This window comes from Cohnella pontilimi, assembly GCF_005049045.1.
Taxonomy (GTDB): Bacteria; Bacillota; Bacilli; order Paenibacillales; family Paenibacillaceae; genus Cohnella; species Cohnella pontilimi.
In genome coordinates, this window is record NZ_SUPK01000012.1 from 1 (window position 1) to 55,005 (window position 55,005).

At 55.0% G+C, this 55,005-nt stretch carries 71 protein-coding genes, 1 rRNA gene and 1 other annotated feature (1 of these 73 only partly in view); of the genes, 3 read left to right on the plus strand and 69 right to left on the minus strand.

Annotated features, from left to right (window positions below; translation table 11 throughout):
• From E5161_RS19395 to E5161_RS19405, 3 genes are all read right to left on the minus strand, one after another.
• A 16S ribosomal RNA gene (locus tag E5161_RS19395) occupies positions 1–353 on the minus strand; the annotation flags it as partial.
• Positions 354–731: 378 nt separating this feature from the next.
• Positions 732–953, minus strand: coding sequence for a hypothetical protein (locus tag E5161_RS19400; RefSeq protein ID WP_136779544.1), 222 nt, complete (start codon positions 951–953; stop codon positions 732–734).
• A gap of 127 nt (positions 954–1,080) precedes the next feature.
• Positions 1,081–1,686: a stage II sporulation protein M gene (locus E5161_RS19405; RefSeq protein ID WP_136779545.1), complete on the minus strand. Its 606-nt coding sequence runs from the start codon at positions 1,684–1,686 to the stop codon at positions 1,081–1,083.
• A gap of 205 nt (positions 1,687–1,891) precedes the next feature.
• Here E5161_RS19405 and pdaB point away from each other — a divergent pair, with 205 nt between their 5' ends.
• Positions 1,892–2,677: a polysaccharide deacetylase family sporulation protein PdaB gene (gene pdaB, locus E5161_RS19410; RefSeq protein ID WP_136779546.1), complete on the plus strand. Its 786-nt coding sequence runs from the start codon at positions 1,892–1,894 to the stop codon at positions 2,675–2,677.
• Positions 2,678–2,686: 9 nt separating this feature from the next.
• Here the strand turns inward: pdaB and E5161_RS19415 are convergent, their stop codons facing one another.
• Entirely contained in the window at positions 2,687–3,280 is a 594-nt protein-coding gene (locus E5161_RS19415) for a KinB-signaling pathway activation protein (protein WP_136779547.1), read from the minus strand.
• A 179-nt stretch (positions 3,281–3,459) separates the two neighbouring features.
• Between E5161_RS19415 and gerD the strand changes: the two genes are divergently transcribed.
• On the plus strand, positions 3,460–4,185 hold the full coding sequence (gene gerD / locus E5161_RS19420) for a spore germination lipoprotein GerD (protein WP_169306772.1): 726 nt from the start codon (positions 3,460–3,462) through the stop codon (positions 4,183–4,185).
• 60 nt (positions 4,186–4,245) lie between these two features.
• On the opposite strand, the gene E5161_RS19430 is transcribed toward gerD, so the two are convergent.
• From E5161_RS19430 to E5161_RS19740, 63 genes are all read right to left on the minus strand, one after another.
• On the minus strand, positions 4,246–5,376 hold the full coding sequence (locus E5161_RS19430) for an Mrp/NBP35 family ATP-binding protein (RefSeq protein WP_136779548.1): 1,131 nt from the start codon (positions 5,374–5,376) through the stop codon (positions 4,246–4,248).
• A gap of 44 nt (positions 5,377–5,420) precedes the next feature.
• On the minus strand, positions 5,421–6,206 hold the full coding sequence (cwlD, locus tag E5161_RS19435) for an N-acetylmuramoyl-L-alanine amidase CwlD (RefSeq protein WP_246042454.1): 786 nt from the start codon (positions 6,204–6,206) through the stop codon (positions 5,421–5,423).
• Positions 6,207–6,277: 71 nt separating this feature from the next.
• A complete protein-coding gene (sat, locus tag E5161_RS19440; protein WP_136779549.1) occupies positions 6,278–7,456 on the minus strand; it encodes a sulfate adenylyltransferase in 1,179 nt (392 codons plus the stop codon).
• A 31-nt stretch (positions 7,457–7,487) separates the two neighbouring features.
• Positions 7,488–8,180, minus strand: a complete 693-nt coding sequence (locus tag E5161_RS19445) for a phosphoadenylyl-sulfate reductase (protein WP_136779550.1) — start codon at positions 8,178–8,180, stop codon at positions 7,488–7,490.
• 204 nt (positions 8,181–8,384) lie between these two features.
• A complete protein-coding gene (gene rpsI / locus E5161_RS19450) occupies positions 8,385–8,777 on the minus strand; it encodes a 30S ribosomal protein S9 (protein WP_136779551.1) in 393 nt (130 codons plus the stop codon).
• A gap of 15 nt (positions 8,778–8,792) precedes the next feature.
• Positions 8,793–9,230 carry a 50S ribosomal protein L13 gene (gene rplM / locus E5161_RS19455; RefSeq protein ID WP_136779552.1) on the minus strand — a complete coding sequence of 146 codons (438 nt, stop codon included), beginning with the start codon at positions 9,228–9,230 and terminating at the stop codon, positions 8,793–8,795.
• 206 nt (positions 9,231–9,436) lie between these two features.
• On the minus strand, positions 9,437–10,270 hold the full coding sequence (truA, locus tag E5161_RS19460) for a tRNA pseudouridine(38-40) synthase TruA (protein WP_136779553.1): 834 nt from the start codon (positions 10,268–10,270) through the stop codon (positions 9,437–9,439).
• Positions 10,271–10,362: 92 nt separating this feature from the next.
• On the minus strand, positions 10,363–10,728 hold the full coding sequence (gene rplQ / locus E5161_RS19465) for a 50S ribosomal protein L17 (RefSeq protein ID WP_090117889.1): 366 nt from the start codon (positions 10,726–10,728) through the stop codon (positions 10,363–10,365).
• A 74-nt stretch (positions 10,729–10,802) separates the two neighbouring features.
• The gene (locus E5161_RS19470) at positions 10,803–11,747 is read right to left on the minus strand and encodes a DNA-directed RNA polymerase subunit alpha (RefSeq protein ID WP_136779554.1); all 945 of its coding nucleotides are present in this window, start codon (positions 11,745–11,747) and stop codon (positions 10,803–10,805) included.
• 206 nt (positions 11,748–11,953) lie between these two features.
• Positions 11,954–12,355, minus strand: a complete 402-nt coding sequence (rpsK, locus tag E5161_RS19475) for a 30S ribosomal protein S11 (protein ID WP_136779555.1) — start codon at positions 12,353–12,355, stop codon at positions 11,954–11,956.
• Positions 12,356–12,373: 18 nt separating this feature from the next.
• Entirely contained in the window at positions 12,374–12,742 is a 369-nt protein-coding gene (gene rpsM / locus E5161_RS19480) for a 30S ribosomal protein S13 (RefSeq protein WP_136779556.1), read from the minus strand.
• Positions 12,743–12,761: 19 nt separating this feature from the next.
• Positions 12,762–12,875: a 50S ribosomal protein L36 gene (rpmJ, locus tag E5161_RS19485; protein ID WP_003333770.1), complete on the minus strand. Its 114-nt coding sequence runs from the start codon at positions 12,873–12,875 to the stop codon at positions 12,762–12,764.
• Positions 12,876–12,899: 24 nt separating this feature from the next.
• Positions 12,900–13,115 (minus strand): translation initiation factor IF-1, encoded by a 216-nt coding sequence (infA, locus tag E5161_RS19490; protein ID WP_035121186.1) that lies wholly within the window; start codon positions 13,113–13,115, stop codon positions 12,900–12,902.
• Between the two features lie 2 nt (positions 13,116–13,117).
• Entirely contained in the window at positions 13,118–13,414 is a 297-nt protein-coding gene (locus E5161_RS19495; RefSeq protein ID WP_136779557.1) for a KOW domain-containing RNA-binding protein, read from the minus strand.
• An 18-nt stretch (positions 13,415–13,432) separates the two neighbouring features.
• Positions 13,433–14,179: a type I methionyl aminopeptidase gene (gene map / locus E5161_RS19500; RefSeq protein WP_136779558.1), complete on the minus strand. Its 747-nt coding sequence runs from the start codon at positions 14,177–14,179 to the stop codon at positions 13,433–13,435.
• A gap of 5 nt (positions 14,180–14,184) precedes the next feature.
• The gene (locus E5161_RS19505) at positions 14,185–14,829 is read right to left on the minus strand and encodes an adenylate kinase (protein WP_136779559.1); all 645 of its coding nucleotides are present in this window, start codon (positions 14,827–14,829) and stop codon (positions 14,185–14,187) included.
• Between the two features lie 24 nt (positions 14,830–14,853).
• Positions 14,854–16,152: a preprotein translocase subunit SecY gene (secY, locus tag E5161_RS19510; RefSeq protein ID WP_136779560.1), complete on the minus strand. Its 1,299-nt coding sequence runs from the start codon at positions 16,150–16,152 to the stop codon at positions 14,854–14,856.
• On the minus strand, positions 16,153–16,596 hold the full coding sequence (rplO, locus tag E5161_RS19515) for a 50S ribosomal protein L15 (protein ID WP_136779561.1): 444 nt from the start codon (positions 16,594–16,596) through the stop codon (positions 16,153–16,155). It abuts the gene before it with no gap.
• 56 nt (positions 16,597–16,652) lie between these two features.
• Positions 16,653–16,832 carry a 50S ribosomal protein L30 gene (gene rpmD / locus E5161_RS19520; RefSeq protein ID WP_136779562.1) on the minus strand — a complete coding sequence of 60 codons (180 nt, stop codon included), beginning with the start codon at positions 16,830–16,832 and terminating at the stop codon, positions 16,653–16,655.
• 13 nt (positions 16,833–16,845) lie between these two features.
• Entirely contained in the window at positions 16,846–17,343 is a 498-nt protein-coding gene (rpsE, locus tag E5161_RS19525) for a 30S ribosomal protein S5 (RefSeq protein WP_136779563.1), read from the minus strand.
• A 30-nt stretch (positions 17,344–17,373) separates the two neighbouring features.
• Positions 17,374–17,742 carry a 50S ribosomal protein L18 gene (rplR, locus tag E5161_RS19530; protein ID WP_136779564.1) on the minus strand — a complete coding sequence of 123 codons (369 nt, stop codon included), beginning with the start codon at positions 17,740–17,742 and terminating at the stop codon, positions 17,374–17,376.
• A gap of 65 nt (positions 17,743–17,807) precedes the next feature.
• Positions 17,808–18,350 carry a 50S ribosomal protein L6 gene (gene rplF / locus E5161_RS19535; RefSeq protein WP_136779565.1) on the minus strand — a complete coding sequence of 181 codons (543 nt, stop codon included), beginning with the start codon at positions 18,348–18,350 and terminating at the stop codon, positions 17,808–17,810.
• A 30-nt stretch (positions 18,351–18,380) separates the two neighbouring features.
• On the minus strand, positions 18,381–18,779 hold the full coding sequence (gene rpsH / locus E5161_RS19540) for a 30S ribosomal protein S8 (protein WP_136779566.1): 399 nt from the start codon (positions 18,777–18,779) through the stop codon (positions 18,381–18,383).
• 30 nt (positions 18,780–18,809) lie between these two features.
• A complete protein-coding gene (locus E5161_RS19545) occupies positions 18,810–18,995 on the minus strand; it encodes a type Z 30S ribosomal protein S14 (protein ID WP_136779567.1) in 186 nt (61 codons plus the stop codon).
• A gap of 40 nt (positions 18,996–19,035) precedes the next feature.
• Positions 19,036–19,578: a 50S ribosomal protein L5 gene (gene rplE, locus E5161_RS19550; RefSeq protein WP_136779568.1), complete on the minus strand. Its 543-nt coding sequence runs from the start codon at positions 19,576–19,578 to the stop codon at positions 19,036–19,038.
• 36 nt (positions 19,579–19,614) lie between these two features.
• Positions 19,615–19,968 carry a 50S ribosomal protein L24 gene (gene rplX, locus E5161_RS19555; protein ID WP_211246766.1) on the minus strand — a complete coding sequence of 118 codons (354 nt, stop codon included), beginning with the start codon at positions 19,966–19,968 and terminating at the stop codon, positions 19,615–19,617.
• A 44-nt stretch (positions 19,969–20,012) separates the two neighbouring features.
• The gene (gene rplN, locus E5161_RS19560; RefSeq protein ID WP_136779569.1) at positions 20,013–20,381 is read right to left on the minus strand and encodes a 50S ribosomal protein L14; all 369 of its coding nucleotides are present in this window, start codon (positions 20,379–20,381) and stop codon (positions 20,013–20,015) included.
• A 35-nt stretch (positions 20,382–20,416) separates the two neighbouring features.
• The gene (rpsQ, locus tag E5161_RS19565) at positions 20,417–20,683 is read right to left on the minus strand and encodes a 30S ribosomal protein S17 (protein WP_136779570.1); all 267 of its coding nucleotides are present in this window, start codon (positions 20,681–20,683) and stop codon (positions 20,417–20,419) included.
• 46 nt (positions 20,684–20,729) lie between these two features.
• On the minus strand, positions 20,730–20,927 hold the full coding sequence (gene rpmC, locus E5161_RS19570) for a 50S ribosomal protein L29 (protein WP_123042123.1): 198 nt from the start codon (positions 20,925–20,927) through the stop codon (positions 20,730–20,732).
• Positions 20,914–21,351 carry a 50S ribosomal protein L16 gene (rplP, locus tag E5161_RS19575; RefSeq protein WP_123042124.1) on the minus strand — a complete coding sequence of 146 codons (438 nt, stop codon included), beginning with the start codon at positions 21,349–21,351 and terminating at the stop codon, positions 20,914–20,916. The genes rpmC and rplP overlap by 14 nt, the downstream gene beginning before the upstream one ends.
• 2 nt (positions 21,352–21,353) lie before the next feature.
• Positions 21,354–22,016: a 30S ribosomal protein S3 gene (gene rpsC / locus E5161_RS19580; RefSeq protein ID WP_136779571.1), complete on the minus strand. Its 663-nt coding sequence runs from the start codon at positions 22,014–22,016 to the stop codon at positions 21,354–21,356.
• 13 nt (positions 22,017–22,029) lie between these two features.
• The gene (gene rplV, locus E5161_RS19585) at positions 22,030–22,368 is read right to left on the minus strand and encodes a 50S ribosomal protein L22 (RefSeq protein ID WP_136779572.1); all 339 of its coding nucleotides are present in this window, start codon (positions 22,366–22,368) and stop codon (positions 22,030–22,032) included.
• A gap of 87 nt (positions 22,369–22,455) precedes the next feature.
• Positions 22,456–22,737 carry a 30S ribosomal protein S19 gene (gene rpsS, locus E5161_RS19590; RefSeq protein WP_136779573.1) on the minus strand — a complete coding sequence of 94 codons (282 nt, stop codon included), beginning with the start codon at positions 22,735–22,737 and terminating at the stop codon, positions 22,456–22,458.
• A gap of 51 nt (positions 22,738–22,788) precedes the next feature.
• Positions 22,789–23,619, minus strand: coding sequence for a 50S ribosomal protein L2 (gene rplB, locus E5161_RS19595; RefSeq protein ID WP_136779574.1), 831 nt, complete (start codon positions 23,617–23,619; stop codon positions 22,789–22,791).
• 32 nt (positions 23,620–23,651) lie between these two features.
• Positions 23,652–23,945, minus strand: coding sequence for a 50S ribosomal protein L23 (gene rplW / locus E5161_RS19600; protein WP_136779575.1), 294 nt, complete (start codon positions 23,943–23,945; stop codon positions 23,652–23,654).
• Positions 23,945–24,568: a 50S ribosomal protein L4 gene (gene rplD, locus E5161_RS19605; protein WP_136779576.1), complete on the minus strand. Its 624-nt coding sequence runs from the start codon at positions 24,566–24,568 to the stop codon at positions 23,945–23,947. Before rplD ends, rplW begins: the two co-directional genes overlap by 1 nt.
• A gap of 30 nt (positions 24,569–24,598) precedes the next feature.
• Positions 24,599–25,225, minus strand: coding sequence for a 50S ribosomal protein L3 (gene rplC / locus E5161_RS19610; protein ID WP_136779577.1), 627 nt, complete (start codon positions 25,223–25,225; stop codon positions 24,599–24,601).
• Positions 25,226–25,275: 50 nt separating this feature from the next.
• Positions 25,276–25,584: a 30S ribosomal protein S10 gene (rpsJ, locus tag E5161_RS19615; RefSeq protein ID WP_116065558.1), complete on the minus strand. Its 309-nt coding sequence runs from the start codon at positions 25,582–25,584 to the stop codon at positions 25,276–25,278.
• 847 nt (positions 25,585–26,431) lie between these two features.
• Entirely contained in the window at positions 26,432–27,622 is a 1,191-nt protein-coding gene (tuf, locus tag E5161_RS19620) for an elongation factor Tu (RefSeq protein ID WP_136779578.1), read from the minus strand.
• Between the two features lie 100 nt (positions 27,623–27,722).
• A complete protein-coding gene (gene fusA, locus E5161_RS19625) occupies positions 27,723–29,798 on the minus strand; it encodes an elongation factor G (RefSeq protein WP_136779579.1) in 2,076 nt (691 codons plus the stop codon).
• 17 nt (positions 29,799–29,815) lie between these two features.
• Positions 29,816–30,286 (minus strand): 30S ribosomal protein S7, encoded by a 471-nt coding sequence (gene rpsG, locus E5161_RS19630; protein WP_136779580.1) that lies wholly within the window; start codon positions 30,284–30,286, stop codon positions 29,816–29,818.
• Between the two features lie 66 nt (positions 30,287–30,352).
• A complete protein-coding gene (gene rpsL / locus E5161_RS19635; protein ID WP_136779581.1) occupies positions 30,353–30,775 on the minus strand; it encodes a 30S ribosomal protein S12 in 423 nt (140 codons plus the stop codon).
• A 157-nt stretch (positions 30,776–30,932) separates the two neighbouring features.
• Complete coding sequence (locus E5161_RS21200; protein WP_281279895.1) at positions 30,933–31,187, minus strand: ribosomal L7Ae/L30e/S12e/Gadd45 family protein; 255 nt, start codon at positions 31,185–31,187, stop codon at positions 30,933–30,935.
• A 262-nt stretch (positions 31,188–31,449) separates the two neighbouring features.
• Positions 31,450–35,073, minus strand: a complete 3,624-nt coding sequence (gene rpoC / locus E5161_RS19645; protein WP_136779583.1) for a DNA-directed RNA polymerase subunit beta' — start codon at positions 35,071–35,073, stop codon at positions 31,450–31,452.
• Between the two features lie 79 nt (positions 35,074–35,152).
• A complete protein-coding gene (gene rpoB, locus E5161_RS19650) occupies positions 35,153–38,698 on the minus strand; it encodes a DNA-directed RNA polymerase subunit beta (RefSeq protein ID WP_136779584.1) in 3,546 nt (1,181 codons plus the stop codon).
• A 238-nt stretch (positions 38,699–38,936) separates the two neighbouring features.
• Positions 38,937–39,542: a class I SAM-dependent methyltransferase gene (locus tag E5161_RS19655; RefSeq protein WP_136779613.1), complete on the minus strand. Its 606-nt coding sequence runs from the start codon at positions 39,540–39,542 to the stop codon at positions 38,937–38,939.
• A 242-nt stretch (positions 39,543–39,784) separates the two neighbouring features.
• Entirely contained in the window at positions 39,785–40,150 is a 366-nt protein-coding gene (gene rplL / locus E5161_RS19660; protein WP_136779585.1) for a 50S ribosomal protein L7/L12, read from the minus strand.
• A 62-nt stretch (positions 40,151–40,212) separates the two neighbouring features.
• Positions 40,213–40,713, minus strand: a complete 501-nt coding sequence (gene rplJ, locus E5161_RS19665) for a 50S ribosomal protein L10 (RefSeq protein ID WP_136779586.1) — start codon at positions 40,711–40,713, stop codon at positions 40,213–40,215.
• 60 nt (positions 40,714–40,773) lie between these two features.
• Positions 40,774–40,947: a sequence feature (ribosomal protein L10 leader region), on the minus strand.
• Positions 40,948–40,996: 49 nt separating this feature from the next.
• A complete protein-coding gene (gene rplA / locus E5161_RS19670; RefSeq protein WP_136779587.1) occupies positions 40,997–41,689 on the minus strand; it encodes a 50S ribosomal protein L1 in 693 nt (230 codons plus the stop codon).
• A 95-nt stretch (positions 41,690–41,784) separates the two neighbouring features.
• Complete coding sequence (gene rplK / locus E5161_RS19675; protein WP_136779588.1) at positions 41,785–42,210, minus strand: 50S ribosomal protein L11; 426 nt, start codon at positions 42,208–42,210, stop codon at positions 41,785–41,787.
• Between the two features lie 159 nt (positions 42,211–42,369).
• Positions 42,370–42,903 (minus strand): transcription termination/antitermination protein NusG, encoded by a 534-nt coding sequence (gene nusG / locus E5161_RS19680; protein WP_136779589.1) that lies wholly within the window; start codon positions 42,901–42,903, stop codon positions 42,370–42,372.
• 26 nt (positions 42,904–42,929) lie between these two features.
• Positions 42,930–43,139, minus strand: coding sequence for a preprotein translocase subunit SecE (secE, locus tag E5161_RS19685; protein WP_136779590.1), 210 nt, complete (start codon positions 43,137–43,139; stop codon positions 42,930–42,932).
• A 55-nt stretch (positions 43,140–43,194) separates the two neighbouring features.
• On the minus strand, positions 43,195–43,344 hold the full coding sequence (rpmG, locus tag E5161_RS19690) for a 50S ribosomal protein L33 (RefSeq protein WP_136779591.1): 150 nt from the start codon (positions 43,342–43,344) through the stop codon (positions 43,195–43,197).
• 371 nt (positions 43,345–43,715) lie between these two features.
• A complete protein-coding gene (gene sigH, locus E5161_RS19695) occupies positions 43,716–44,366 on the minus strand; it encodes an RNA polymerase sporulation sigma factor SigH (RefSeq protein ID WP_136779592.1) in 651 nt (216 codons plus the stop codon).
• 138 nt (positions 44,367–44,504) lie between these two features.
• Entirely contained in the window at positions 44,505–45,053 is a 549-nt protein-coding gene (locus E5161_RS19700; RefSeq protein ID WP_136779593.1) for an NYN domain-containing protein, read from the minus strand.
• Complete coding sequence (rlmB, locus tag E5161_RS19705) at positions 45,040–45,951, minus strand: 23S rRNA (guanosine(2251)-2'-O)-methyltransferase RlmB (protein WP_136779594.1); 912 nt, start codon at positions 45,949–45,951, stop codon at positions 45,040–45,042. The genes E5161_RS19700 and rlmB overlap by 14 nt, the downstream gene beginning before the upstream one ends.
• A gap of 16 nt (positions 45,952–45,967) precedes the next feature.
• Complete coding sequence (locus E5161_RS19710) at positions 45,968–46,372, minus strand: Mini-ribonuclease 3 (RefSeq protein WP_169306774.1); 405 nt, start codon at positions 46,370–46,372, stop codon at positions 45,968–45,970.
• 59 nt (positions 46,373–46,431) lie between these two features.
• Positions 46,432–47,850 (minus strand): cysteine--tRNA ligase, encoded by a 1,419-nt coding sequence (cysS, locus tag E5161_RS19715; RefSeq protein ID WP_136779596.1) that lies wholly within the window; start codon positions 47,848–47,850, stop codon positions 46,432–46,434.
• A 15-nt stretch (positions 47,851–47,865) separates the two neighbouring features.
• Positions 47,866–48,570: a serine O-acetyltransferase gene (gene cysE / locus E5161_RS19720; RefSeq protein WP_136779597.1), complete on the minus strand. Its 705-nt coding sequence runs from the start codon at positions 48,568–48,570 to the stop codon at positions 47,866–47,868.
• A 422-nt stretch (positions 48,571–48,992) separates the two neighbouring features.
• Positions 48,993–50,465: a glutamate--tRNA ligase gene (gltX, locus tag E5161_RS19725; RefSeq protein ID WP_136779598.1), complete on the minus strand. Its 1,473-nt coding sequence runs from the start codon at positions 50,463–50,465 to the stop codon at positions 48,993–48,995.
• 71 nt (positions 50,466–50,536) lie between these two features.
• Positions 50,537–51,016 (minus strand): 2-C-methyl-D-erythritol 2,4-cyclodiphosphate synthase, encoded by a 480-nt coding sequence (ispF, locus tag E5161_RS19730; RefSeq protein WP_136779599.1) that lies wholly within the window; start codon positions 51,014–51,016, stop codon positions 50,537–50,539.
• Positions 51,013–51,711, minus strand: a complete 699-nt coding sequence (gene ispD, locus E5161_RS19735; protein ID WP_136779600.1) for a 2-C-methyl-D-erythritol 4-phosphate cytidylyltransferase — start codon at positions 51,709–51,711, stop codon at positions 51,013–51,015. The genes ispF and ispD overlap by 4 nt, the downstream gene beginning before the upstream one ends.
• Before the next feature lie 84 nt (positions 51,712–51,795).
• A complete protein-coding gene (locus tag E5161_RS19740; protein ID WP_425456547.1) occupies positions 51,796–52,893 on the minus strand; it encodes a PIN/TRAM domain-containing protein in 1,098 nt (365 codons plus the stop codon).
• A 194-nt stretch (positions 52,894–53,087) separates the two neighbouring features.
• On the opposite strand from E5161_RS19740, the gene E5161_RS19745 reads away from it, so the two are divergent.
• Entirely contained in the window at positions 53,088–53,483 is a 396-nt protein-coding gene (locus tag E5161_RS19745; RefSeq protein ID WP_136779601.1) for a nucleoside triphosphate pyrophosphohydrolase family protein, read from the plus strand.
• A gap of 88 nt (positions 53,484–53,571) precedes the next feature.
• On the opposite strand, the gene pssA is transcribed toward E5161_RS19745, so the two are convergent.
• Together pssA and disA are read right to left on the minus strand one after the other, a co-directional pair.
• Positions 53,572–54,306 carry a CDP-diacylglycerol--serine O-phosphatidyltransferase gene (gene pssA, locus E5161_RS19750; RefSeq protein ID WP_136779602.1) on the minus strand — a complete coding sequence of 245 codons (735 nt, stop codon included), beginning with the start codon at positions 54,304–54,306 and terminating at the stop codon, positions 53,572–53,574.
• 142 nt (positions 54,307–54,448) lie between these two features.
• Positions 54,449–55,005, minus strand: partial view of a DNA integrity scanning diadenylate cyclase DisA gene (gene disA, locus E5161_RS19755; protein WP_136779603.1) — the 3' end only. The gene runs 580 nt beyond the window's last position; only the last 557 of its 1,137 coding nucleotides appear in the window; its start codon lies off the right edge, out of view; it ends in the stop codon at positions 54,449–54,451.

The following is a 55,005-nucleotide window of genomic DNA, read 5'->3' on the forward strand; positions in this document are numbered from 1 at the left end:
AGGAGTCTGGGCCGTGTCTCAGTCCCAGTGTGGCCGTTCACCCTCTCAGGTCGGCTACGCATCGTCGCCTTGGTGAGCCGTTACCTCACCAACTAGCTAATGCGCCGCAGGCCCATCTGCAAGCGACAGTTTGCTCCGTCTTTCCCAATCTCCCCATGCGGGGAAACTGCGTATCCGGTCTTAGCATCCGTTTCCGAATGTTATCCCGGTCTTGCAGGCAGGTTGCCTACGTGTTACTCACCCGTCCGCCGCTAATCTCATCAGGAGCAAGCTCCTTCAGAGATCCGCTCGACTTGCATGTATTAGGCACGCCGCCAGCGTTCGTCCTGAGCCAGGATCAAACTCTCCATAAAGGTAAAACTTTATTAGAGAGCCATGATGGCTCAATTTTAAATCGTTGTCCATCGTCTCAAATGAAACGACAGGGTCCGTATTACGCTCGATGTTCAGTTTTCAAGGAGCAACACTGCAACCCGCTACCCAGCGGCGTTAGCCGCGGTCGGTTGTCAGGATTCAGCTCGGCTTCGAATAACTTTTCGGCCTCGCTTTTCTTGCCTTGCCGCCCAACGGCGACTTTTATAATATATCACACGAGACTATCTGTTTGCAACTGGTATATTCTTTCAACCGGCCGCTTTACTTGCTTTCATTCGTCCCGCGGGCCTCCAACGGAGGCGCGATAGCTAATTTAACACAGACCCGTGCCCATCGTCAAGCCTTTTGACGGGCTTTCAGTGCTGGGATCGCAATCCGATGGCATAGCGGGATAATTCCCTGGGAGAGGCCATGCGGGCATACATTCGGAAAATGATTTTATACCGGGATGTGATGGCCTCCTTCACCGGTCCGTCCAACCGCCGATCGCTCATATCCAGCAGCATTTCGTCCAATTCCTTGCGCAGCATGTAGTCGAGTTCCTTGCACTCTTTGTCCGTGAAGAGCATTCCGAGCATATCCGCGTCCTCCAGTCTTGTTTCAGACGGAATTCGCCGGGACGGACGGATAAATCTTCCGTTTCCGACTTGTGCTACTGTTATGCTCCAAACAACCGCGGTTTATGACCGCCGCCGAATATCCCGTTCACGAAAGAAGCCAAGGGGTTACCGTACTTTCGATTACAGCGGCCACGAGCAGCATCGCGGCGATCAGAATCAGTGCCGGCACAGTGCCGGCTGCGGTTCGGGCCAATGCGCCCCACGGTTCCTTTTTGCCCAACAACGCCCCGAACAGCCCTTTCAACAAAGTCGCACCCAGCCGGATCCCGAAGGCACATGCGAGGAAAATCGCGGGCAGCTCGAATATTCCGTGAGGCAGAATGCCTTTGGCAATGAGCAGCCAAACATTCTCCCCGTGATCCGCATAGACCCCGAACAGATATCCCATCACGATGCCGTTCAGCGCAAGCGTCACAAGCGGTGCAATGGCGGCCACGATCCCCAAATACATGGCGGTCAAAGAACTCTTCAGGTTATTGACAAGGATCGTCACAAACAAAGTCATCTGCGGGTTGTCGGAGTTCTGGGCTTTCTTCGCCATTTCGGCCAGTGCCCGCAGCTGGGTTTGGATCCATTCGTCGGAACCGGATGTGGCGCCGACGACGACGCCCGCAAAAAATAAGATCACGCTAAAAATGAAATATGGACGAATATCCCTCCATGTCTGCAGCAACCCTTTACGCGAAAACATCAGATCTCTCCTTGTGGGCCTGTGAGTATGTTGAAGCACAGATATTGACCCACGGACTCCTTAGTGGGCCTGTGAGGACGTTGCGGCACGGATATTAACCGACGTCCACAGGAAGAAAAAGAATAAGTCCGTGGGTCAAGCATACATTGTTAGTAGCCAAGCCCGGAATCCCTCATTCCGATTGGAAAGGAGCCAAGCGATACCCATGAATTTTTTTGTAGTTTTGGACGCGAGACGGATCCGGAAAATGTTTTTTCTCACCGTAGCCGCCCTGCTTTCTTTGGCTGTGATTTGGGTGGAAAAGGACAACCTGAGCGTGTTCGCCCCGCATCCGCCTGCCGCCGTGTATAGCGTTCCGACGGAGAGGAAGGTGGTGGCCCTGACGTTCGACATCAGTTGGGGGGAAAAGCGCGCAGAACCTATTTTGGATATCCTCCGCAACAAGAACGTGAAAAATGTGACCTTCTTTCTTTCCTCCCCCTGGAGCAAATCGCACCCGGACATCGTAAAACGCATAGTAAACGAAGGTTACGAAATCGGAAGCCATGGTCACAAGCACGACAACTACAGTTCCTTCCCGGATGCGGAGATCCGGAAGCAGATTTCGACGGCTCACGGCGCACTCAGCGAGTTGACCGGCAAATCGCCGAACCTCATTCGGATGCCCAACGGCGATTTTGACAAACGGGTGCTGCGTATCGCCGACCAGATGGGCTACAAAGTGATCCAATGGGATACCGATTCGCTCGATTGGCAGAACCCGGGAGTAGATACGATCGTCCGCCGCGTCGTCGGTAAGGCACACCCGGGAGACATTGTTCTCCTCCACGCCAGCGATTCCTGCAAGCAGACGCATTTGGCGCTTCCGATCATCATCGATCAACTGCGCGCTCAAGGTTATGAGTTTGTCACCGTTTCCCAGCTGCTCGGCCAAGCCGATACGAAAGGCAAAACGGTGGAAGATCGTTCCGCCTGGAACGAGCTCGCTTGAGTCCGGCGTTTAGGAGCCGGTCTTTACTCCCGCAGATACCTGAACTTTGCCGCCCAAAATTCGATGAAGCTGCATGATTTGATAAGTGTTGCACAGGAATAAAGGAACGATGAGCATGACGAGAGAAGGCAGACTTTGCGTCTGGAAAGCCGGTATCGCTTCCAGAGTCGTCGCCGCGATCATGAAAAATAATGTAGGGATCCAGGACGCCGAAGTCGTCTCCGCCGATTTGCGCCAAGCGACGACGAGCGATGCCGCAAGCAGCGACAATGGCAAAGCCCAGAAAGTCGCGGCGGGATAAACGGAATCATAAGTCCAGTAAGCAATTTCCGCGATGACGAACAATGCGATAAAGCCTTGCAATGCCACCCATGAATAAGGACGCTTAAAGATACTTCTGGCAATGTAATTCAGCATCAAATACGAAAAAAAGCCGGTATGCGCAATCGCCCCGAACAGCAAGCCCGACACGATCCATCCTAACCAGTCGCCGCCTTCGAATTTCGGATCGACGACCTTCATGAGCATGCCCGTTAACAGCGCTGCCGCTCCGCCAATCAGAATGGTCGCGCCGAATAATTTCATCCATTTCTTCAGAGTCAACTCGTGATCCTCCCGCCGTATGCACGATCCGCCTTCCGGGCGGATCTTTCATTTTCCGTTATCAAATCCCTATCCATTTTAACAACGATCCCGCCAAAAAGCCACGAACGCCCTTCATATTCAATTGGCCTGTTACGCATACTACAGCCATAATCCCCATGCGAAGGGAGAAGGTCCGTATGCGTCACCGGTGGCCTGCACTCGGCAGCTTCGTCGCCATTATGCTGACCCTTGTTTCTTGCGCCCAAGGTTCCGGCGGAGACGGCGGCGGACAGGTCAGTTATAAAGAAGTAAAATCAATGGTCATCGATATCCTCGGGTCCGATGAAGGACAAAAAGCAATCTCCAAAGCCAGCTCCCAATCCGGAGGAGACGGCGGCGGAGGCGGCGGCGCCATGATGATCAAAAGCAGCAGCCTGAGCACGCAGGATCAGCAGCAAGTGCGCATGGCGGTCAAAGAAGTTCTCACTTCACCGGAGTACACCCAGGTCATCGAAAGTGTGATGAAGGATCCGAAATTTGCGGGCGACTTCGCCAAAGCGGTCAGCACCAGCGACAAACAAATTCATAAAGACTTGATGAAAGACCCGACTTACCAAAAAGATCTTGTCGATATGTTTAAAAATCCGGAAATGCAGCGCGTGCTCTCGGACTCCATGAAGACGACGGAATTCCGCAGGCAGATGCAGGCCGGCGTTTCCGAAGCGATTCAAAGCCCGCTGTTCAAGCTCGAGATTATGAAAATGCTGCAGTCTGCCGTGAAAGAGGAGTTGACGCCGAAGGACACCGCCAAGCAACAAGGCGGCCAAGGCGCTAAAGGCGCGAAGGGCGGAAAAGGCGGCGGATCTTCCGGTGGCGGAGGAGATTCCGGCGGCGGCGGTGGAAGTGGAGGTGGCGGCGGTTAATCGGTGCCGCTCCATACAAATAAAAGCAGCGGATCCCCTGGATCCGCTGCTTTTTCGCCGTTATTTGCCGCAAAGCTGAATGACTTTTTCCGCCAAGGCGGTATATTCTCGTCCCGTTGGGGAATCAGGCTTGTACACCGACGGTGAAAAATTCGGCTCCGACGGATGATTATCAGGCGCACCCAGCGGAAACTGCGCCAGCAGTTCAGTGTGAAGCGTCTCCGCCAGACGAGCGCCTCCTCCCCGTCCGAACACATAATCCCGGTTGCCGCAGCTTCCGCACTCGTAATACGACATATTCTCCACGACGCCCAAAATATCGTGGTTCGTGCGGATCGCCATCGCTCCGGCGCGTGCCGCCACGAACGCCGCGGTGGCATGCGGTGTGGTCACGATGATTTCTTTGCTCTGCGGAATCATCTGGTGGACGTCCAGCGCCACATCGCCGGTTCCCGGGGGCAGATCCAGCAGCACATAGTCCAGTTCGCCCCACTCGATCTCCGCGAAGAAGTTGCGAAGCATTTTGCCAAGCATCGGACCGCGCCAGACAATCGGACTGTTGTCTTCTACGAAAAAGCCCATGGAAATGACCTTCACTCCGTACCTTTCCACCGGCAAAATTTTGTCACCTGCTTGCTCGGGGCGCTCTTCGATGCCCATCATGTCCGGTACGCTGAAGCCGTATATATCGCAGTCCATCAAGCCGACACGCTTGCCCTGACGGGCGAGTGCCGCGGCCAGATTCACCGTCACCGTGGACTTCCCCACGCCTCCTTTGCCGCTGGCCACCGCGATAAATTCCACACCGCTCTCCGGATTCAACAACGCCGTTTTTTCCAGCCCCGATCCATGACCTTTCACCGGAGCGCCGGCTTTGTTCGGTGCCGCAGAAGCGCCTGCCGCGGGCGAACCCTGTTGAAGCTTGGATAAAGCATCCGCCTTCTCATGATCGGTCATGTTCCGAAAACGATAATGTGGATCTTCCACACCGATTCGAGCGAGCGCGGACTTCAGCTCACTCTGTAATTTCGCGGATTGCGCCGTGCTTTCCGGATGGATGACGACCGTGAGTGACACGCCTCCGTCCCTTACGACGACGTCCCGGACAAGTCCCAGCTCAACCAACGATTTGTCCAGCGTAGGTTCCTGCAGCGCCTTGAGCGCTTCCAATATTTCTTCTCTCGTCAACATATCGGGCAACCTCCACTTATCTCGTTACACTGTTCCTTATTATATCACAGGGAACGGCCACCTTCGCTCGCCGTGTACTTCAGGATCCCCCTGTAAATCGCGGCGGCCACCTTCTTCTGGTAGTCTTCGTCCGTGAGCAGTCGCGCTTCCTCAGGATGGGACAGGAAACCAACCTCGACCAACGCCGTCGGGATTTCGAGCGTCTTCAACAAATACACGTCGTCCTTCGCTTTGGCTTCCCGCATCGTGTTGCCGAGCGATAGCTTGATCTCGGCTTGAATGTCCGCCGCCAATTTACCGCTGTGTTCGTTCTTCGAGTAGTAAAAGGTTTGGGCGCCCGACCACCTGGGAGACGGAATACTGTTCATATGAATGCTGAGCGCCAAACTGACTTTTCCTTCCCGCACCCTGGCCGCTCTTTGCAGCAAATCTTCCGTTTTGCGCCGAGAGTACCCTTTGGTATCCGGCCCGGCGAGGTCATAATCGCCCTCACGCGTCAATAATACCAAAGCTCCCGCCTGCTGCAAATAATCGCGCAAGTAGAGAACGACGGCCAAGTTCAGGTCCTTTTCGATCGCCCCTTCCCGGCTGGACGCTCCTCCATCCGGACCGCCGTGGCCGGCATCCAGCGCAATCACTTTCCCCGACAGCGGATGCGTCCAATAGGTCCATGTCCGGGCGGACGGCATTTCCGCGACGAATACTACTCCGATCAGCAGCACAAGCCCTGTAATGACGGCAAGCCGCACCCACCCCCGCCGGGTGATCCAGATGACGAACCTTAGCGGAAAACCGTTTCTGCCGCGTTTGTTTCGATCGCCGCTCTCCAACAAAAAATCCACCTCGCCCCGGGAAACAAGCTCCCTACATTGTACGGGACAAGGTGGACAATTATGTTTCTTTAAATCGCGTACGATTTGCTTGCTTCGTTCATGCCTTCGATCAAAATCTTCGCCACTTCCGGCCGCGAAAATTCAGGCGGAGGGCAAACCCCGTCCCGCAGCATCGCACGAACTTTCGTGCCCGAGAGGGTGAGGTGATCTTCTTTGCCGTGCGGACACGTTTTGCTGGAGGCCATGTTGCCGCATTTGGTGCAAAAGAAGCTGTGCTCGAAAAAGAGCGGCATAATCCCCAAGTCCTGCGGAGAGAACGACCGCAGCAAATCTTGCGCTTCATATGTGCCGTAGTAGTCTCCCACACCGGCGTGGTCGCGGCCGACGATGAAATGGGTGCAGCCGTAATTTTTGCGCACCATCGCATGGAAGATCGCTTCCCGCGGACCGGCATAGCGCATCGCGGCCGGGAATACGCCTAGGAACACGCGATCCTTCGGATAATAATTGTCCAGCAGCGCGACGTAACTCTTCATCCGCACATTGGCGGGCACGTCGTCCGATTTGGTTTCGCCGACCAGCGGATTCAAAAACAACGCATCCACGATCTCCATGGCGCTTTTCTGGATATATTCATGCGCTCTATGCACCGGATTGCGCGTCTGAAAGCCGACGATCGTTCTCCAGCCGTTCTCCGCGAAAATACGACGAGTCTCCGCAGGATCGAAGTAATACTTTTCGAATTTAACCGGTTTCGGACGGTTCAGCACGCGGACGGGACCGCCGACATAAGTGTCGGGCCGGTCGAACAGCTTCACGACGCCGGGATGCTCGGCATCGTCCGTTTTGAACACTTGAATCGCTTCACGGCGCTTATCCACCGTGTAGATGCTTTCCACGTCGATGATGCCGTAAATGACTCCGTCTTTCTCACCTACCAGCGCCGCCTGCTTCCCCACCGACAATTCGGCGGCCCGGTCGGAGGTAACGGCGAGCGTAATCGGAATGCTCCACAGCAGTCCATTCTTCAAACGCATCGTATCCACGACCGACAAGTAGTCGTCTTCATTCATAAATCCGGTCAGCGGACTGAATGCACCGACGCCGATCAGGTCCAAATCGGATACCGTCCAATTGTTTACCGGGATCGTAGGCAGCCGGGCGGCCTTGGAGAGCAGCTCCGTACGCTCTTCGCCTTCAGCCACGCGATTGATCAACGTTCCGCCATGCGGTTGAATAGCACTCATGAGTGCAGCAGCTCCTTTTCGCGTAGTCCGATTACTTGTGCAAACCGCACTCCGTTTTCTCCGTACCCGACCAACGCCCCGCGCGCGGATCTTCACCCGGCATAACCTGACGCGTGCAATGCTCGCAGCCGATGCTCGGGTAATTCCGATCGTGCAGCGGGTTATAAATCACTTCGTTCGAACGGATGTAATTCCAAACGTCTTCACTGGTCCAAGACGCCAGCGGGTTAAACTTCACGAGGCCGAACTTGGTGTCGTATTCGACTTTTTTGGCGTTGGCGCGGGTTGGCGCCTGATCACGGCGAATGCCGGTAATCCACGCTTCATACTTGCCCAGAATTCGGGTTAAAGGCTCGACTTTGCGAATGTTGCAGCAAGCGTTAGGATCGCTTTTCCACAGCTCGTCGCCATGCTCTGCGGCTTGCTCCTCCGGAGTGGATAGAGGTTTCACCTGAACGAACTCCAGGCCGTAATGGGCAACCAGACGGTCACGCGTCTCGTAAGTCTCTTTAAAATGAAAATCGGTATCCAGATAGAAAATGTCCGTCTTCGGACTGATTTTTTGCAGCATGTCGACGAGCACCACATCTTCCGCACCGAAGCTGCAGGCGAACGTAATATTGGGGAAAGTACGAACCGCCCATTCGATCACCGTCTCGGCCGATGCGTTCTCAAAGTCCTCCGCCTTTTGGCGAATGAGCGCTTCTTTTTCAAAGAAATTCATGAACGTTAGACCTCCATGGATAATTCCTAGTAAGTTCATCTGAATTAACACCATTATACCCCTTCTGCTCGAATCCAACAATAACGACAAGGAAAATTTCATGACAACCGCCTGCATGAACCGCCATTTTATCGTATTCAACTGAAACAAAAAATGCCCCCTCCGCCGGATAAACCGGCAGAGAAGGCATTGCCTGCATAAATATTAGCGCTTCGAGAACTGAGGCGCGCGGCGAGCCGCTTTCAAACCATATTTCTTACGTTCCTTCATACGCGGATCGCGCGTCAGGAATCCGGCTTTCTTCAGCGAAGAGCGCAGCTCCGGATCGGCTTTCAGCAGGGCGCGGGAAATCCCGTGACGGATTGCGCCGGCTTGTCCGGACGTTCCGCCGCCATGAGCGAGTACGAGGATGTCGTACTTGCCTGCAGTTTCCGTGAGCACGAGCGGTTGCTTCACAACCAGCTTCAGCGTTTCGAGACCGAAATATTCGTTGATGTCGCGTTTGTTGATGATGATGCGTCCTTCACCCGGCACGAGACGAACCCGCGCAACGGAATGCTTCCGACGACCCGTTCCAACATATTGCACTTGAGCCATTCGTTCGTCCTCCTATTATCCGCGAAGTTCGTAAACTTCAGGTTGTTGGGCTTGATGCGGATGCTCCGCACCGGCATATACTTTCAGCTTCGACTGGAGTTGATGACCGAGCTTGTTATGCGGCAGCATGCCGTAAACCGCCAATTCGATCAAGCGGGCAGGCTTCTTGTTCAGCATTTCGCCTGCTGTCGTCGTTTTCAAGCCGCCCGGATAGTGGGAGTGCGTGTAGTATTTCTTTTGCTGCAGCTTTTTGCCGGTCAAAACGACTTTGTCGGCGTTGATGATGACCACGAAGTCACCCGTGTCGATGTGAGGGGTGAATTCCGGCTTGTGCTTGCCGCGGATCAGAGCGGCGGCTTCGCTGGCGAGACGGCCGAGGGTTTTGCCTTCGGCGTCGATCAGGAGCCATTTGCGCTCAACTTCATTCACCTTCGCCATGTAAGTGGTACGCATGTAAGTTCCTCCTTCGGAAAATTTCAATCCGATTGTGTATAGGTTCCGTCTTCATTTGTCATAGGTATGACAAGCTCATTAACAGTTGTGAATGGTTCATAAATACACAAGAAAAAGGTGACATTCCTTCATCGGGGCCGTGGGAAGCCATGAAGAAAGCACAAATGTTATTGTACAGGAATCGGGCGTTATAAGCAAGAAAAACTTTATACATGATCGGTAAGAGGCAATGTCTCTCCGTATTCGACGTTCCATAAGGTTAAGCCGTGGGGAACCGCCGTTGGTCCGGCCCGGGAGCGGTCTCGGGCGTTCAGAATGTCCGAGATATGTTCCGGCGCGATTTTGCCTTCCCCAACTTGCATCATCGTACCGGCAATGATGCGTACCATGTTATAAAGAAAGCCGTTGCCGGTGACGTACAGGTGGATAATTCCGCGCTGTTTGCCGGGATACCGCTTAGCGTCGGCTTCTGCCATCGCACTCGAAAACACATCATATCGATGCTCGGTTTCCAGTCTCGCCTCGTATAGAGTGCGAATATGACTGGGTTTGGTGGACAGAGGGCTTGTGAAAGACGAGAAATCGTGCTCGCCGATCAAGTGCTGCAGCCCTTCTCTCATCGCCTCGACATTTAAGGGCGTATGATGGTGAAACTCATATTTTCTGCGAAAAACATCCGGATTTTTATTGCAGTTGATTGTGTAACGATACGTTTTTCGGCTGGCGGTGCGACGGGCATGAAAGTCATCCGGCACCTCGAAAGCCGAATGAACGACGATATCGTCCGGGAGCCTGGCGTTGAGCGCCAGCGTCCAACGAGAGGCCGGGATGTGCGAGTCCGTTCGGAAGTTGACGTGCATGCTTCTGGCGTGAACGCCGGCGTCCGTACGCCCTGATCCCGTGACGCGGATGTTCTCTCCCGTCAGCGTCAACAACGCATCCTCCAGCTTGTCCTGAACCGTATTCCCGCCGGGCTGGCTTTGGAATCCGTTATAATCCGTGCCGTCGTAGCCGATGACGACACATATGTTGCGCCGCACTATGACATCCACCCTTAAATCACTTTTGGGGAATTACAAAAAAAGGATGAGCCGAATCGGGCGATTCGGGCCATCCTTCTTTGCTCCGTTCCTTACGCGCGGTCTACGAGTTCGAGATACACCATCGGAGCGGAGTCGCCGCGACGCGGGCCCAGCTTCAGAATGCGCGTATATCCACCCGCACGTTCCGCATAACGGGGCGCCAGATCGGAGAACAGTTTTTGGATGGCGTCTTGCTCGCCGTTCAAAGTCTCACGACGGACAAACGCTGCCACCTGACGACGAGCGTGCAGGTCGCCGCGTTTCGCGAGAGTGATCAGTTTCTCTGCGATCGAACGCACTTCCTTGGCTTTCGCCTCGGTCGTTTGGATGCGTTCGTAAAGGAACAGGTCGGTCACCAGGTCACGGAAAAGAGCTTTCCGCGAGCTGGAGTCGCGACTCAATTTTTGATAAGCCATCGGTTTTCCCTCCCTTAGCCGCGCGCAAAATCTGTAACGGCTTCGTTACGATTTGCCGCGCAGTATTGATGCTTCTAGTCTTCCATGCGAAGGCCCAAACCGAGTTCTTCGAGCTTCTCTTGTACTTCCTCCAAAGACTTGCGGCCCAGATTCCGAACCTTCATCATGTCTTCTTCGGTTTTCGTGATCAGCTCTTGTACGGTGTTGATGCCGGCACGTTTGAGGCAATTGTAGGAACGGACGGAAAGATCGAGCTCTTCGATAGTCATCTCGAGCACTTTCTCTTTTTTGTCCTCTTCCTTCTCTTTCATCGTTTCGGTATCTCTCGCTTCGTCCGTCAAGCCGACGAACAGCGAAAGGTGATCCGTCAGGATCTTCGCACCCAAGCTGACGGCTTCTTCCGGACTGATGCTTCCGTCCGTCCATATTTCAAGCGTGAGTTTGTCGTAGTTGGTGACTTGGCCGACACGGGTATTTTCAACATTGTAGTTGACGCGCGTAATCGGCGTATAGATCGAATCGATCGGAATCACGCCGATCGGCTGGTCCTCTTTTTTGTTGCGGTCCGCCGGCACATAACCGCGTCCCGGCCTGGCGAAGATGCGCATGTGCAAACGAGCTCCTGGAGCCAGCGTGGCGATATGCAGATCCGGGTTGAGGATTTCCACATCGCTGTCGGCCCGGATGTCGCCGGCGGTAATAACGCCTTCGCCTTCCGCATCGATTTCCAGCACTTTTTCTTCGTCGGAGTGAATCTTCAGAGACAGACGCTTCAGATTGAGGATAATTTCCGTAACATCCTCAATAACGCCCGGTACTGTGGAGAACTCATGCAGGACGCCGTCGATCTGTACGGATACGACAGCTGCGCCCGGCAAGGACGACAACAGAATACGGCGGAGGGAATTCCCCAGCGTCATGCCGTAGCCGCGCTCGAGCGGCTCGACGACAAAACGTCCGTATTTTTTATCTTCCTGAATCTCCACCGATTCGATTTTTGGCTTCTCGATGACAATCACAACCATAGCCCTCCTTCACAAGCGTAAACCGGGCGGCTCGAGGGCCTTACCCGCGTTTCGCGAGCGTAAACGTCGCTTGGCGATGCCGTACGTTTACCCGCCCCTTCACGGGGTGAATCCTTCACGGGGTAAACCATGTAGTATGCCTAACCATTACAACCATTATTCACAAGTTGTTTTTGTTTGATACCACATTTCGGCGCTGCTTATACGCGGCGGCGCTTCGGAGGACGGCATCCGTTGTGCGGGATCGGCGTCACGTCTTTGATCATGCTGACTTCCAGACCTGCAGCCTGCAGCGAACGGATCGCGGCTTCGCGGCCGGCGCCAGGGCCTTTAACCATGACTTCAACGGCACGCATGCCGTGTTCCATTGCAGCGCGGGCTGCGGACTCGGCGGCCATTTGCGCGGCGAAAGGCGTGCTCTTACGCGAACCTTTGAAGCCGAGGTTGCCGGAGCTTGCCCAGGAAACCGCGTTGCCGTGAGGATCCGTGATCGTCACGATCGTGTTGTTGAACGTGGAACGGATGTGAGCGACACCCGTCTCAATGTTTTTCCGGTCACGACGCTTCGTGCGTACGACCTTTTTGCCTTTAGGTGCTGCCATGCTTGTTATCCCCCCTTATTACTTCTTCTTGTTCGCTACAGTACGGCGCGGGCCTTTGCGCGTACGTGCGTTGGTTTTCGTGCGTTGTCCGCGTACCGGGAGTCCGCGGCGGTGACGAATGCCGCGATAGCAGCCGATTTCGGTCAGGCGCTTGATGTTCAGAGCGATTTCACGACGGAGATCGCCTTCTACTTTTTGCGATTTATCGATCGCGTCGCGCAGACGACCCAGCTCGTCTTCCGTCAGATCGCGAACACGGGTGTCCGGATTGACTTCAGCCATTGCCAGCAGCTTCTGGGAAGTGGTTTTACCGATCCCGAAGATGTACGTCAGGGCGATTTCCACGCGCTTGTCGCGCGGAAGGTCAACACCAGCAATACGTGCCATGTGCTAGAAGCACCTCCTCTTAGCCTTGTTTTTGTTTATGTTTCGGATTTTCACAGATTACCATCACGTTGCCTTTGCGGCGAATGACTTTGCATTTTTCGCAAATCGGCTTGACCGACGGTCTCACCTTCATGATTGAATACCTCCCAATCGGAACTTATTTGCGGTAGGTGATACGGCCCCGCGTCAGATCGTAAGGCGAAAGCTGTATTACCACTTTGTCTCCCGTCAGAATCCGGATGAAGTGCATCCGCAACTTGCCGGAGACGTGAGCCAAAATCTGATGTCCGTTCTCTAACTCCACCTTGAACATCGCATTCGGAAGCGGTTCGATGACCGTTCCCTCTACTTCGATGACGTCTTCTTTGGCCACCGTCATTCTCCTTTCTCTTCAGCATGCGCTTCGGCTTTGCCGATAGCGAACCGGAGCTTCGCGTTCGTTACGCGGCCTGTTTCGCGAAGACTGTTCGCGACTTCCTCGCTATGGATCCCGAGCGGCTCGAGATGAAGCACGTTTTTGCGTTTGGACCGATCGAACCGGCGTTTGTCGCCGTCGGCCACGAGCGCGAATCGCTCGTCGACGAGTTCAAGAATAACGCACAACTGACCTTCGTCTTTGCCACGCCGGCTTCTCGCGATATCACCGGGCTTCCATTGGTACTGATGCGTCATAGCGATTCACCTGGCTTTTTAAGCGCGGGTCAAAATTTCATACCCGTCTTCGGTTACGGCAATCGTATGCTCGAAATGCGCGCACAGCGATCCGTCCACCGTCACGACAGTCCAATTGTCGGAAAGAGTCTTCACATACCGTTCGCCCGCCACGACCATCGGCTCGATGGCGAGCGTCATTCCGGGTTTCAGCCTCGGGCCTCGGTCCGGTATGCCGTAATTCGGAATTTGCGGTTCCTCGTGAAGCTCGGCGCCGACGCCGTGTCCGACATACTCCCTCACGACCGAGAAACCGGCCTCTTCAATGACTTTCTGGATGCCGTGGGAGACGGTGAACAGCCTGACATCCGGACGAACGAGTTCTAGTCCCGCATATAGCGAAGCTTCCGTTACATCCAGAAGGCGCTGCGCCTCTTTGGAGATGGTGCCGACTCCGTAGGTCCAGGCGGAATCGCCGTGGTACCCCCGGAATTGCGCTCCAATATCGATGCTGATGATGTCGCCCTCTGCAAGCTTGCGCGGTCCCGGGAAACCGTGTACCAGTTCCTCGTTGACCGAAGCGCAGATGCTCGACGGAAAACCGTTATAGCCTTTGAACGATGGAACGGCTCCCTGGCTTCGAATATACGAATCCGCAATTCTGTCCAGTTCCGCGGTTGTAATCCCCGGTGCGACCGCTTGTTTCATGAGGCGGTGAGTTTCCGCCACAATGCGGCCGGCTTCGCGCATCAAGTTCAGTTCCGTTTCGGACTTGCATACGATCATGGCGATTACCCTCTCAGAAGGGAACCGATCTCGGCCGTCACCGCATCGATGTCCTTCTCTCCGTCCACTTCGCGGAGCAGTCCTTTGTTGCCGTAATACGTAAGCAACGGCGCTGTTTTGCTCGTATATTCGTCGAGCCGGGTGCCGACTTTTTCTTCGGTGTCGTCGGAACGCTGGTACAGCTCTCCGCCGCACTTGTCGCACACGCCTTCTTGCTTCGGCGGGTTGAACAGAACATGGTACGTGGCGCCGCAGGATTTGCAAATCCGCCGGCCCGTCAGGCGGGCAAGCAGCAAGCCGCGGTCCACCTTCAGGTTAATTACGTGATCGATCTTGCGGCCCATATCGGCCAGCATCTGGTCCAAAGCTTCCGCTTGAGCCAGCGTCCGCGGAAACCCGTCGAGCAGGAAACCGCGCTGGCAGTCCGGTTCGGCCAATCGATCGCGCACGATGCCGTTGGTGACTTCGTCCGGGACGAGAAGGCCTTGGTCCACGTACTCCTTAGCCTTCACACCGAGCGGAGTGCCTTGCTTCATCGCCAAACGGAACGCATCACCCGTGGAGATATGCGGAATGCCGAATTGCTCCACGATCCGTTCCGCCTGCGTGCCTTTACCGGCGCCAGGAGGCCCCATAAACAGGATGTTCATCGTTGTCCCCCCAAGCGTTCGGCATTACTTATTGATAAACCCTTTGTAATGCCGTTTGATCAACTGGCTCTCGATTTGCTTCATCGTCTCGAGCGCGACGCCGATTACGATCAGCAGCGAAGTGCCGCCGAGCGATACCGATCTTGGAAGACCGGCCAAAGCCGCGAAGAATACGGGAAGAACCGAGATGAGCGCCAGGAAGATGGCGCCTGCCAGCGTAATACGGGTAATCAATTTCATCAGGTAACCCTGAGTCGGTTTACCCGGACGAATGCCGGGAATATATCCGCCGTTCTTCTTCATGTTATCCGCCATTTGCTGCGGGTTAAACTGCACGAACGTGTAGAAGAACGTAAAACCGATAATCAGCAATACGTAGAACGTCATGCCGAGCGGTTTGTCGTAGTTCAGGTTGCTCATAATCCATTGGGCCCAAGGCTTGCCGGACCAGAAGCCGGCGATCGTTACCGGGAACATGAGCAGCGACGAAGCGAAAATGACCGGAATAACACCCGCCCCATTCACTTTCAAAGGAATGTGGGTGGATTGTCCGCCGTACATTTTCTGTCCGACGACGCGCTTGGCGTATTGCACCGGAATCTTCCGGATGCCTTGCTGCACATAGATGACCGCGGCAATGATCAGAACGATGGCGATCAGGATCACGACAATCTTCACAATCGCCATGAACAATTGCGAAGCGCTGATGAACTCACTCGCATAAATATCGCGGGCGTGCTGAGGGATACGAGACACGATTGCGGCGAACATCAGGATCGAAATCCCGTTGCCTACGCCTTTTTCGTTGATCTGCTCCCCAAGCCACATCAGAAATGCCGTACCAGCCGTCAGCACGATGGTGATCGTAGCGTAGGTTGCAACCGACGGATTAATGACCATCGGCACGTTGAACATCCGGTTAAAGCCTATGGTCGTCGCAAAGGCTTGAATCAAGCCGAGGATGACCGTACCGTAACGGGTAACCTGCGCCAGCTTGCGTTTGCCGATCTCGCCTTCTTTTTGCCACTCGGAAAATTTCGGAATGACGTCCATCGACAACAGCTGTACGATGATCGACGCTGTGATGTACGGCATGATCCCGAGCGCGAAGATCGAGAAATGGAACAACGCGCCGCCGGAAAACGTATTGAGCAGACCGAACAGGTCGCTGCCCTGTTGGTTCGCTTGGGCGAGCGCATCCCGGTTGATGTTCGGAACCGGCACGAACGAGCCGATCCGGTACACCAGCAGGATCATAAGCGTAAACAGGATCCTCTTGCGCAGATCCTCGACTTTCCAAATGTTCTTGACGGTGTTGAGCAATTAGATCACCTCGGTTTTACCGCCGGCGGCCTGGATTTTTTCTGCTGCGGATTGCGAAAACTTGTGTGCTTTCACGGTCAGCTGCACGTTCAATTCACCGTTGCCGAGAACTTTGATGCCGTCTTTCGGGTTCTTGAGAATCCCTTCGGACAACAGCAGCTCGGGCGTTACTTCGGTACCTGCAGCAAATCCGTTCAGTTGATCCAGATTAACGATCGCATATACGGTCGCAAAACGATCATTATTAAAGCCGCGCTTCGGCAGACGACGGTACAGCGGGTTTTGACCGCCTTCGAATCCGGGACGAACACCGCCGCCGGAACGGGCGTTTTGACCTTTGTGACCGCGGCCGGACGTTTTGCCCAGTCCGCTGCCGGTACCGCGACCTACACGTTTGCGGCTGAACTTCGAACCTTCTGCCGGCTGGAGCTCATGCAATTTCATCGTACGTCGCACCTCCTATAAGAGTTATGCCGCTCTTTCGATCAGGCAGTTGTTGCTTATACTTCTTTCACTTCGACCAGGTGGCTGATCGTGTTGATCATGCCGCGGATGGCCGCATTGTCTTCTTTTACAACAGTCGAATTCGTCTTGCGCAAACCGAGAGACTTGACCGTCTGGCGTTGGTTCTCCGGACGTCCAATCAGGCTGCGCTTGAGGGTGATTTGCAGTTTCGCCATCTTATACCCCTCCTTAACCCAACAGCTCTTCCACGGTTTTGCCGCGGAGTTTCGCCACGTCTTCGGCGCGTTTCAGCCGGGAAAGACCTTCCAACGTCGCATTTACCATGTTGATGGAGTTGGAAGAACCCAGCGATTTCGTCAAAATGTCGCCGACACCGGCCAATTCGAGCACCGCACGGACAGGACCGCCTGCGATAACGCCCGTACCTTCGGATGCCGGTTTCAGCAGCACTTTGCCGGCGCCGAAATGTCCTACTACGGCGTGCGGAATGGTCGTGCCAACCAGCGGAACGTATACGAGATTTTTCTTCGCGTCTTCGACGCCTTTGCGGATCGCGTCCGGCACTTCGCCGGCTTTACCGATGCCCGCACCGACCCAGCCCTTGCCGTCGCCTACGACGACGAGCGCACTGAAGCTGAAACGGCGGCCGCCCTTGACGACTTTCGCGACACGATTGATTTGGACCATTTTTTCCGTCAGTTCCAACGTATTCGGATCTACACGCAAGTCGTTAACCCTCCTTGTGTCCTAAAATAATTAAAACTGAAGACCAGCTTCGCGAGCCGCGTCTGCCAGTGCTTGAATTCTTCCGTGGTACAAGTAACCGCCGCGATCGAACACGACGTTCTCATGACCTTTTTCTTTCGCGCGCTTGGCGATCAGTTCGCCCACTTTGCGAGCCGCTTCGACGTTGCCGCCGTTGCCGACTTGTCCGGACAGTTCCTTGTCTACCGTAGATGCGCTTGCCAGCGTAACGCCAGCTACGTCATCGATCAGCTGAGCATAGATATGCTTGGAAGAACGGAACACGGCGAGGCGGGGACGTTCGACTGTACCCGTGATCTTCTTACGCACACGAAGATGACGCTTCAGACGGGCTTTATTTTTGTCCGCTTTGGTAATCATTCCGAGTTTAACTCCCTTCTCGGCGTTGCATCTAGGCAGCTCTTAACCACCCGCAACTACCTAAATTACTTCTTCTTGCCGGCTTTGCCCTCTTTGCGGAGGATGCGTTCGCCTTCGTATTTGATCCCTTTGCCTTTATACGGCTCAGGCGGGCGGACCGACCGTACTTTGGCCGCGATTTCGCCGACCATTTCTTTATCGATGCCGCGGATGATGATGCGGTTTTGAGCCGGCACTTCGAACTCGATGCCGTTCTGCGGAGTGAACTCCACCGGGTGAGAATAACCTACATTCAGAACGAGTTTCTCGCCGGATTTGCTAGCGCGGTATCCGACGCCCACGAGTTCGAGGTTTTTCGCGTAACCCTCGGTTACGCCGCTCACCATGTTGGCGACGACGCTTCGTGTCGTGCCGTGCAGGGAGCGGTGGAGCTTGTTATCGGATGGGCGCTCGACGTTAATCGCGTCGGTTTCCACCACGATCTTCATGTCTTTATGCAATTCGCGCGTCAAAGTTCCTTTCGGTCCTTTGACGGTAATGACGTTGTTGTCCAGGTTCACGTTCACGCCGTTAGGCACCTGGATCGGTTTGCGTCCGATACGGGACATGGGTACACCTCCTGTCTTATGCGGGTTAAATTACCAAACGTAAGCGAGAACTTCGCCGCCGGCTTTGCCTTGACGAGCTTCCTTGTCGGTGACAATGCCTTTGGATGTGGAAATGATCGCGATGCCGAGGCCGCCCAGCACGCGCGGAACTTCAGTAGATTTCGTATATACGCGCAGACCGGGTTTGCTGATACGCTTCAGCCCGGTGATAACACGCTCATTGTTCGGACCATATTTCAAGAAAATGCGGATCAGCCCTTGCTTGCTGTCCTCGACGTACTCAGCGTCGCGGATAAAGCCTTCGCGCTTCAGGATTTCAGCAATTTCTTTCTTCACCTTCGACGCAGGCAGTTCAACTTTCTCGTGACGCACGAGGTTCGCGTTACGAATGCGCGTCAGCATATCTGCAATAGGATCAGACATGACCATGGGGTAAACCTCCTTCCCTAACTAGGCTGATTACCAGCTCGCTTTTTTGACGCCAGGAATCTGGCCTTTGTATGCCAACTCACGGAAACAGATCCGGCAGATTTTGAACTTGCGGAATACGGAATGCGGACGGCCGCAGCGCTCGCAGCGCGTGTAGGCACGGACAGCAAACTTCGGAGCGCGTTGTTGCTTAATTTTCATCGACGTTTTTGCCACTTGCTATCACACCTCCCAGTGGGTTAGGCGGGGGCTATCGTCACTTCGTGAACGGCATGCCCAATTGGGTGAGCAGCTCGCGAGCTTCTTCGTCCGATTGTGCCGTGGTTACGATGACGATGTCCATACCGCGGATTTTATCAATTTTGTCATATTCGATTTCAGGGAAAATCAGCTGTTCTTTCAGACCGAGCGTATAGTTACCGCGTCCGTCGAACGATTTGTTCGATACACCGCGGAAGTCGCGTACGCGAGGCAATGCGATGTTGAACAGTTTGTCGAGGAAGTAGTACATCCGGTCACCGCGCAAGGTAACCTTCACACCAATCGGCAGGTTTTCGCGAAGGCGGAATCCAGCAATGGATTTCTTCGCCCGGGTGATAACCGGTTTTTGACCGGCGATCTTCTGCATGTCTTCAACCGCCGCGTCCAGCACTTTAGAGTTCTGGACAGCTTCGCCGACACCCATGTTGATGACGACTTTCTCGATTTTCGGAACCTGCATGACCGATTTGTAGTCGAACTTCTGCATCAGGGCAGGAGTAATTTCGTTAACGAAACGTTCTTTCATTCTTGCTGCCATGTGTCACAGGGACCTCCTTTCCGTCCTTTATTGCGATTAGTCGATCTCCTGACCGGAACGCTTGGCGATCCGGACTTTCTTGCCGTTATCGAGTACTTTGTGACCGATCCGGGTCGGCTTGCCGCTCTTCGGATCGATGTGCATCACGTTAGATACGTGAATCGGTGCTTCGCGCTCGATGATGCCGCCTTGCGGATTGTTCGGGTTCGGGCGCGTATGGCGTTTCACCATGTTGACGCCTTCGATCAGCACGCGATTCTCACGCGGGTAAGCGGCGATGACGCGGCCTTTCTTGCCTTTGTCTTTGCCCGTGATCACGATGACGTTATCGTCTTTCTTCACGTGCAGCTTATTGTTGTGCGATTCCAGCACTTTTTTCAATCGGGGCATGGGTACACCTCCTGCCTTCTGCTCTTAAGTCCGAGACCGTGTTCTTACAGAACTTCCGGTGCCAGGGAAATGATTTTCATGAAGTCGCGTTCGCGAAGTTCGCGAGCGACTGGTCCGAAGATACGTGTGCCGCGCGGGCTCTTGTCTTCCTTCACGATAACGGCTGCGTTCTCGTCGAAGGCGATATAAGATCCGTCTTTGCGGCGGGTCGAACGCTTCGTACGAACGATGACGCACTTCACAACGTCGCCTTTTTTGACAACGCCACCGGGTGTTGCTTGTTTAACGGAAGCAACGATCAGATCGCCGATGTGTCCTACGCGGCGTCCCGTACCGCCCAATACGCGAATGCACATCAATTCTTTCGCTCCGGAGTTGTCGGCAACTGCCAGGCGCGTAAACGGTTGAATCATCGCGGGGTCCTCCTTTCACTCACAGGTGAAATGTCTTACAAGGTGACGGCTTTCTCGGTGATTTCAACCAGGCGCCACGTTTTGTCCTTCGACAGCGGGCGGGTTTCCATGATTCTCACGGTATCTCCGATTTGAGCCTCATTGTTTTCGTCGTGCGCTTTGAACTTCTTCGTATACTTGATGCGCTTATGGTACAGGCTGTGCTTTTTGTACGTTTCGACAGCTACCACGATCGTTTTGTCCATTTTATCGCTGACTACTTTACCGATCTGAACTTTACGGTTGTTGTGTCGTTCGCTCAAGAGTAAATCCTCCTTCCTCCCGGCATTATCGTCCGGTGAGATTTATTCAACCGATGCCGAGTTCACGCTCACGCAAAATCGTTTTGGCCCGGGCGATTTCTTTCCGCAGTTCGCTGATGCGGTGCGGATTGTCCAGCTGGCCGGTAGCCAGTTGGAAACGGAGGTTAAACAGCTCATCCTTGAAACCGGCGACCTTTTGTTCGAGCTCAGCCGAAGTCAGGTTGCGGAATTCACTGGCCTTCATTTGCTTCACCACCCAGTTCTTCACGTTTCACAAACTTCGTCTTGATCGGCAGCTTGTGAGCCGCGAGACGCATTGCTTCACGTGCGATCTCCTCGGATACGCCGGCAAGCTCGAACAAAATTTTGCCCGGCTTAACTACGGCAACCCATGCTTCTACGTTACCTTTACCGCTACCCATCCGAACCTCAAGAGGCTTTTGGGTGATCGGTTTGGAAGGGAAAATTTTGATCCATACTTTACCGCCCCGTTTAATGTAACGGGTCATGGCAATACGAGCGGCTTCGATTTGACGGTTCGTGACCCAAGCCGGTTCCATCGCTTGCAGGCCGTATTCGCCGAAGTGCACTTCCGTGCCGCCTTTGGCCATGCCTTTCATTTTACCGCGATGCTGCTTGCGGTGTTTGACGCGTTTTGGGATCAACATGATCAGTTGCCTCCTTCCTCAGTGGCTCTTTTCTTCGTCGGAAGGACTTCGCCGCGATAGATCCATACTTTCACGCCGATACGGCCGTAAGTTGTATGAGCTTCAGCCGTGCCGTAGTCGATGTCCGCACGCAGAGTGTGCAGCGGAACCGTACCTTCGCTGTAACCTTCCGTACGAGCGATTTCCGCTCCGCCCAGACGGCCGCTGACCGAGGTTTTGATCCCTTTGGCGCCGGCGCGCTGTGTACGTTGGATAGCTTGTTTCATGGCACGACGGAACGAAGTGCGGCGCTCCAATTGCTGCGCAATGCTCTCGGCAACAAGGATAGCGTCCAGTTCCGGGTTTTTGATTTCGGAAATGTTGATATGAACTTTTTTGCCGTTCGTCAGTTTCGCGAGTTGACCGCGAAGCACTTCGACTTCGGCTCCGCCTTTACCGATCACGATGCCCGGCTTGGCGGTGTGGATCGTAACGTTCACGCGGTTTGCCGCACGTTCGATTTCAATGCGGGAAACAGCGGCGTCTTTCAGCTTATTTTTGAGGAATTCGCGGATCTTGACGTCTTCCATTAGAAGATCGCCGAAGTCCTTGCCGGCATACCACTTGGATTCCCAATCACGGATGATGCCGATGCGAAGACCGACCGGATTTACTTTTTGACCCACACGTTGTCCCTCCTTATTTTTCGGATACGACCAGCGTAATGTGGCTGGTGCGCTTGAAGATGCTGAACGCACGGCCTTGGGAACGCGGCTGGAACCGTTTCATGGTCGGGCCTTCGTTAACGAAAGCTTCCGAAACGACCAGTTTGTTCACGTCCAATTGGTAGTTGTGTTCAGCGTTGGCGATCGCCGAGTTGAGAAGCTTTTCCAAAACCGGAGAAGCGGAACGCGGCGTGTGGCGCAAAATCGCAATCGCTTCGCCCACTTTCTTGCCGCGGATCAAATCGACGACCAGGCGGACTTTCCGAGCCGGGATGCGAATGTTGCTCACATGTGCTTTGGCTTGCTGAGACATCGTTGTACCTCCTCCCATACGTTACGTCACGCGACGATCAAGCCGCGCCGGAGGCGCGTTGCCTTTGATCGCACGTCGCAGGGTCGATTATCGTTTGCCGGTTTTCTTGTCGTCGTCCGTGTGTCCTTTGAACGTACGCGTCGGCGCAAATTCGCCGAGCTTGTGTCCGACCATGTCTTCCGTAACGTATACCGGAACATGCTTGCGTCCGTCATACACGGCGAAAGTGTGGCCCACAAACTGCGGGAAAATCGTAGAGCGGCGGGACCACGTTTTGATGACGGCCTTCTTATTGGAAGCGGATTGTTCGTCCACTTTCTTCAAGAGATAATCATCCACAAAAGGTCCTTTTTTCAGGCTGCGACCCATGGAGAAATCCTCCCTTCAATCGAGGGTTTATCGTTCATACCGCTGTGCGTATTACTTGCTGCGGCTACGCACAATATATTTGCTCGAAGCTTTTTTCTTCTTGCGTGTTTTGTAACCAAGAGTCGGCTTGCCCCAAGGAGACATTGGGGACTTCCGTCCGATCGGAGCGCGGCCTTCGCCGCCGCCGTGCGGGTGATCGACCGGGTTCATGACGACACCGCGGACTACCGGGCGTTTGCCCAAGTGGCGGTTGCGTCCTGCTTTACCGATGTTGATCAGCTCATGGTCTTGGTTGCCGACGGTACCGATCGTAGCGCGGCATTGTTTCAGTACGCGGCGGATCTCGCCGGATGCGAGGCGGATCGTGACGTATTGGTCTTCTTTACCGAGCAGCTGAGCGCTCGTGCCGGCGGAACGAACCATTTGGCCGCCTTTGCCAGGCTTCAGCTCGATGTTGTGGATAACGGAACCGACCGGGATGTTCTCCAGCGGAAGGGCGTTGCCCACCTTGATGTCAGCCTCAGGGCCGGACATGATTTCGTCGCCGACTTTCAAGCCTTTCGGAGCGATGATGTAGCGCTTCTCTCCGTCCAGGTAGTTGATCAGCGCGATGTAAGACGTACGGTTCGGATCGTATTCGATGGTCGCTACGCGGCCGACTACGCCGTCTTTGTTGCGTTTGAAGTCGATGATGCGGTATTTGCGCTTATGACCGCCGCCTTGGTGACGAACCGTCAGTTTGCCTTGGTGGTTGCGGCCCGCTCTTTTACTCAGCGGTGCGAGCAACGATTTCTCCGGCGTCGAAGTTGTGATCTCTTCGAACGTGGATACCGTCATTTGACGACGGCTCGGCGTGGTCGGATTAAACTTTTTGACTGGCACTCGGATTCCCTCCTTACTTCAAAGATTCGTTCTTATACGGAAGCTTCGAAAAACTCAAGCGGCTTGCTGCCCTCTTCGAGTTGAACGATCGCTTTCTTCCATTCGGAAGTGTAGCCGTTGTAGCGGCCGTAGCGTTTCGGCTTCGCCGGTACTCGCATCGTGTTGACGCTGGCAACCTTCACTTTGAAGATTTGCTCTACGGCTTGCTTGATTTCGGTTTTGTTGGCTTTGAGGTCCACTTCAAACACATATTTCAGCTGATCGATGAACTCGCTGGTGCGTTCGGTAATGACCGGCCGTTTAATGACATCACGGGGATTTTTCATTACGCGAACACCTCCTCTACCTTCGCAACCGCGTCCTTGGTAATGATCAATTGATCATGAACCATCACGTCGAGCACGTTGATTCCTTCTGCGGCGACGAATTTGACGCCTGGAATGTTACGTGCGGACAAGGCTACATTATTGTCAAAGTCTGCGGTCACGACGAGCGCTTTGCGCGCGACTTTGAGATTGTTCAAAATTTTCGCGAAGTCCTTCGTTTTCGGCTGGGCCAAGCTCAGTTGATCCAGAACGATGATTCCGTTGCCAGCGACTTTGCTGGACAATGCAGATCGAATCGCCAAACGACGAACTTTGCGGGGAAGCTTGAAGCCGTAGCTGCGCGGTGTCGGTCCGAAGACAATACCGCCGCCTTTCCATTGAGGCGCGCGGATCGAGCCTTGACGGGCACGTCCGGTGCCTTTTTGTTTCCATGGTTTACGACCGCCGCCGCGAACTTCGGAACGGCCTTTCGTTTTGTGGGTGCCTTGACGCACGGCAGCTTGTTGAAGCACAACCGCGCTGTGCAGGACGTGGGTATTCGGTTCGATTCCGAACACGCCGTCTGCCAGTTGAAGTTCTCCAACTTGGCTTCCGTCCACGTTATATACAGCCACTTTCGGCATGAGTGGTCCTCCTTTCTTGTTCGATGCAGATTATTTCTTCACCGATGCGCGAATTTTAAGATATGCGTTCTTCGGGCCTGGCACGGAGCCTTTGATCAACAATACGTTACGCTCTGTGTCGACTTTAACGACTTCGAGGTTCTGTACCGTGATCGTTTCAGCGCCGAGACGGCCGTGCATTTTCTTGCCTTTCGGTACGCGGTTTGCGTCGCGGATTGTCGCGAGAGAACCGTTACCGCGGTGGTATTTGGAGCCGTGCGCCATCGGGCCGCGGGACATGCCCCAGCGTTTGATTGCGCCTGCCGTTCCTTTACCTTTGGAAATGCCCGTTACGTCAACAAATTCACCTTCCGCGAAAATGTCGACTTTCAGCTCTTGGCCTACTTCGACACTCGCCAGATCGGCACCGCGAATTTCGCGGATGAAGCGCTTGGGCGCCGTGTTGGCTTTTTTGGCATGGCCTGTTTCCGGTTTGTTCGCAAGCTTCTCGCGCTTGTCGGCGAAACCGAGCTGGATCGCTTCGTATCCGTCGTTGGCTTCGTCTTTCTTCTGAAGCACGACGCTCGGAGTTGCTTCAATGACCGTGACCGGCACTACGCTTCCGTCTGCCGCGAACACTTGAGTCATTCCGAGTTTACGTCCCAAGATTCCTTTCATGTTGACACCTCTTTTCCTTTTCCGATATGAGATCTGCGTCTCGATTTAGATTAGAGCTTGATTTCGATGTCAACGCCGGACGGCAGGTCAAGGCGCATCAGCGCATCTACCGTTTGCGGCGTAGGATTGACGATGTCAATCAAACGCTTGTGCGTGCGCATTTCGAATTGCTCACGCGAATCCTTATACTTGTGCACCGCGCGCAGGATCGTAATGATCTGCTTCTCGGTCGGCAGCGGAATCGGACCCGATACACCTGCACCGGTACGTTTCGCCGTCTCTACGATTTTCTCCGCGGATTGATCCAGTACGCGGTGATCGTAGGCTTTCAAGCGGATACGGATTTTTTGCTTCGCCATAGAAGTTCCCTCCTTCATTCGCCCAATTTTGGAATCGGACATACTCCGTGAGAATAACCCGACGCTCCCCGATCAACCACTCTATGGCAAAGGGGCCGGGTGTGTCGGCAACCTCTCACATCATCGCACAGTCACAGACCAACATTCACTATTATAGCGACCCGTCCGGGCGATTGCAACAAAATTTTTATCAACTTTCGCATAATGATCGAAGTTGTCAACTCGCTTTGCAACATTCATGTTTCTAGCCGACCCATTCCGCCAACTCACTGTACCTATCCGCTCCATTCAATCATCTAACGGCCAAAGTACAGTTATTTCAGTATGAATCCGATCTATTCAAGCAACTAACCGCTCAAATACAGTAATTTTCAGCCAAACCGATCCAAATCCCGCGATCGAACCGAAGATAACCGCACTTTAGCCTTTATCCCCCACCAAACCTCCGATTTCCGGGAAAATAACGGCACTTTAGCCGGTATGCCACTCAGCCGCCGCCTTGGAGTAATTAGTCAATATTACCTTAGCTGCAAGCCACCAGCTTAGCCCCACCCTTAACCCCCAATAAGCGTCTGCATCTTTTCGGGGATGTTCGCTGTTTTGCTTCTATTATTAAGGAATGAAAAAAGTTGCTTCTGTATCTCGGAAGAGTTTACGTCCGCATTTGTCCAAGCCTTGCAACCTCAATATCCATTGTTTCAGAGCAAGGGTTGGACAAGGAGCGGCTGGAGAGAGACAGAACACCGACCAAGATCCTTCCTTATTAGAAGAAAGGAATTTGACGTACGCGATGCTTCCTTAATAATAGAAGCAAAAAGGCATCCCCGAAGGGATGCCTTGACGCTTATTACTTCTGGATGGAAGCAACTGCGCCTGCGCCTACCGTACGGCCGCCTTCGCGGATAGCGAAACGCGTGCCTTCTTCGATAGCGATCGGCGAGATCAGTTGAACCGTAACCGTAATGTTGTCGCCCGGCATAACCATTTCCGTACCTTCCGGCAGGTTGATGATGCCCGTTACGTCAGTCGTCCGGAAGTAGAACTGCGGACGGTAGCCCGTGAAGAAAGGCTTGTGACGGCCACCTTCAGCTTGGGTCAGAACGTAGATTTGAGCGGTGAACTCAGTGTGAGGCTTAACCGAACCCGGCTTAACGATAACTTGACCGCGCTCGATGTCTTTACGGTCTACACCGCGAAGCAGTGCACCGACGTTGTCGCCAGCTTGCGCTTGGTCAAGCAGCTTACGGAACATTTCAACGCCCGTAACGACCGTCTTGCGAGGTTCTTCAGACAGACCGACGATTTCAACTTCGTCGCCTACTTTAACGATACCGCGTTCAACACGGCCCGTAGCAACCGTACCGCGGCCCGTGATCGTGAACACGTCCTCGACCGGCATCAGGAAAGGCTTGTCGGTAGCGCGTTCCGGTGTCGGGATGTAAGTGTCGATTTGTTCGAACAACTCAATGATTTTGTCAGCCCAAGGGCCGTCCGGATTTTGCAGAGCTTCACGAGCGGAACCACGGATAATCGGCGTGTCGTCGCCCGGGAACTCATACTCGCTCAGCAGGTCGCGAACTTCCATTTCAACCAGCTCAAGTAGTTCTTCGTCTTCTACCATGTCGCACTTGTTCAAGAATACGACGATGTAAGGAACGCCTACTTGGCGGGAGAGCAGGATGTGCTCGCGCGTTTGCGGCATCGGGCCGTCAGCGGCGGAAACAACCAGGATCGCGCCGTCCATTTGAGCTGCGCCGGTGATCATGTTTTTAACATAGTCAGCGTGTCCGGGGCAGTCAACGTGAGCGTAGTGACGGTTCGGAGTTTCGTACTCAACGTGAGCCGTGGAGATCGTGATACCGCGCTCGCGCTCTTCCGGCGCTTTGTCGATTTGGTCGAATGCGACAGCAGAGCCGCCGTATTTTTTGGAAAGAACCGTCGTGATAGCAGCCGTCGTTGTCGTTTTGCCGTGGTCAACGTGACCGATGGTACCGATGTTAACGTGCGGTTTGTTACGTTCAAACTTAGCCTTTGCCATTGGTAATTTGCCTCCTCATAAGTAAAAGGTGTTTATTGGTGGAGGGCGGGAGATGCGTCACCCGCATTCCCCTGCCCGTCCGCTATCACAATTTTGAAACTTATGCGCCTTTCGACTTCGCGATGATTTCTTCCGAGATCGATTTCGGCACTTCTTCGTAGTGGGACAGTTCCATCGAGAATACCCCGCGGCCCTGCGTACCGGAACGAAGCGTTGTGGAGTAGCCGAACATTTCGGACAACGGAACTTTCGCGCGGATGATCTGCGCGCCGTGGCGCGAGTCCATCCCCTCGATACGTCCGCGACGGGAGTTCAGCATACCCATTACGTCGCCCATGTACTCTTCCGGAACGGTAACTTCGACTTTCATGATCGGCTCGAGCAGTACCGGATTACACTTGTCCTTCGCTGCTTTAAGCGCCATGGAGCCGGCGATTTTGAACGCCATCTCGGAGGAGTCAACATCATGGTACGAGCCGTCGAATACGGTGGCTTTTACGTCAACAAGCGGGAAGCCTGCGAGGACACCGTTCTTCATCGACTCTTCGATACCAGCGCCGATAGGAGCGATATACTCCCGCGGAATGGCACCGCCGACGACCTTGCTCTCGAACACGTAGCCGGAGCCCGGCTCGAGCGGTTCGAACTCAACCCAACAATGGCCGTATTGACCGCGTCCGCCGGATTGGCGAACGAACTTGCCTTCGACCTTCGCAGACGTTCTGAAAGTCTCGCGGTAAGCAACCTGCGGTTTACCGACATTCGTCTCGACTTTGAATTCGCGGAGCATACGGTCTACGAGGATCTCCAAGTGGAGCTCACCCATACCGGCGATGATGGTTTGTCCGGTTTCTTCGTCCGTGTGGGCGCGGAAGGTCGGATCTTCTTCGGCCAGCTTCTGCAGAGCGATACCCATTTTGTCTTGGTCGGCCTTCGTTTTCGGCTCAACCGCAAGCTGGATAACCGGCTCAGGGAAGTTCATCGACTCGAGGATAACCGGATTCTTCTCGTCACACAGCGTGTCGCCGGTGGTCGTATCTTTCAGGCCTACTGCAGCGGCAATGTCACCAGCATAAACTTCGCTGATTTCTTGACGGCTGTTGGCGTGCATCTGAAGGATACGTCCGATCCGTTCCCGCTTGCCTTTCGTTGCATTCACAACGTAAGATCCGGAGTTCAGTACACCGGAGTATACGCGGAAGAACGTGAGCTTACCGACGAACGGGTCGGTCATGATTTTGAATGCAAGCGCAGAGAACGGTTGGTCGTCTGCGGATTTGCGGGTCGTTTCCGTGCCGTCTTCCAAGTGGCCTTGGATGTCCGGTACGTCGGTCGGTGCAGGCAAGTAGTCCACAACTGCGTCCAGCACCAGCTGAACGCCTTTGTTGCGGTAAGACGAGCCGCAGACGACCGGGAAGATTTTCACTTCGACGACGCCTTTGCGAAGAGCTTTCTTCAGTTCCGGAATGGTGATTTCTTCGCCTTCCAGATACTTCATCATCAACTCTTCGTCGAGCTCAGCCACTCTCTCCACCAATTCAGCGCGAAGTTCTTCCGCTTTGCTTTTCAGCTCGGCAGGAATTTCGCCCTTGACCGGATCTTTGCCGAGATCATCCTTGTAGGTGTATGCGACCATGTCAACCAGGTCGATCATGCCTACAAAGTCGTTCTCTGCGCCGATCGGCAATTGAATGGCGACAGCGTTGGCACCGAGGCGCTCTCTCATGTCGTTCACGACGTTGAGGTAGTCAGCCCCGATGATATCCATTTTGTTTACGTACGCGATACGCGGTACGCCGTAACGGTCAGCTTGGCGCCAAACCGTCTCGGATTGCGGCTCTACGCCTTCTTTGGCGCTGAATACGCCGACAGCTCCGTCCAATACGCGAAGGGAGCGCTCGACTTCCACCGTAAAGTCAACGTGACCCGGGGTGTCGATGATATTGATGCGGTGACCTTTCCACTGAGCGGTCGTAGCGGCGGACGTAATCGTGATGCCGCGCTCCTGCTCCTGCTCCATCCAGTCCATCGTCGCGGCGCCTTCGTGCACTTCGCCGATTTTATGAAGACGGCCGGTGTAGAACAGAATCCGTTCCGTAGTCGTCGTTTTACCCGCATCGATATGCGCCATGATACCGATATTGCGCGTATTTTGTAAGGAGAACTCTCTTGCCATGGTTGGTCTCCCTTCGATTACCAGCGGTAGTGAGCGAACGCTTTGTTCGCTTCCGCCATTTTGTGCGTGTCTTCACGCTTCTTCACGGCTGCTCCCGTGTTGTTGGAAGCGTCGATAATTTCAGCTGCCAAACGTTCTTCCATTGTCTTCTCGCCGCGGTTGCGGGAGTAGTTCACGAGCCAACGAAGTCCGAGCGACGTACGGCGCTCCGGCTTCACTTCGATCGGAACCTGGTAGTTCGCACCGCCGACACGGCGTGCTTTTACTTCCAACACCGGCATGATGTTCTTGATGGCCGCTTCGAAAACGTCCATAGGGTCTTTACCGGTGCGCTCCTGAATCAACGTGAAGGCATTGTACAACAGTTGTTGAGCAACACCTTTCTTCCCGTCGATCATGATGCGGTTAACCAGACGAGTAACAAGCTTGCTATTGTATACCGGATCCGGGAGAACGTCCCGTTTCGGTACTGGTCCTTTGCGAGGCATCGATGTTCCTCCTTTCTCATTTCATGTTGCTGCCGTATCCGGTGAATGATACACCGTCATGCATCATTAAGATTTCTTAGCTTTCGGACGTTTCGTGCCGTATTTGGAACGAGCTTGCATCCGGTTATTCACGCCTGCGGTGTCAAGAGCGCCGCGGACGATGTGGTAACGTACACCCGGAAGGTCTTTTACACGGCCGCCGCGGATAAGCACGACACTGTGCTCCTGCAGGTTGTGGCCGATCCCCGGAATGTAGGCAGTTACCTCTACGCGGTTCGTAAGACGTACACGCGCATATTTACGGAGTGCGGAGTTCGGTTTCTTCGGCGTCATCGTGCCTACACGGGTGCAAACCCCGCGTTTTTGAGGCGCGCTCAGATCGGTCTCGATACGCTTCAGAGCGTTGAAGCCCTTTTGCAGCGCAGGAGATTTCGATTTGACGACTTTCGGTTGACGTCCTTTACGAACGAGTTGGTTAATTGTTGGCATGTTGCCACCCCCTTCCCCTAACGATTATCAAGCAAAATGAAGACTACGATGCCACGATGCAAAGCCCACAGATCCAGGCGGTTCATTTTGAGAAACGAGAAAGGGCAGCACCGGAAATTCTCCCTTAAAGGCAGCTTCCGAAGCAAACCCGAAATGCTTATTCCTCAACGACCGCGGCCATGGCCGCGCCCACTTCAATACCGCATGCTCTACCCAGGTTCTTCATCGTATCCACGTGCGTCAGCTTAACGCCTCTCTGGCCGCACAATTGGACAATCCTCGATACCAAACGGGGATCTGCATCTTGAGCGACGAATACTTCGACGGCTTCGCCGAGCTCGACCGCCTTCATCGTCTGTTTCGTGCCGATTCTGACTCTACCTTCCTGCAAACCGTTGTCGTTCGCTGTCAAGGGACACCGACCTCCATGGGCACAGAAAGATTTCGTCGCGCACACACTCAAACATAGTAGCATCTCGGCATGTCGGTGTCAAGAAAACTTATCGTCTTGATCCGTTCTGATCATAAATGTGCAATTTCTGAAGCAGTTGATCGCCGGTTATCCCTGCGCTGCCTACATTGATGCGTTTGATCAGATTATCGGAATTGTCGTCGTTCGTGATAAAAAGGCGGCCCGTTAGGGCCGCCTTAGGGGTTAGAATCGATCGTCCAGGTTACTCTGCCGTAACAGGCTCCAATTCGGCCGTTCCTTCTTCCGCCTCATCAAGCGGAGAAACGACGCGGATATTGCGGTAGCGCGACATTCCCGTACCCGCAGGGATGAGCTTGCCGATAATCACGTTCTCCTTCAGGCCGAGCAGGCGGTCGACTTTGCCTTTGATGGCAGCGTCGGTAAGCACGCGTGTCGTCTCTTGGAAAGACGCGGCCGACAAGAACGAATCGGTCTCCAGCGAAGCTTTGGTAATCCCGAGCAATACCGGGCGGGCAACCGCCGGCTCTTTGCCGCTCAAGATGGCTTCGCGGTTCGCGGCTTCGTACTCGTGGATATCCACAAATGCTCCAGGCAGCAAAATCGTATCGCCCGGATCGACGATTTTGATTTTGCGAAGCATTTGCTTGATCATGACTTCCACGTGTTTGTCGTTGATTTCTACGCCTTGGTTCCGGTATACGCGCTGAACTTCCTGAAGAATATAGTTCTGCACGCCGCGGATGCCTTTGATGCGCAGCATTTCTTTCGGGTCGATCGAACCGTCGGTCAATTCGTCGCCGGCTTCGATGTGCATGCCTTGGCTGACACGGATACGGGATCCGTAGCTGACCGGATACACTTTCGTTTCGGCTTCGCCCTGCACTTCGATTTCGCGGCGGTCCTTCGTCTCTCGGATTTCTTTGATCACGCCGTCGATTTCGGAGATAATCGCTTGACCTTTCGGGTTGCGGGCCTCGAAAAGTTCCTGAATACGCGGCAAACCTTGCGTGATGTCGTCGCCGGCAACACCGCCGGTGTGGAACGTACGCATCGTGAGCTGCGTTCCGGGCTCGCCGATCGATTGCGCGGCGATGATGCCGACCGCTTCGCCGATCTCAACTTGTTTGCCGGTGGCCAGGTTACGACCGTAGCACATTTTGCACACGCCGTGACGGGCGCGGCAGCTGAGTACGGAGCGGATCTGCAGCCGCTTGACGCCGGCTTTGATCATCATTTCCGCCTTCGGCGTGTCGATCAGCTCGTTGACGTTCACGAGTACTTCGCCCGTTTCCGGATGACGGACGGTTTCGAACGCATAACGTCCTTCGATCCGGTCGAACAAGTCTTCGATGACTTCCTTGCCGTCCTCGATGCGGGAGACCATGATGCCCTTGTCGGTTCCGCAGTCTTCTTCGCGAACGATGACGTCTTGCGCCACGTCGACGAGACGGCGTGTCAGGTAACCCGAGTCGGCCGTCCGGAGCGCCGTATCCGCCAAACCTTTACGCGCGCCGTGCGTGGAGATGAAGTACTCCAATACCGTGAGGCCTTCGCGGAAGTTCGACAAGATCGGCAGCTCGATGATGCGTCCGGACGGGTTGGCCATGAGACCGCGCATACCGCCCAGCTGGGTGATCTGCGATTTGTTGCCCCGCGCTTTGGAGTCGACCATGAGCATGATCGAGTTGTAGCGGTCCATGGACTTCATCAGGATGTCCGTGATTTCGTCCTTCGCCCGGCTCCAGATCTCGATGACGCGGTCATACCGTTCTTCGTTGGTGATCAAACCGCGGCGGTACTGCGTCGTGATGACTTTAACCTTCTCTTCGGAGTTCTTCAGGATATCGAATTTCTCCTGCGGAACGATTACGTCGGCAACGGCGATCGTGATGCCGGCCTTCGTCGAGTAGGTGAAGCCCAGCTGCTTAATCCGATCGAGAATAACCGAAGTTTGGGTCGTATGGTAAATGCGGAAGCATTCGCCGATGATTTGTCCCAAATACTCTTTGCCAACCGCACCCGGAGTTGGGATGTCGGCCATAATCTGATCAAGGTCGGCGCCTTTGTCGTATACGAAATACTTATCCGGCGTACCTTTAAGCAAATTCTCTTTCGTCGCTTCGTTGATATATGGGAACGTATCCGGGAATATCTCGTTGAAAATGATTTTGCCGATCGTCGTCACAATCAAAGAATTTTGCTGTTCCGGCGTAAACGTCTTCTTCTTCAACTCGCGAACCGGAATGGTTACGCGGGCGTGCAACGAAATGCGGCTCGGTTCACGCTGATAAGCGGAAACCGCTTCGTGAACGGTGGCAAAACGCATGCCCGAACCCGGAGCTTCCTTGTTGTCCATGGTCAGGTAATAGCATCCCAAAACCATGTCCTGCGAAGGAGTGACGACCGGTTTGCCGTCTTTCGGGTTCAAAATGTTGCCGGAAGCGAGCATCAGCAAACGAGCTTCTGCTTGTGCTTCAGCGGACAACGGCACGTGAACGGCCATTTGGTCTCCGTCGAAGTCGGCGTTGTACGCCGTACATACGAGCGGGTGAAGCTTGATGGCGCGGCCTTCCACGAGAATCGGCTCGAACGCCTGGATCCCGAGACGGTGAAGCGTAGGCGCGCGGTTCAGGAGCACCGGATGTTCCTTGATGACTTCCTCCAGAACGTCCCATACCTCAGGGCTGACGCGCTCCACTTTGCGTTTCGCGCTTTTGATGTTATGAGCCAGGCCTTTAAGCACCAACTCTTTCATGACAAAAGGCTTGAACAGCTCGAGCGCCATTTCCTTCGGCAAGCCGCATTGGTACATCTTGAGGCTCGGACCTACGACGATAACGGAACGGCCCGAGTAGTCCACGCGCTTACCGAGAAGGTTTTGGCGGAAACGGCCTTGTTTCCCTTTGAGCATATGGCTCAGCGATTTGAGCGGACGGTTGCCGGGACCCGTTACCGGGCGGCCGCGGCGGCCGTTGTCGATCAAAGCGTCGACCGCTTCTTGCAGCATCCGCTTCTCGTTCTGGACGATGATGTCCGGAGCACCGAGATCGAGCAGACGCTTCAGCCGGTTGTTCCGGTTGATGACGCGGCGGTACAGATCGTTCAAATCGCTCGTCGCGAACCGGCCGCCGTCCAGCTGCACCATCGGGCGCAGTTCGGGCGGGATGACCGGCAGCACGTCGAGAATCATCCAATCCGGCAGGTTGCCGGAATTGCGGAACGATTCGACGACTTCCAGCCGCTTGATCGCGCGGTTGCGGCGCTGGCCTTGCGCGGTGCGCAGCTCTTCCTTGAGCATCTCCAGCTCACGGTCGAGGTCGATGTCCTGCAGAAGCTTTTTGACGGCTTCCGCACCCATGCCGGCCTGGAACGCATAACCGTACTTCTCGCGATAGCTGCGGTATTCTTTCTCGGAAAGCAGCTGCTTCTTCTCGAGCGGCGTGTCGCCCGGGTCGGTCACGACGTAGGAAGCGAAATAAATGATCTCTTCCAGCGAACGCGGCGACATGTCCAGGGCAAGACCCATACGGCTCGGAATGCCTTTGAAATACCAAATGTGAGACACCGGAGCAGCCAATTCGATATGGCCCATGCGCTCGCGGCGTACTTTGGCACGGGTGACTTCGACGCCGCAGCGGTCGCAGACGACGCCTTTATAACGGACACGCTTGTATTTGCCGCAATGACATTCCCAGTCCTTCGTCGGACCGAAAATTTTCTCGCAGAACAAACCTTCCTTCTCCGGCTTCAGTGTCCGGTAGTTGATCGTTTCCGGCTTTTTAACTTCGCCGCGCGACCAGGACCGGATCTTATCGGGGGACGCGAGTCCGATTTTCATAAACTCAAAGTTGTTTACGTCTAACAAGGAGCAAGCCCTCCTTCATCGTTGCTGAGATTTCGAACGTTCAACGACGTCCTCGCATGCGAGGCGGCGTCAGATCTGATTACTCTACGCCGACTTCCGCACCCTCGAGGTTCAAGTTCAGCTTGTCGCCCGCAGCATCGTCTTCGTCGTCCATTTCTTTCATTTCGATCTCTTCTTCGTTTTCGGTCAGGATTTTGACGTCCATCCCGAGGCTCTGGAGCTCCTTGATCAAAACTTTGAACGATTCCGGAACGCCCGGCTCCGGCACGTTCTCGCCTTTGACGATCGATTCGTACGTTTTGACGCGGCCGACGACGTCGTCGGATTTCACCGTCAAAATCTCTTGCAAGGTATAAGCGGCACCGTAGGCTTCGAGCGCCCACACTTCCATCTCCCCGAAGCGCTGGCCGCCGAATTGCGCTTTACCGCCCAGCGGCTGCTGCGTAACGAGAGAGTACGGACCTGTGGAACGGGCGTGGATTTTGTCGTCGACCATGTGAGCCAGTTTGATCATATACATGACGCCGACGGTCACTTCGCGCTCGAACGGTTCGCCCGTGCGTCCGTCGAACAGCCTCGTCTTGCCGTTGCGCTGCATGCCGGCTTCTTCCATCGTGTCGAACACGTCATACTCCGTCGCGCCGTCGAATACCGGTGTTGCGGCGTGAATGCCAAGGCTTCTGCAAGCCATGCCCAAGTGTACTTCCAGCACCTGTCCGATGTTCATCCGGGAAGGAACGCCCAGCGGGTTAAGCACGACCTGAACCGGTGTGCCGTCCGGCATGAAAGGCATATCTTCTTCCGGAAGAATCCGGGCGATAACCCCTTTGTTACCATGGCGTCCGGCCATTTTGTCGCCTTCGGAAATTTTGCGTTTCTGCGCGATGTAAACCCGTACGAGCTGATTGACGCCAGGCGGCAATTCGTCTCCGTTCTCGCGGGTGAACACTTTCACGTCGACCACAATGCCGTCTGTACCGTGAGGCACACGCAGCGAGGTGTCGCGCACTTCGCGCGCTTTCTCACCGAAAATCGCATGGAGCAGCCGCTCTTCCGCCGTCAGCTCGGTCACGCCTTTCGGCGTTACTTTACCGACCAAGATATCGCCTGCGCCGATTTCCGCACCGACGCGGATAATTCCGCGCTCATCGAGGTTGCGGAGCGCGTCTTCCCCGACGTTCGGGATGTCGCGCGTAATTTCTTCCGGTCCGAGCTTGGTGTCCCGCGCTTCGGATTCGTATTCTTCAATGTGAATCGAGGTGTAGACGTCTTCCCGCACCAGCTTCTCGGAGAGGAGGATCGCATCCTCGTAGTTGTAACCTTCCCACGTCATGAACGCCACGACAACGTTGCGTCCGAGCGCCATTTCGCCCATTTCCGTGGATGGACCGTCGGCGAGAATGTCACCCTTCTTCACGATGTCGCCTCTGCGGCACAGCGGACGTTGGTTGATGCATGTCCCTTGGTTGGACCGCATGAATTTGTGGAGCTTGTATTTGACGATGTCGCCGCGAACCTCTTTGCCGTCCACCAGTTCGATGCGGCGAAGCTGGATTTCGTTGGCGGTCACGCGTTCGATGACGCCGTCGTACTTGGATACCACGCATACGCCGGAGTCTTTGGCGGACTTATGCTCCATGCCGGTGCCGACAAAAGGAGCTTCCGGAACGAGCAGCGGAACCGCTTGGCGCTGCATGTTCGATCCCATCAAAGCGCGGTTGGAGTCGTCGTTCTCCAGGAACGGGATCATCGCCGTCGCGACGGAAACAACCTGCTTAGGCGATACGTCGATGTAATCAACACGGTCGCTGGGCATCGTAAGAATGTTGTCCGCCTGTTTGTTATAGCGCACGATGACATTCTCTTCCGCGAAAGAACCGTCCGGGTTCAGCTTCGCGTTCGCCTGCGCGATGATGTAGTTGTATTCTTCATCGGCGGTCATATAAACGATCTCTTCCGTCAAACGGTTCGTTTTGGCGTCGACTTTGCGGTACGGCGCCTCGATAAACCCGTATTCGTTGATCCGGGCATACGTGGACAAGGAGTTGATCAAACCGATGTTCGGACCTTCCGGCGTCTCGATCGGACACATCCGGCCATAGTGGGACGGATGGACGTCGCGGACTTCGAAGCCTGCGCGTTCCCGCGTCAGACCGCCGGGTCCGAGAGCGGACAGACGACGTTTGTGCGTCAGTTCCGCGAGCGGGTTCGTCTGGTCCATGAACTGGGACAGCTGCGACGAGCCGAAAAACTCTTTAATGGCAGCAATTACCGGACGAATGTTGATCAGCGCCTGAGGCGTGATCGCATTCTGGTCCTGAATGGACATACGTTCGCGAACGACGCGCTCCATCCGGGACAAACCGATCCGGAACTGGTTCTGCAGCAGCTCGCCCACCGAACGCAAACGGCGGTTGCCGAGATGGTCGATATCATCGGTCGTGCCGATACCGTGCAGCAAGTTGATGAAATAGTTAATGGAGCTAATAATATCCGCCGGCGTAATATGCTTCACCGATTTATCGATGACGCCGTTGGAAATCAGCTTTACCACTTTGCCTTCTTCGTGCGGCGAGAATACGCTGATCGTTTGCAGCGGAATATCGTCGGTCTCATTGACGCCGCCCACAACGCGGTGCGTTTTGAAGCCTACGTTTTGCTCGAGCGCCGGCAAAATGCGATCCAACAAGCGGCGTTCCATGATTTGGCCTGCTTCCGCCAAAATTTCCCCAGTGGAAGCGTCGACAAGCGATTCCGCCAGACGTTGTTCGAACAGACGGTCTTTGATATGCAGCTTCTTGTTGAGTTTATAACGGCCTACGTTGGCCAAGTCATACCGCTTCGGATCGAAGAAACGGGCAATCAGCAGGCTGCGCGCGTTCTCCAAGGTCGGCGGTTCGCCCGGACGAAGACGCTCGTAAATTTCGATGAGCGCTTTCTCCGTAGAATCCGTGTTGTCTTTCTCGAGCGTATTGCGAATATATTCGTCTTGACCGAGCAAATCGAGAATTTCGGCATCCGTGCCGAAACCGAGGGCGCGCAGCAGCACGGTCACCGGAATTTTCCGGGTCCGGTCGATCCGCACATAAATGATGTCCTTGGCGTCCGTCTCCAGCTCAAGCCAAGCTCCGCGATTCGGTATTACCGTCGCGGTATAGGTTTTCTTTCCGTTCTTATCTATTTTATTGTTGTAATAAACGCTCGGGGAACGAACCAATTGGCTGACAATTACGCGTTCCGCACCGTTGATGATGAATGTGCCGGTTTCCGTCATGAGCGGAAAATCGCCCATGAACACTTCCTGCTCCTTCACCTCTCCGGTTTCTTTGTTGAGCAGGCGAACTTTCACACGCAGCGGAGCCGCATAGGTGACATCGCGTTCCTTCGAATCGTCGACGGAATACTTCGGTTCTCCCAAGCTGTAGTCGATAAACTCCAGCACGAGATTACCGGTGAAATCCTGGATCGGCGAAATGTCCTGAAAAATTTCCCGCAAACCCTCGTCCAAAAATTTCTGGTACGATTGCTGCTGGATTTCGATCAGGTTCGGGACCTCCAACACCTCATTGATGCGGGAATAGCTGCGTCGCGTGCGACGGCCGTACTGAACAAGATGTCCTGCCAACTTAACCTCACCCCTTCAGTCTGCTTCAACACAAAAACAAAGAAAAGCCCTTATGCGCTAATTGGCGGCACAATGGCACCCTTTAACCAGTCATTTGCCCAAAACAAACTCATTATACGTCGTTCCAAGCGAATTTATTCCTGGGAAAGGATAAGGGCTTTAGCGGCATGACTAGTAAAGACAATAAGCCCATCCTAATACTGACATTTTATAATGATATCACAGCCAAAAAGTCAAGTCAAACTTTTCTTGCGACCAAAATTCGATAACCCTTGTCCTTGCCGATCTCCTCCACGAATTCGCTGCCGAACAGCTCCTCCAGCTTGGCTTTGGCCGACGGCGCGCCCTGCTTTTTTTGGATGACGACCCACAAGGATCCGCCGGTATTCAGGTGATCGCGGGATTTCTCGAAAATTTGGTGCACAACCGCTTTGCCCGCCCGAATCGGAGGGTTCGTGAGAATGGTATCGAAAAAGCTTCCTTTTACCGCATCAAATAAATCGCTCACCAAGATTTTCACGTTGGCGATTTCGTTAACCGCGGCGTTGCGTCTAGCTAATTCGACTGCACGCTCATTTACGTCGATCATCGTCACGTGCGCTTGGGGAGCCAGTTGCGCGGCAGTCAGTCCGATCGGACCGTAACCGCAGCCGACATCTAAAATGCGCCCGGTTTCCGGAATCTCCATTTTCTCGATCAGCACCCGGCTGCCGTAGTCCACCCCTTCACGGGAAAAAACGCCCGCATCGGAAGTCAGCTTCAGCTTGATTCCTCTAAGGTTCGCTTCGAATGTTCGCGGATCGCTGGCCGTTGTGGGACGTCCGGAGTAATAATGCTCGGTCACGGTGGGTTCCTCCTCCCGGAGAGCAGCGGCCGTTCCCGCAAAATAACGCATCCCAGACCCCCGGCCCGAAACGGATGACAACCGACCGCGGCTATCGCCGCTGGGTAACGGATTGCAGCAGGGGATCTCGGGTTCGTCATTTTGCCGGATCCGGCCCGTTTTACGCATTTTCTCCAACTTTACGCGTAAACAAACCCCTTGAAGTCACCTTCAAGGGGTTTGCACATAGGGTCGAAACGAAATTACTTAACTTCGACTTTCGCGCCTGCTTCTTCGAGTTTCGCTTTGACGGAGTCGGCTTCTTCTTTGCCGACATGTTCTTTGATCGGCTTCGGTGCGTTGTCGACCAGGTCTTTCGCTTCTTTCAGGCCGAGACCGGTGATTTCGCGAACGGCTTTGATGACGTTGATTTTGGAAGCGCCGGCATCCGTGAGGATAACGTCGAATTCCGTTTGTTCTGCAACTTCAGCTGCTGCGCCGCCGCCTGCTACAACTGCAACAGGAGCTGCTGCGGTTACGCCGAATTCTTCTTCGATTGCTTTTACGAGATCGTTCAGTTCGAGAACGGTCATGCCTTTAATGGCTTCCAAAATTTGCTCTTTGCTCATTGGGTTATACCCTCCATTATGGTTTGATTTAAATGATGTTACGAAGATCTATGCAATACGATTTAAGCTGTAGCTTCGTTCTTGTCCGCGACCGCTTTGACGGCCAATGCCATGTTGCGCATAGGTGCTTGCAGCACGCTGAGCAACATAGAAAGCAAGCCTTCGCGCGAAGGCAGATTAGCCAGCGCTTGAATTTGCGCGGTATCCACTACGCGACCCTCAACCACGCCGCCTTTGATTTTCAGAGCTTCGTTCTTCTTCGCGAAATCGTTCAAGATTTTCGCGGGAGCGACAGCATCTGCTCCGAAAGCAACCGCAGTCGGACCGGAAAGAACCGAATTCAGTTCGCTGAGTTCTACGCTGTCTGCCGCGCGGCTGACCAGCGAGTTCTTGAGAACTTGGAAATCGACGCCTGCTTCACGGAGCTGTTTGCGCAGCTCGGTCACTTGAGCCACGTTCAAACCGCGGTAATCCGCGACAACAGTCGTTGTGCTTTCTTTCAGCTTCGCTGCGATTTGATCGACGGCTTTCTGTTTCTCGGCGATAATTTTCGCGTTTGCCATGTGTACACCTCCTGATTCCTGGTTCATGGTTCACCGTATTCTTGTGCACGCAGCGCCGGCGAAGGCACAAAAAATGCCTCCGCAGACCTGCGGAGGCATGACATCATCTTCGAATCCGCAATCACGCAAAGCATGATAAGCCGATCCGGATTATATCCACACACCTCGGTAGGAAATTAAGCTTGCACATTGCGCGCTCGCACCTACGGTCTACGGTATCCATATTCGTTTGTTAACAACTCCGCTAGCTTACCACGGTGCGAACACCGTTGTCAAACGGCAATTAACGGTAGTTGGCTGCGTTCAGGCGGGCACCCGGTCCCATCGTCGAAGAGATCGAGATGTTTTTCAGGTATACGCCTTTGGATGCCGCCGGCTTCGCACGGTTCAGCGCGTCGATCAGAGCTTTCAGGTTGTCGTTCAGCTGTTCTGCAGAGAACGATACCTTGCCGATCGGAGCGTGAATTTGTCCGGCTTTGTCCAGACGGTATTCGATTTTACCGGCTTTAATTTCTTGTACCGCTTTGGATACGTCGAACGTTACCGTGCCGGCTTTCGGGTTCGGCATGAGGCCTTTACCGCCGAGGATACGGCCCAGCTTACCCACTTCGCTCATCATGTCCGGAGTCGCGACGCAGACGTCGAACTCGAACCAACCCTGCTGGATTTTGTTGATGAGGTCGGAATCTCCTACATAATCCGCTCCAGCGGCTTCGGCTTCTTTCGCCTTGTCGCCTTTCGCGAATACGAGAACGCGTACCGTTTTGCCCGTGCCGTGCGGCAGGACAACAACACCGCGAACGTTCTGGTCTTGTTTTCTCGGGTCAACGCCGAGACGAACGGCTGCTTCGACGGTTTCGTCGAACTTGGCCGTTGCCGCTTTTTTCACGAGGTCGATCGCTTCCATGGTTTCATAGGTCGCGTCGCGGTCGATCAATTTCGCGGCTTCTGCGTATTTCTTGCCGTGGTTGGCCATGTTGTTCTCCTCCTTGTGTGGTTTTAACGGAAGTCTCCTCCCACTTGCGGCTCTTTAGACGAGCCGCGTGCGCATCCGAAACGGATGGGCAGTAATCAGTCTTCGATCGCAACGCCCATGCTGCGGGCAGTACCTTCGATCATACGCATAGCCGCTTCGACGCTTGCTGCGTTGAGATCCTGCATTTTTTGCTCAGCGATCTCGCGGACTTTCGCGCGCTTCACGGTTGCAACTTTCTTCTTGTTCGGTTCGCCGGATCCTTTTTCGATCTTGGCGGCGACGCGAAGAAGAACGGCAGCCGGCGGAGTCTTGGTTTCGAACGTAAAAGAACGATCCTCGAATACGGAAATAACGACCGGAATGATCAGGCCGGCTTGATCCGCCGTACGAGCATTGAACTCTTTACAGAACGCCATGATGTTCACGCCTGCTTGACCAAGCGCAGGACCGATTGGCGGTGCCGGGTTGGCTTTGCCTGCGGGAACCTGCAGTTTCACGAGTTTAATGACTTTTTTCGCCATGATGACACCTCCTTGCTCAGAATGCGGTGTGACGGGACGCTCGTCCCTCCCGCTGTAGAAACCCCAGCGACAATATTACACTATCTTAAACCGATAGGAAATATCACGCATGGTCGATTCCTAAAGAAACGGCAAACCCGTTTCTTTAGGAATCGCGGGTTATATTTTCTCCACTTGAGTGAAATCCAGCTCAACTGGGGTTTCCCTGCCAAACATGTTGACGTGCACTTTCAGCTTCATCTTGTCGGCGAGAATTTCTTCCACGGAACCGACAAAATTGGCGAAAGGCCCGACCTTGACGCGGACGTTCTCCTTGAGCTCGAAATCGATGACCGGCTTCGGCTCGTCCATGCCCATATGTCGCAAAATTTGCTCCACTTCTTCGGGCAAGAGCGGCGTCGGTTTCGATCCGGAGCCCGTAGAACCAACAAAACCGGTAACGCCCGGCGTGTTGCGGACCACGTACCAGGAATCGTCCGTTTGGATCATTTCGACAAGGACATAGCCGGGATACACTTTGCGCATCACGGTCTTTTTCTTGCCGTCCTTGTTGACGATTTCTTCTTCCATCGGAACGAGCACGCGAAAAATCTTGTCCGCCATGCCCATCGATTCCACGCGTTTCTCCAGGTTCGCCTTGACTTTATTCTCGTAACCCGAATACGTGTGAACTACATACCATCTTTTCTCCATCGGAAAAGCCACCTTTGGTTCCTGCGTCAAATGACGAGATCGACGAGCTGCGAAATGCCGATATCCACGACCCAGAAATAGATCGTTACCAGCAGCACGGTTACGATAACGATAATCGTGTAGCTGACAAGTTCTTTCCGGTTAGGCCAACGGACTTTTTTCAACTCACCCCAACTGTCGCCGAAAAACGAAAAAAAGGACCCAAAGCTCTGTTTCATTTTGGCCAGGAAAGACACGTCCCTACCTCCTTAATGAGCCCGACACAGCCGCGCGAAGCCGGCTTGCGCCAACTTAACGCGTCTCGCGATGTGGAGTGTGTTCGTTGCAATATTTGCAGAACTTTTTCAACTCCATGCGATCGGAGTGCGTCCGTTTGTTCTTCGTCGACGTATAGTTCCGTTGCTTGCAGTTCGTGCAAGCGAGCGTGATAAAGACCCGCATCCCTTCCACCTCCCGGGATTTCATACTTCATAAAAAAGAGAATCATGCGGCGGCCCATGTTTCGCCCAGACACTGCGAGCCCGCCGAATTAACGCGAACGAGTCCGCACGACAACGAAACCTGGTGTTTCGCCACTGATTCGAGCCTGTGCATATGACGCCACCTTAAACGTTACTAAAATAATTTAGCACAGGCTCTCATACCATGTCAACGAAAAGGTTGGAGGGAAACGGCCCCGGCCTCAGAGCCTAGCAACATTCTTCCATCTTCCCGGTATTTTAAACCGTCCGTCTCCCTATGAACCGCAGAAAAATAAAAAGGCAGCCAGGGAACCGGCCGCCTGCTCATACTTCATGAATGGATAAGTGCCGTCAGCTTACGATGTCGCGAATTTCTAAGTATTTCTCCAGCTTCCGCTTGACCCGCTGCAGCGCGTTGTCGATCGATTTCACGTGGCGGTCCAGATCGACGCCGATCTCCTGATAGGAACGTCCGTCGAGATACAGCATCAAAACTTTGCGTTCCAGGTCGCTCAAAATTTCCGACATTTTGTCTTCCAAGCCGAAAAACTCTTCGCGATTGATGATCATCTCTTCCGGGTCGCTGACGCGGGATCCGCAGATCACGTCCAGCAGCGTACGGTCGGAATCTTCATCGTAGATCGGCTTGTCAAGAGAGACATAAGAATTGAGAGGAATATGCTTCTGACGGGTGGCCGTCTTGATAGCGGTAATGATTTGCCGGGTAATGCACAATTCGGCGAAAGCCTTGAACGAAGCGAGCTTGTCGCCTTTGAAATCGCGGATCGACTTGTAAAGACCAATCATGCCTTCCTGGATGATGTCTTCGCGTTCCGCGCCGATCAGAAAATAGGAGCGAGCTTTGGCCCGCACGAAATTACGGTACTTGTGGATCAGGTACTCCAGCGCTTCGCTGTCGCCTGACCGGACCGATTCCACAATGTCTTCGTCGGTCTGGAAGTCATATTCGCGCGATACCAGCTTGTCCAAGTCGACGCTCACCAAATCATCCCTCCGGCCTTCCTAGGCGTGCTGGAAATCTCGAAAATCTACCAAACTACTACCAACTATACTTGAAGAACCCAATAGCGTCAATGGATTTGGTACGATTTGCCGTTTTGGGCCGCCCCAAATGTGGAATTATTTCCCTCCGGAAGACGGATCCCCCGCCGATCCCCGCCTCATTTGTTCCAATCTCAGCAGCAAATCGTCGGGCAAAGATCCGCCCAGGGGGTTGCGTTTCACCGGCGGCGACTTCCGGATCGCGGCGTCGATGTCGCGGCGGCTCTGATCCACTTCCATCTTCAGTTCTCGGGCGGACAGCCGAAGGGCTCCCCGTCCGAACGTTACGTGCTGTTCGACCGAATCCGAAGTCGCCACATACAGGTTGCGCTTCGCGGATGTCCATTCGCCGACCAGCCGTTCGATGCATTCGTCGGCCGTTTCCCGCTCTCTCGTAAACACGACCCGCAATCGCCTGTCCTTATACGCGGAGCCAAGCCCCGGCACGTGAAAAGCGTCGAACACGACGAACACCGTCAATCCCGCGTAGCTTTGGTAATCGGAAAGCATGTCGAGCAGCCGGTCCCGCGCGTCCTCCAGCTTTTCCTGCTTCAAGGCGGCGAGCTCCGGCCAGGCGCCGATCATGTTGTATCCGTCTACGAACAAGACGTCCTCACGCCGGAGCATGACCGTCTCCGTCCGTAATGGACGCCGCCGCGCGCAGGCTTTGCTCCCTGCGCTGGCGAACCGCCTCGTATAAGATGACGCCGGCGGCGACGGATGCGTTGAGCGAATTGATCCGCCCGAACATGGGCAGGGAAATCAGGAAGTCGCATTTCTCGCGGACGAGCCGCGACAACCCGCGGCCCTCGCTGCCGATGACCACGGCCAGCGGGCCGGTCAGATTCGATCGGAACACGTCGCTTTCCGCGGCCGCATCCGCGCCGGCGATCCATACGCCGGCTTCTTTCAGCTTCTCGATCGTCTGCACCAGGTTGGCGACCCTCGCCACCGGCACATATTCCACCGCGCCGGCGGACGTCTTGGCCACCACGGCAGTGAGGCTCGCGCTTCTGCGCTTGGGCACGACGACGCCGTGGGCACCGGTACAGTCTACCGTGCGGAGAACGGAGCCGAGATTATGCGGATCCTCGACTTCGTCGAGCAGCACGAGCAGCGGCATCTCTCCGCGCTCGGCGGCACGGGCCAGCAGCTCATCCACTTCGACGTACTCTGTCGGAGCGGCCTGCGCGACAACGCCTTGGTGCGTCACTCCCGGCACGAGTTGATCCAGCTTGCGCTTGTCGACATGCTGAACGACGACGCCGCGCGTTTTCGCCTCTTCCAGGATCGGACCGACGAGATGACGCTGCGCTTGCGAAGACAGCCAAATTTTATTGAGCGGGCGTCCGGCTTTCAAAGCCTCCAGAACGGGGTTCTTGCCCGCCAAGTATTGCTCTTCGGATCCTTCATGTTCTTCCCCGAAGCTTTCCGTTCCGGGTTCGGGAGTCTTGCGGGTGCTCTCCCGCTTGTGAAAAGTACGGCCGCCGGACGCGCCGCGGTTATTGTTGCTGCGATTGCTCATGTTCATCGTCCTTTAGTCAGGAATTCGGGCTCGTCTCTTCCGTCGAATCCGGCACAGGGCAGAAAGCCCGATCGATCAACTGCTCCAGCCTACCTCGTTCTCCGCGATAATACAAGTAACCGACCAGGCATTCCAGCGCGGTGGCGTGGCGGTAATCGCCCGGATCGGCGTTGCGGGGCGGCTGGCCGGATTTCGTATTTCTTCCGCGCCGTACGATATCCGCCTCCTCCTCCGAGAGGAGGGGCATCCACTGCTGGAGCAGCCGGGCCTGCGCGGCGGCGGATACGTAACGCGTCGCCGCACGGTGCAGTTCGTGCGGCTTCCGGTTGGAACCCGCCACTAGCCTTTGGCGGATATAGACTTCAAAAACGGCATCCCCTATATACGCCAGAACGACCGGCGACAGTTGGCCGACCGGCATTCCGACCGGAAGAAGCGGCGCGATCACGGGCTCGGCTGGCACATTCGTCTTCTCTTCCGTCATTTGCGTCTCCATCGGATGCCTTGCGGCGTGTCTTCCAACAGGATTCCCCGTTCCGCCAGCAAATCGCGAATTTCGTCCGCCCGCGCCCAATTACGGTTGCTGCGCGCTTCCTTCCGCTCGGCTATCAAGGCTTCCACTTCCTCGTCGAGAAGCTCCGCCTGCGCCTCGGGCCGAAGAAGTCCGAGCACCCGCTCCATCGCTTCCATTCGTTCGAGAAACGCCGTCAGTACCGGCTCACGTGCAACCGGGCGCTGCAAGTAGGCATTCGCTTCCGAGACGGTTTGAAACCAGACCGTAATGGCGTCCGGGGTGTTGAAGTCGTCGTTCATTTTCGATTCGAAATCTTGCCGCAGCTGGTCCAGCTTGGCGAGAACCTCCGCCTCTTCCGCGTCGATCGACGGCGAATTGCCGCCCTGTACAGCGGCCAGCCGATGTCTCACATTGTCCCGGCAATGGGTCAGACGGTCGACGCTGTTCTCCGCCTGACGCAAAATTTCCTCGCTGAAATTCAGCGGACTGCGATAATGTGCGGACAGCATCAAATAGCGTACCGCCTGCGCGTGGGTCCGCTTCAAAATTTCACGCGGATTTACAACGTTTCCGATCGATTTGGACATTTTTTCGTTGTCTATGTTCACAAACCCGTTATGCATCCAGTACCTTGCAAGAGGCTTACCCGTGTAAGACTCCGATTGTGCGATTTCGCACTCGTGATGCGGAAACTGCAAGTCGTGGCCGCCGCCGTGAATGTCCAGCGTGGGACCGGCGTAACGCAGCGCCATCGCCGAGCACTCGATGTGCCAGCCCGGGCGGCCGTCACCCCAAGGGCTCGGCCAGTGGATCTCGCCAGGCTTCGCAGCTTTCCAAAGTACGAAGTCCTGCGGGTTTTCCTTGCGTTCGTCCACTTCCACACGGATCCCGTACTGCAGCTCCTGCAGGTTTTTATGTGACAGCTTGCCGTATTCGGGAAACCGGCTGGTGCGGAAGTAGACATCGCCGCCGTTCTCATAAGCGAAGCCCCGTTCCACGAGACCGGCGATAAGTTCGACGATTTCGTCAATGTTCTCCGTCACCCGGGGAGATACGGTGGCCGGCCTGGCGGCGAGCGCGTCCCGGTCTTCCACATAAGCGGCGATAAACCGCTCGGCAATATCCGGAACCGTAGTGCCGAGTTGTTCGGCTCTGCGGATCATTTTATCGTCCACATCCGTGAAATTGACGATGTAGTTCACGTCGTAGCCGACGGATTCCAAGTAACGGCGGACAACATCGAAAAAAATGAGCGGACGCGCGTTGCCGATATGGATATAGTCGTATACAGTGGGACCGCAAACGTACATATTGACTTTGCCCGGATGCAGGGGAACGAACGTCTCTTGCTTTCTGGACATGCTGTTATAAATCTTCAGAGTCACGATCGGACAGCTCCTTTATTTGTCGTAAGGCGCGGCGCCTACGGCTTCGCATTCCGCATTCGCTGCCTGCTTGCCGGACGACGCCTTCAGCCGATCGATCTCGGCTTTCAGCTCGTTGATTTCCTTCTGCATGAAACGGAAAGTTTCGATGAGCGGGTCGGGCAAATTCGTATGGTCCAGCCGGTCTTCCACGCGCCGTCCGTCGCGTTTGACGATGCGGCCCGGAATGCCCACCACCGTGCTGTTGGGCGGCACTTCGCGCAGCACGACCGAGTTGGCTCCGATATTGGCATTGTCGCCTACTTTAAACGATCCGAGCACCTTGGCCCCCGATGCGATGACGACACGGTTGCCGATCGTCGGGTGGCGCTTGCCCTTCTCTTTGCCGGTACCGCCCAGCGTCACACCCTGGTAGATGACGACGTCGTCCCCGATTTCACACGTTTCCCCGATGACGACGCCCATGCCGTGATCGATGAACAGCTTGCGGCCGATCTTCGCGCCGGGGTGAATTTCGATGCCGGTAAAAAACCGGCTGATCTGCGAAATAATGCGTGCCACGGTAAACCAGCCATACCGGTAGAAGAACCGGGCGAACCGGTGCGCCCATATCGCATGCAGCCCGGAATAGCTGAAGATGACTTCGAAGCGGCTCCGCGCGGCGGGATCGTTCTCGAGCACCGCGTCGATGTCTGATTTCATGTTGTCCCAAAACCCCATAGCTCCCGCCCCCCCTTCCTTATCCCCCAAAAGTGACGTATTCCTTCGAAGCTTATTTCTTTTACTTTGCCAAAAAAATAAAAAGTCTCCGCAGCTTATCGCTGCAGAGACGTGTCGGTCGGATACGCGGTCCCACTCTGCTTGAGCCGATCCTGTGCCCCAGGCAAGAATCGGCTCCACTCGGGGCTGTTAACGGGGGCCTCCCGGCGCCGCTTACCCGGCTCCCTTAATCGGGGCTCCGCTCGGCGGCGCGGCTCCCAGGCGCATTTCCGTCCCGCAGGAATGAGGCGGATTTCAGCCAAGGCCGCCCTCTCTGGTCATTCCAGTCGCGAACGTACTCTCCTGTTCGTCGCTCTTTGCTGATATTTACAGTCAGTATAGCGGAATCCCCTCAACGTGACAAGGGAATTGCGCGGCGCTGCTCAGAGCCGGTCTTTCACCGCATCGGCCAGTCGTGCCAGCACTTTGTCCCGGCCGAGCAGCCAGATCGTTCCGTTCAGATCGGGCCCGTGCATTTGTCCCGTCAGCGCGACGCGGATCGGCATGAACAAGCCTTTTCCTTTTACGCCGGTCTCGGTCTGCACCGCTTTAATGCCCGCTTTGATGCCTTCCACGGTAAAAGCGTCTTCCCCGCCGGTTTCCACCACGCGCCGGAAGGCGGAAAGCACCGTCGGTACCGTATCTTCCGCCAAAATCGCTCTCGCTTCTTCCTCGGCTTCCAGCGTTTCGCGGAAGAACAGATCCGACAGCGGGACGATCTCGGCACCGTAATGCAAGTGATCCTTATACAGCGTCACCAATTCCGAAGCCCAGGCGATTTGCTCATCCGTCGGATTTTCCGGGAGACGTCCCGCCTTCTTCAGAATCGGCAGGCAAAGCCCGATGATCCGCTTGATGTCCGCATTTTTCAGATAGTGATGGTTAATATGATGAAGCTTCGCGGTATCGAAAACGGCCGGGCTCTTGGACAGACGGCTCGCGTCGAAAATCTCGATCAGGCGCTCGCGCGAGAAAATCTCTTCCTCGCCTTCCGGCGACCAGCCGAGCAGCGTAATGAAATTGAACAACGCTTCCGGAAGAAATCCGAGTCCGTCATATTGCTCGATAAACTGCACGATGGATTCGTCGCGCTTGGAGAGCTTCTTGCGGTGCTCGTTGACGATCAGCGTCATATGCCCGAAAACGGGCGGTGTCCAGCCGTGCGCTTCGTAAATCATCAGCTGGCGGGGGGTGTTCGTTATGTGGTCCTCCCCGCGCAGCACGTGCGAAATTTCCATCAAATGATCGTCCAGCACGACGGCGTAGTTGTAGGTCGGGATGCCGTCCTTTTTGACGATGACGAAATCGCCGAAATCTTCCGACCGGAACGAGATTTCTCCCTTCACGATATCGTCGAAGGCGTACGTCTTATCCGCCGGAACCGCAAATCGCACGCTGGGCACGCGTCCTTCCGCTTCCAGCCGGGCGCGGTCTTCTGCGGTCAAATGCCGGCATTTGCCGGAATATTTCGGCGTTTCTCCGCGTGCCGTCTGTTCCTCGCGCTCCCGCTCCAGCTCCTCTTCGGTACAGTAGCAGCGGTAGGCCAGACCCTTGTCCAGCAGGTCCTGCCAGTGGGTATTGTAAATATCGAGCCGTTCCGTCTGGCGGTAGGGACCGTACTTCCCGCCGATATCGACGCTCTCGTCCCAATCGACGCCCAGCCATTTGAGGTAGGTCAGCTGACTGGCTTCGCCGCCCTCAATATTGCGTTTCACGTCGGTGTCCTCGATGCGGATAATGAACTCGCCTCCGTGATGGCGGGCGAACAAATAATTGAAAATGGCGGTTCGCGCGTTGCCGATATGCAGATGCCCGGTCGGGCTCGGCGCATAGCGCACGCGTACTTTGGCGGCCATAAAGGAAACCTCCTCGTTCATCCAAAAATAAGACGATTGTTATTGATCCCGTTACTTCTTAAGTATGCCAACTATGCCTTGACGAGGCAAACGACCGCCTGCGCGGCGATCCCTTCGCCCCGGCCGGTGAAGCCCAGCTTCTCCGAAGTGGTGGCCTTCACGTTCACCTGCGTCTCGTCGTCCGCTTCCAAAACGCGCGCAATCACTTGTACCATCTGCGGAATATAAGGCGCCATTTTGGGAGCTTGCGCAATGATCGTGGCATCCGTATTCCCGAGCCGATAACCGCGCTCTTTGGCCAGCGACCAAACCCGTTCCAGCAGCTTCACGCTATCCGCGCCTGCATAGGCCGGGTCCGTATCCGGAAAATGTTTGCCGATATCGCCGAGTCCGAGCGCGCCGAGCACCGCGTCGCTGATCGTATGCAGCAGCACGTCCGCGTCGGAATGCCCCAGCAGACCTCGTTCGTAGGGTATGTGGACGCCTCCAATGATGCATGCTCTACCTTCCACCAACTGATGCACGTCAAATCCTTGTCCGATTCGAATCATGGCCGTTCCGCCTCCTCCTGCCGCCGGGACAAGAAAAGCTCGGCCGCGAGCAAATCTTCCGGCGTCGTGATTTTCAAATTCATATAGTCGCCGGGGACCGCCGCCACCTTGCGTCCAAGCCGTTCCAGCAGCATGGCATCGTCCGTCGCCGCCGTCCCGGCTTCGCGCGCCGCACGGTGCGCGTCCAGCAATTCGGACCGCCGGAATGCTTGCGGCGTCTGGACGGCCCACAAAGTCGCCCGGTCCGGCGTGGAGACGATCATGCCTTCGCCGTCCACGATCTTGATCGTATCTTTCACCGGAACGGCGAGCGCGGAAGCCCCGTGCCGCTCCGCAGCCTCGCAGCAAGCCGCGATTTGTGCTGGCGTCACCAACGGTCTCGCCGCGTCATGCACGAGCACACCTGCCGTGGAGAGCGCCGCCAAGCCAGCCGCTACGCTGTCCTGCCGTTCCGCTCCGCCCGGGACGATCGCGGTGACTTTGCGGAAGCCTTCCCGCAGCACCAATTCGGATGCCCGCGGCTCCTCTCCGGCTGCCGCCACGATCACGATGGCTTCAACCTCCGGGCAGCGCTCGAAGGCTTCCAGCGTGTACGCCAATACCGGCCGCCCGGCGATCGTGAGATACGGCTTGTTGTCGGAAGCGGCCATGCGCTTTCCTCGGCCGGCCGCGACAATCACGGCTCCCCAGTTCATGCCGGTTGCTCCTTCCCCAACGGTAAAATGCCGAAAGGCGGGACCGCAGAGCGCGGCCCGCCCATATTTTTTTATCATACCTTGTCAGAGCGCTTTTTCCAATAGCTTCGGCTTGGCGAAGATCATACGGCCCGCGGAAGTCTGAAGCACGCTGGTCACGAGCACTTCCATCGTCGTGCCGATAAAGTCGCGTCCGCCTTCCACCACGATCATCGTGCCGTCGTCGAGATAGGCGACGCCCTGTCCGTGTTCTTTCCCGTCTTTGATTACCTGTACGACGATTTCTTCACCCGGAAGAACGACCGGCTTCACCGCGTTCGCCAAATCGTTGATGTTCAACACCGAAACGCCCTGAAGCTCGCACACCTTGTTCAAATTGAAGTCGTTTGTCACCACTTTGCCGCGCATCGCTTTGGCGAGCTTGACGAGCTTGCTGTCGACTTCGCCCGCTTCCTCTACCGGCTCGCTGTAAATGAGCACCCGTACGTCGAGTTCCTTTTGAATTTTGTTTAAAATGTCCAATCCGCGCCGTCCGCGATTGCGCTTCAGCAGATCCGACGAGTCCGCGATATGCTGAAGCTCCTCCAGCACGAACTCGGGGATGACGAGCGTTCCTTCTATGAATCCCGTCTTGCAAATGTCGGCGATTCGACCGTCGATAATGACGCTGGTGTCCAAAATTTTGTGCTCTTCATACGTCGATTGCTCAGCCGCAGGCTGCTCGACGGTCCGGCGAACGCTGATCCATTCGCCCAGCTCATCTTTCTTGCGCAATGCGATGCGAGCACCGGCATAGGCCAAGCTTACCGCCGCGGCACCTGCGATCAACGCTCCGATTCTCGGAATATCCGACAAGAACGGATAGAGCAGTGCCGCCAGTACGATACCGGCGGTCAATCCCGCGGTAGCCGGAATCAGCTCAGCTGTCGGCAATGCGGCGGCTTTGTCGATTCCCCGCTGAAACGAGCGGCTGAGAGGACCTGCAAAAGCCGTAGCCAACATCAATCCCGCGAACGCACCGATCACCGCTGCGTACGATCCGCCGCCGGCCGAAGATGCCGTCGGCATCCCGATCAGAGGATCCATCCACGCCGCTCCGCCGGAAATTCTCCAAGTAGATAGTTCCTGCCCCATCAAAGCTCCGAGAAAAAGGCCGACCGTCTGTATGACTCTTTTCATCAACACCCGATAATCACTCCCTAACGATTCCTTGCTTGAATATCGTTACTAGTATGTTCCAATTTTGCGGGCGTTAATCTCGGAGTCCGGCGAAAAGGAAAACTTCGCCCAAACCCGCAGACTTCTTTTGAAATGGGAGATATCCTGTTTTATAATGTAGGATGAATAGTAAAATACAGGTAACCGAGGTGGACCGGATGAGCGCACCTACGCTGCAGGAATTTCAGCAGCAAGTGTCTGAACTCTTGCTTCGCCATCGAAGCTTGCTCGATGTCGTCACGAAGTACAGTCAATCCAACGCGTCGGTCAATCGGGCGGTCGCCAAGGCCATCACCGAATGCGGCTGCATTGAATTGAACGCCAAGAACCAAGGCTTTACGGAGGCTATGGAAATCGATCAGGCCCGCCGCCAATCCAAATCCCATATGAACGGGCAGCTTTGTGAGAACTGCAAGGACGTCGTCCGCGGGGAGATGGGCAAAAATTTGTTCTATCTCTCGGCCATGTGCAATTTGCTGGACATCAGCCTGGAAGAAGTGGTGGCCAAAGAGGCCGACAAATGCTCCACGCTCGGTTTTTTCAATTTAACGTAGATTTTCGGCCATCCCCAAGCAAAAAACAAAAGCATCGGACCTTCCCGCGGGAAGTTATCCGATGCTTTCGTTTTTTGCTCTAGATTCGTTACGCGCTATGACCATGCCGCTCGTCGGTGCGTCTGCGCCTGCGGCGGAGACGTCTAGGAACGAGCCGTTCAACGTTTTTTTTTAAGCCCCATAGGGCGTATAGCAGAAGAAGCGCCAAAATCGCCTTCGGAATGGCTTGCTGGAACAAATACGCAAGCAGGGCAGCAGCCACCACTACAAGCGGAATCGCCCATAACGCAGCCCTCGGCAGCCCGAGCTTTTTGAAATTCGGATATTTCATGTTGCTGATCATCAAGAACGAAAGAGCGAGCGTGCTGACCAGCAGCAAGGAAACGTGCAGCTCTTGGTGGAACAGCGCCAATGTGGCCAATACGCCGCCGGCAGCGGGAATCGGCAGTCCGATGAAATAGCCGGGAATTCCTTCGATAACGTTAAACCGGGCCAAACGAAGCGCACCGCAAATCGGGAAAATGGCGGTCACGATCCAGGCGAGCGCCGGAGGAGTCGTCTCCATAAAAGCGGCTTGGTACATAATGAAAGCCGGGGCTACCCCGAACGAAATGACGTCGGACAACGAGTCCAATTCTTTGCCGAACTCGCTCGTTACGTTGAGTGCTCTTGCGACCCTGCCGTCCAAACCGTCCAGCAGCATGGCGATGATCACGAGCAGCGCGGCACTGTTTGCATCCCCGTTGAACGACAGGATGATGCTAATGACGCCGAGTACCAAATTTCCTAACGTGAACACGTTCGGTATCGATTTCGCTATCATCTTACCCACCTCGACTTTACTATGCCCATTCCCGCGGATCCAACGAAAATCAGGGATTCTCGTGCTTGATCCTGAACCGGGAAAGGCGGATGCCGGTGCCTCTTGGAGTATGCAAGAAGTGCCAACCCCCATTGTAGGCCCGTTAAATCTGTCTGTCAATAAACACCTGCTCCTGAATTCTCTTGAGCCCTTCCATGATGGCGCGCGCCCTGACTTCCCCGATGCCGTCCACTTCATCCAGATCTTCGATCGATCCAAGGACGATATGCGGCAGGGCGCCGAACCGTTCAACCAAATTATGAATGATGACGCTCGGCAGCCTGGGAATTTTGCTCAGCATGCGGTAACCGCGGGGCAGCAGCCCTTCTTCGGCCACGGAGCTGAGCGACGGATAACCAAGCAGCCGGATCAGGTGACTTGTATCGAGCAGCTCTTCGGATGAAAGTTTTTTGAGAGAAGACAAAATGTCTTTCACCTTCTCGTCCGTCGAATCTTTGGCGTAGTCTTTGATCAGCAGGCGCACTTCTTCCTCCGCCGAGCCGATCAGTTCCTCCAGCTGCATGCTGATGAGCCGTCCTTCGTTGCCCAGCTCGAGCACATAGCGGTTGATCTCGTTTTTAATACGCAGTACCATCTCGGCCCGTTGCAGAACGTAGGCCACCTCATGCATGGTAACCAATTCTTCGAATTCCAATGCCG

What these genes read in the sequence shown, in the direction of transcription:
- E5161_RS19400 (WP_136779544.1), bottom strand. Translation starts at nt 953, where the DNA reads ATGCTCGGAATGCTCTTCACGGACAAAGAGTGCAAGGAACTCGACTAC.
- E5161_RS19405 (WP_136779545.1), bottom strand. Translation starts at nt 1,686, where the DNA reads ATGTTTTCGCGTAAAGGGTTGCTGCAGACATGGAGGGATATTCGTCCA.
- pdaB (WP_136779546.1), top strand. Translation starts at nt 1,892, where the DNA reads ATGAATTTTTTTGTAGTTTTGGACGCGAGACGGATCCGGAAAATGTTT.
- gerD (WP_169306772.1), top strand. Translation starts at nt 3,460, where the DNA reads ATGCGTCACCGGTGGCCTGCACTCGGCAGCTTCGTCGCCATTATGCTG.
- E5161_RS19430 (WP_136779548.1), bottom strand. Translation starts at nt 5,376, where the DNA reads ATGTTGACGAGAGAAGAAATATTGGAAGCGCTCAAGGCGCTGCAGGAA.
- sat (WP_136779549.1), bottom strand. Translation starts at nt 7,456, where the DNA reads ATGAGTGCTATTCAACCGCATGGCGGAACGTTGATCAATCGCGTGGCT.
- E5161_RS19445 (WP_136779550.1), bottom strand. Translation starts at nt 8,180, where the DNA reads ATGAATTTCTTTGAAAAAGAAGCGCTCATTCGCCAAAAGGCGGAGGAC.
- rpsI (WP_136779551.1), bottom strand. Translation starts at nt 8,777, where the DNA reads ATGGCTCAAGTGCAATATGTTGGAACGGGTCGTCGGAAGCATTCCGTT.
- rplM (WP_136779552.1), bottom strand. Translation starts at nt 9,230, where the DNA reads ATGCGTACCACTTACATGGCGAAGGTGAATGAAGTTGAGCGCAAATGG.
- rplQ (WP_090117889.1), bottom strand. Translation starts at nt 10,728, where the DNA reads ATGGCTTATCAAAAATTGAGTCGCGACTCCAGCTCGCGGAAAGCTCTT.
- rpsK (WP_136779555.1), bottom strand. Translation starts at nt 12,355, where the DNA reads ATGGCAGCACCTAAAGGCAAAAAGGTCGTACGCACGAAGCGTCGTGAC.
- rpsM (WP_136779556.1), bottom strand. Translation starts at nt 12,742, where the DNA reads ATGGCACGTATTGCTGGTGTTGACCTTCCGCGCGACAAGCGCGTGGAA.
- rpmJ (WP_003333770.1), bottom strand. Translation starts at nt 12,875, where the DNA reads ATGAAGGTGAGACCGTCGGTCAAGCCGATTTGCGAAAAATGCAAAGTC.
- E5161_RS19495 (WP_136779557.1), bottom strand. Translation starts at nt 13,414, where the DNA reads ATGACGCATCAGTACCAATGGAAGCCCGGTGATATCGCGAGAAGCCGG.
- map (WP_136779558.1), bottom strand. Translation starts at nt 14,179, where the DNA reads ATGATCGTATGCAAGTCCGAAACGGAACTGAACTTGATGCGCGAAGCC.
- E5161_RS19505 (WP_136779559.1), bottom strand. Translation starts at nt 14,829, where the DNA reads ATGAACATCCTGTTTATGGGGCCTCCTGGCGCCGGTAAAGGCACGCAG.
- rplO (WP_136779561.1), bottom strand. Translation starts at nt 16,596, where the DNA reads ATGAAATTGCATGAGCTCCAGCCGGCAGAAGGTTCGAAGTTCAGCCGC.
- rpmD (WP_136779562.1), bottom strand. Translation starts at nt 16,832, where the DNA reads ATGGCGAAACTGCAAATCACCCTCAAGCGCAGCCTGATTGGACGTCCG.
- rplR (WP_136779564.1), bottom strand. Translation starts at nt 17,742, where the DNA reads ATGATTACCAAAGCGGACAAAAATAAAGCCCGTCTGAAGCGTCATCTT.
- rplF (WP_136779565.1), bottom strand. Translation starts at nt 18,350, where the DNA reads ATGTCCCGTATCGGACGCAAACCGATCCAGGTGCCTAACGGCGTGAAC.
- rpsH (WP_136779566.1), bottom strand. Translation starts at nt 18,779, where the DNA reads ATGGTCATGTCTGATCCTATTGCAGATATGCTGACGCGCATTCGTAAC.
- rplE (WP_136779568.1), bottom strand. Translation starts at nt 19,578, where the DNA reads ATGGCAGCAAGAATGAAAGAACGTTTCGTTAACGAAATTACTCCTGCC.
- rplX (WP_211246766.1), bottom strand. Translation starts at nt 19,968, where the DNA reads ATGCCCCGATTGAAAAAAGTGCTGGAATCGCACAACAATAAGCTGCAC.
- rplN (WP_136779569.1), bottom strand. Translation starts at nt 20,381, where the DNA reads ATGATTCAACCGTTTACGCGCCTGGCAGTTGCCGACAACTCCGGAGCG.
- rpmC (WP_123042123.1), bottom strand. Translation starts at nt 20,927, where the DNA reads ATGAAGGCCAGTGAATTCCGCAACCTGACTTCGGCTGAGCTCGAACAA.
- rplP (WP_123042124.1), bottom strand. Translation starts at nt 21,351, where the DNA reads ATGTTGATCCCAAAACGCGTCAAACACCGCAAGCAGCATCGCGGTAAA.
- rplV (WP_136779572.1), bottom strand. Translation starts at nt 22,368, where the DNA reads ATGTCTCAGCAAGCCAAAGCACATGTGAGCAACATTCGCATCCCGGCT.
- rpsS (WP_136779573.1), bottom strand. Translation starts at nt 22,737, where the DNA reads ATGGGTCGCAGCCTGAAAAAAGGACCTTTTGTGGATGATTATCTCTTG.
- rplW (WP_136779575.1), bottom strand. Translation starts at nt 23,945, where the DNA reads ATGAAAAATCCCCGTGATGTCATTAAACGGCCGGTCATTACCGAACGC.
- rplD (WP_136779576.1), bottom strand. Translation starts at nt 24,568, where the DNA reads ATGCCGAAAGTGGCTGTATATAACGTGGACGGAAGCCAAGTTGGAGAA.
- rplC (WP_136779577.1), bottom strand. Translation starts at nt 25,225, where the DNA reads ATGAAAGGAATCTTGGGACGTAAACTCGGAATGACTCAAGTGTTCGCG.
- rpsJ (WP_116065558.1), bottom strand. Translation starts at nt 25,584, where the DNA reads ATGGCGAAGCAAAAAATCCGTATCCGCTTGAAAGCCTACGATCACCGC.
- tuf (WP_136779578.1), bottom strand. Translation starts at nt 27,622, where the DNA reads ATGGCAAAGGCTAAGTTTGAACGTAACAAACCGCACGTTAACATCGGT.
- fusA (WP_136779579.1), bottom strand. Translation starts at nt 29,798, where the DNA reads ATGGCAAGAGAGTTCTCCTTACAAAATACGCGCAATATCGGTATCATG.
- rpsG (WP_136779580.1), bottom strand. Translation starts at nt 30,286, where the DNA reads ATGCCTCGCAAAGGACCAGTACCGAAACGGGACGTTCTCCCGGATCCG.
- rpsL (WP_136779581.1), bottom strand. Translation starts at nt 30,775, where the DNA reads ATGCCAACAATTAACCAACTCGTTCGTAAAGGACGTCAACCGAAAGTC.
- rplL (WP_136779585.1), bottom strand. Translation starts at nt 40,150, where the DNA reads ATGAGCAAAGAGCAAATTTTGGAAGCCATTAAAGGCATGACCGTTCTC.
- rplJ (WP_136779586.1), bottom strand. Translation starts at nt 40,713, where the DNA reads ATGGCAAACGCGAAAATTATCGCCGAGAAACAGAAAGCCGTCGATCAA.
- rplA (WP_136779587.1), bottom strand. Translation starts at nt 41,689, where the DNA reads ATGGCCAACCACGGCAAGAAATACGCAGAAGCCGCGAAATTGATCGAC.
- rplK (WP_136779588.1), bottom strand. Translation starts at nt 42,210, where the DNA reads ATGGCGAAAAAAGTCATTAAACTCGTGAAACTGCAGGTTCCCGCAGGC.
- nusG (WP_136779589.1), bottom strand. Translation starts at nt 42,903, where the DNA reads ATGGAGAAAAGATGGTATGTAGTTCACACGTATTCGGGTTACGAGAAT.
- rpmG (WP_136779591.1), bottom strand. Translation starts at nt 43,344, where the DNA reads ATGCGGGTCTTTATCACGCTCGCTTGCACGAACTGCAAGCAACGGAAC.
- E5161_RS19700 (WP_136779593.1), bottom strand. Translation starts at nt 45,053, where the DNA reads ATGCTCCGGCGTGAGGACGTCTTGTTCGTAGACGGATACAACATGATC.
- rlmB (WP_136779594.1), bottom strand. Translation starts at nt 45,951, where the DNA reads ATGAGCAATCGCAGCAACAATAACCGCGGCGCGTCCGGCGGCCGTACT.
- E5161_RS19710 (WP_169306774.1), bottom strand. Translation starts at nt 46,372, where the DNA reads ATGCCGGTCGGCCAACTGTCGCCGGTCGTTCTGGCGTATATAGGGGAT.
- cysE (WP_136779597.1), bottom strand. Translation starts at nt 48,570, where the DNA reads ATGGGGTTTTGGGACAACATGAAATCAGACATCGACGCGGTGCTCGAG.
- gltX (WP_136779598.1), bottom strand. Translation starts at nt 50,465, where the DNA reads ATGGCCGCCAAAGTACGCGTGCGCTATGCGCCGAGCCCGACCGGGCAT.
- ispF (WP_136779599.1), bottom strand. Translation starts at nt 51,016, where the DNA reads ATGATTCGAATCGGACAAGGATTTGACGTGCATCAGTTGGTGGAAGGT.
- ispD (WP_136779600.1), bottom strand. Translation starts at nt 51,711, where the DNA reads ATGAACTGGGGAGCCGTGATTGTCGCGGCCGGCCGAGGAAAGCGCATG.
- E5161_RS19745 (WP_136779601.1), top strand. Translation starts at nt 53,088, where the DNA reads ATGAGCGCACCTACGCTGCAGGAATTTCAGCAGCAAGTGTCTGAACTC.
- pssA (WP_136779602.1), bottom strand. Translation starts at nt 54,306, where the DNA reads ATGATAGCGAAATCGATACCGAACGTGTTCACGTTAGGAAATTTGGTA.